This is a genomic window from Niallia yueguangensis (assembly GCF_052663115.1).
The window spans coordinates 230,686-288,356 of the sequence record NZ_JBQTCX010000003.1 but is presented as its reverse complement, the minus strand read 5'-3'; the positions used below and the strand labels follow the sequence as shown (position 1 = coordinate 288,356).

General features: G+C 35.4%; 52 protein-coding genes and 4 pseudogenes (2 of these 56 only partly in view). 30 read left to right on the top strand and 26 right to left on the bottom strand.

The genetic code is table 11. The features are described 5' to 3' along the window. From ACTYA4_RS04625 to ACTYA4_RS04615, 3 genes and pseudogenes are all read left to right on the top strand, one after another. Positions 1-1,125 carry the 3' portion of an MFS transporter gene (locus ACTYA4_RS04625; protein WP_445505559.1) on the top strand. 198 nt of this gene lie to the left of the window's left edge, so the window shows 1,125 of its 1,323 coding nt (coding positions 199-1,323); its start codon lies beyond the left edge, outside the window; the stop codon is at positions 1,123-1,125. A gap of 80 nt (positions 1,126-1,205) precedes the next feature. Beyond that, a pseudogene (locus ACTYA4_RS04620) lies at positions 1,206-2,404 on the top strand (aminotransferase-like domain-containing protein). 513 nt (positions 2,405-2,917) lie between these two features. Further along, positions 2,918-3,130, top strand: a complete 213-nt coding sequence (locus ACTYA4_RS04615) for a transposase family protein (RefSeq protein ID WP_443483673.1) — start codon at positions 2,918-2,920, stop codon at positions 3,128-3,130. 31 nt (positions 3,131-3,161) lie between these two features. On the opposite strand, the gene ACTYA4_RS04610 is transcribed toward ACTYA4_RS04615, so the two are convergent. The 4 genes from ACTYA4_RS04610 to ACTYA4_RS04595 form a co-directional block, all read right to left on the bottom strand. Continuing rightward, positions 3,162-4,202 carry a threonine aldolase family protein gene (locus ACTYA4_RS04610; RefSeq protein ID WP_445505558.1) on the bottom strand — a complete coding sequence of 347 codons (1,041 nt, stop codon included), beginning with the start codon at positions 4,200-4,202 and terminating at the stop codon, positions 3,162-3,164. Further along, positions 4,189-4,647 (bottom strand): MarR family winged helix-turn-helix transcriptional regulator, encoded by a 459-nt coding sequence (locus ACTYA4_RS04605; protein WP_443483675.1) that lies wholly within the window; start codon positions 4,645-4,647, stop codon positions 4,189-4,191. The genes ACTYA4_RS04610 and ACTYA4_RS04605 overlap by 14 nt, the downstream gene beginning before the upstream one ends. A 447-nt stretch (positions 4,648-5,094) precedes the next feature. Beyond that, complete coding sequence (locus ACTYA4_RS04600; protein WP_445505557.1) at positions 5,095-6,024, bottom strand: DMT family transporter; 930 nt, start codon at positions 6,022-6,024, stop codon at positions 5,095-5,097. Between the two features lie 111 nt (positions 6,025-6,135). Next, positions 6,136-7,164 (bottom strand): zinc-binding alcohol dehydrogenase family protein, encoded by a 1,029-nt coding sequence (locus ACTYA4_RS04595; RefSeq protein ID WP_445505556.1) that lies wholly within the window; start codon positions 7,162-7,164, stop codon positions 6,136-6,138. Positions 7,165-7,303: 139 nt separating this feature from the next. Between ACTYA4_RS04595 and ACTYA4_RS04590 the strand changes: the two genes are divergently transcribed. Continuing rightward, a complete protein-coding gene (locus ACTYA4_RS04590; RefSeq protein ID WP_445505555.1) occupies positions 7,304-8,200 on the top strand; it encodes a LysR family transcriptional regulator in 897 nt (298 codons plus the stop codon). A gap of 208 nt (positions 8,201-8,408) precedes the next feature. Here ACTYA4_RS04590 and ACTYA4_RS04585 read toward each other — a convergent pair whose 3' ends face one another. Both ACTYA4_RS04585 and ACTYA4_RS04580 read right to left on the bottom strand, forming a co-directional pair. Then, on the bottom strand, positions 8,409-8,804 hold the full coding sequence (locus ACTYA4_RS04585; protein WP_445505554.1) for a cupin domain-containing protein: 396 nt from the start codon (positions 8,802-8,804) through the stop codon (positions 8,409-8,411). 19 nt (positions 8,805-8,823) lie between these two features. After that, positions 8,824-9,144 (bottom strand): carboxymuconolactone decarboxylase family protein, encoded by a 321-nt coding sequence (locus ACTYA4_RS04580; RefSeq protein WP_445505553.1) that lies wholly within the window; start codon positions 9,142-9,144, stop codon positions 8,824-8,826. Positions 9,145-9,305: 161 nt separating this feature from the next. Between ACTYA4_RS04580 and ACTYA4_RS04575 the strand changes: the two genes are divergently transcribed. From ACTYA4_RS04575 to ACTYA4_RS04560, 4 genes are all read left to right on the top strand, one after another. Next, the gene (locus ACTYA4_RS04575; RefSeq protein ID WP_445505552.1) at positions 9,306-9,710 is read left to right on the top strand and encodes a MerR family transcriptional regulator; all 405 of its coding nucleotides are present in this window, start codon (positions 9,306-9,308) and stop codon (positions 9,708-9,710) included. Positions 9,711-9,746: 36 nt separating this feature from the next. After that, entirely contained in the window at positions 9,747-10,949 is a 1,203-nt protein-coding gene (locus ACTYA4_RS04570) for an MFS transporter (protein WP_445505551.1), read from the top strand. A gap of 96 nt (positions 10,950-11,045) precedes the next feature. After that, entirely contained in the window at positions 11,046-11,207 is a 162-nt protein-coding gene (locus ACTYA4_RS04565) for a hypothetical protein (protein WP_445505550.1), read from the top strand. A 521-nt stretch (positions 11,208-11,728) separates the two neighbouring features. Further along, entirely contained in the window at positions 11,729-13,417 is a 1,689-nt protein-coding gene (locus ACTYA4_RS04560) for a glycoside hydrolase family 13 protein (protein ID WP_443480420.1), read from the top strand. Positions 13,418-13,640: 223 nt separating this feature from the next. Here the strand turns inward: ACTYA4_RS04560 and ACTYA4_RS04555 are convergent, their stop codons facing one another. After that, on the bottom strand, positions 13,641-14,069 hold the full coding sequence (locus ACTYA4_RS04555; protein ID WP_445505549.1) for an Rrf2 family transcriptional regulator: 429 nt from the start codon (positions 14,067-14,069) through the stop codon (positions 13,641-13,643). 205 nt (positions 14,070-14,274) lie between these two features. Between ACTYA4_RS04555 and ACTYA4_RS04550 the strand changes: the two genes are divergently transcribed. Together ACTYA4_RS04550 and ACTYA4_RS04545 are read left to right on the top strand one after the other, a co-directional pair. Further along, positions 14,275-14,916 carry an NAD(P)-dependent oxidoreductase gene (locus ACTYA4_RS04550; protein WP_443480418.1) on the top strand — a complete coding sequence of 214 codons (642 nt, stop codon included), beginning with the start codon at positions 14,275-14,277 and terminating at the stop codon, positions 14,914-14,916. A 913-nt stretch (positions 14,917-15,829) separates the two neighbouring features. Then, the gene (locus tag ACTYA4_RS04545) at positions 15,830-17,101 is read left to right on the top strand and encodes a cation:dicarboxylate symporter family transporter (RefSeq protein WP_445505548.1); all 1,272 of its coding nucleotides are present in this window, start codon (positions 15,830-15,832) and stop codon (positions 17,099-17,101) included. Between the two features lie 208 nt (positions 17,102-17,309). On the opposite strand, the gene ACTYA4_RS04540 is transcribed toward ACTYA4_RS04545, so the two are convergent. Continuing rightward, on the bottom strand, positions 17,310-18,173 hold the full coding sequence (locus ACTYA4_RS04540) for a LysR family transcriptional regulator (protein WP_445505547.1): 864 nt from the start codon (positions 18,171-18,173) through the stop codon (positions 17,310-17,312). A gap of 214 nt (positions 18,174-18,387) precedes the next feature. Between ACTYA4_RS04540 and ACTYA4_RS04535 the strand changes: the two genes are divergently transcribed. From ACTYA4_RS04535 to ACTYA4_RS04525, 3 genes are all read left to right on the top strand, one after another. Next, positions 18,388-19,725 carry an MFS transporter gene (locus tag ACTYA4_RS04535; RefSeq protein WP_445505546.1) on the top strand — a complete coding sequence of 446 codons (1,338 nt, stop codon included), beginning with the start codon at positions 18,388-18,390 and terminating at the stop codon, positions 19,723-19,725. Positions 19,726-20,056: 331 nt separating this feature from the next. Beyond that, positions 20,057-21,214 carry an MFS transporter gene (locus ACTYA4_RS04530; protein ID WP_445505545.1) on the top strand — a complete coding sequence of 386 codons (1,158 nt, stop codon included), beginning with the start codon at positions 20,057-20,059 and terminating at the stop codon, positions 21,212-21,214. 221 nt (positions 21,215-21,435) lie between these two features. After that, positions 21,436-22,689 (top strand): pyridoxal phosphate-dependent aminotransferase, encoded by a 1,254-nt coding sequence (locus ACTYA4_RS04525; protein ID WP_445505544.1) that lies wholly within the window; start codon positions 21,436-21,438, stop codon positions 22,687-22,689. Positions 22,690-23,363: 674 nt separating this feature from the next. Here ACTYA4_RS04525 and ACTYA4_RS04520 read toward each other — a convergent pair. Beyond that, a complete protein-coding gene (locus ACTYA4_RS04520; RefSeq protein ID WP_445505543.1) occupies positions 23,364-23,819 on the bottom strand; it encodes a MarR family winged helix-turn-helix transcriptional regulator in 456 nt (151 codons plus the stop codon). A gap of 122 nt (positions 23,820-23,941) precedes the next feature. Here ACTYA4_RS04520 and ACTYA4_RS04515 point away from each other — a divergent pair, with 122 nt between their 5' ends. Continuing rightward, on the top strand, positions 23,942-24,814 hold the full coding sequence (locus tag ACTYA4_RS04515) for an SDR family NAD(P)-dependent oxidoreductase (RefSeq protein ID WP_445505542.1): 873 nt from the start codon (positions 23,942-23,944) through the stop codon (positions 24,812-24,814). A 129-nt stretch (positions 24,815-24,943) separates the two neighbouring features. Here ACTYA4_RS04515 and ACTYA4_RS04510 read toward each other — a convergent pair whose 3' ends face one another. The 6 genes from ACTYA4_RS04510 to ACTYA4_RS04485 form a co-directional block, all read right to left on the bottom strand. Continuing rightward, a complete protein-coding gene (locus ACTYA4_RS04510) occupies positions 24,944-26,089 on the bottom strand; it encodes a Glu/Leu/Phe/Val dehydrogenase dimerization domain-containing protein (protein WP_445505541.1) in 1,146 nt (381 codons plus the stop codon). Positions 26,090-26,295: 206 nt separating this feature from the next. Next, complete coding sequence (locus ACTYA4_RS04505; protein WP_445505540.1) at positions 26,296-27,672, bottom strand: amino acid permease; 1,377 nt, start codon at positions 27,670-27,672, stop codon at positions 26,296-26,298. Between the two features lie 451 nt (positions 27,673-28,123). After that, on the bottom strand, positions 28,124-28,738 hold the full coding sequence (locus ACTYA4_RS04500) for a YitT family protein (protein ID WP_445505539.1): 615 nt from the start codon (positions 28,736-28,738) through the stop codon (positions 28,124-28,126). Between the two features lie 15 nt (positions 28,739-28,753). Continuing rightward, entirely contained in the window at positions 28,754-28,900 is a 147-nt protein-coding gene (locus ACTYA4_RS04495; RefSeq protein ID WP_445505538.1) for a hypothetical protein, read from the bottom strand. 214 nt (positions 28,901-29,114) lie between these two features. After that, positions 29,115-29,357, bottom strand: coding sequence for a type 2 periplasmic-binding domain-containing protein (locus tag ACTYA4_RS04490; RefSeq protein ID WP_445505537.1), 243 nt, complete (start codon positions 29,355-29,357; stop codon positions 29,115-29,117). A 33-nt stretch (positions 29,358-29,390) separates the two neighbouring features. Further along, entirely contained in the window at positions 29,391-30,263 is an 873-nt protein-coding gene (locus ACTYA4_RS04485; protein WP_445505536.1) for a LysR family transcriptional regulator, read from the bottom strand. A gap of 261 nt (positions 30,264-30,524) precedes the next feature. Here ACTYA4_RS04485 and ACTYA4_RS04480 point away from each other — a divergent pair, with 261 nt between their 5' ends. Then, the gene (locus ACTYA4_RS04480; RefSeq protein WP_445505535.1) at positions 30,525-31,346 is read left to right on the top strand and encodes an alpha/beta fold hydrolase; all 822 of its coding nucleotides are present in this window, start codon (positions 30,525-30,527) and stop codon (positions 31,344-31,346) included. Between the two features lie 84 nt (positions 31,347-31,430). After that, a pseudogene (locus ACTYA4_RS04475) lies at positions 31,431-31,761 on the top strand (alanine:cation symporter family protein); the annotation flags it as partial. Positions 31,762-31,963: 202 nt separating this feature from the next. On the opposite strand, the gene ACTYA4_RS04470 reads toward ACTYA4_RS04475, so the two are convergent. Then, positions 31,964-32,548: an NAD(P)H-dependent oxidoreductase gene (locus tag ACTYA4_RS04470; RefSeq protein WP_445505534.1), complete on the bottom strand. Its 585-nt coding sequence runs from the start codon at positions 32,546-32,548 to the stop codon at positions 31,964-31,966. A 388-nt stretch (positions 32,549-32,936) separates the two neighbouring features. On the opposite strand from ACTYA4_RS04470, the pseudogene ACTYA4_RS04465 reads away from it, so the two are divergent. The 8 genes and pseudogenes from ACTYA4_RS04465 to mdh form a co-directional block, all read left to right on the top strand. Then, positions 32,937-33,302 (top strand): annotated as a pseudogene (locus ACTYA4_RS04465) (anion permease); the annotation flags it as partial. Between the two features lie 196 nt (positions 33,303-33,498). Further along, positions 33,499-35,208, top strand: coding sequence for an FAD-binding protein (locus ACTYA4_RS04460; RefSeq protein ID WP_445505533.1), 1,710 nt, complete (start codon positions 33,499-33,501; stop codon positions 35,206-35,208). Continuing rightward, positions 35,208-36,167: a succinate dehydrogenase/fumarate reductase iron-sulfur subunit gene (locus tag ACTYA4_RS04455; protein ID WP_443480399.1), complete on the top strand. Its 960-nt coding sequence runs from the start codon at positions 35,208-35,210 to the stop codon at positions 36,165-36,167. Before ACTYA4_RS04460 ends, ACTYA4_RS04455 begins: the two co-directional genes overlap by 1 nt. Continuing rightward, positions 36,164-37,042 carry a CoB--CoM heterodisulfide reductase iron-sulfur subunit B family protein gene (locus tag ACTYA4_RS04450; protein ID WP_443480398.1) on the top strand — a complete coding sequence of 293 codons (879 nt, stop codon included), beginning with the start codon at positions 36,164-36,166 and terminating at the stop codon, positions 37,040-37,042. The genes ACTYA4_RS04455 and ACTYA4_RS04450 overlap by 4 nt, the downstream gene beginning before the upstream one ends. 105 nt (positions 37,043-37,147) lie before the next feature. Next, positions 37,148-37,507 carry a hypothetical protein gene (locus ACTYA4_RS04445; protein WP_443480397.1) on the top strand — a complete coding sequence of 120 codons (360 nt, stop codon included), beginning with the start codon at positions 37,148-37,150 and terminating at the stop codon, positions 37,505-37,507. Next, the gene (locus tag ACTYA4_RS04440) at positions 37,482-38,846 is read left to right on the top strand and encodes a 4Fe-4S binding protein (protein ID WP_445505532.1); all 1,365 of its coding nucleotides are present in this window, start codon (positions 37,482-37,484) and stop codon (positions 38,844-38,846) included. Before ACTYA4_RS04445 ends, ACTYA4_RS04440 begins: the two co-directional genes overlap by 26 nt. A 17-nt stretch (positions 38,847-38,863) precedes the next feature. After that, positions 38,864-39,802, top strand: a complete 939-nt coding sequence (locus tag ACTYA4_RS04435) for a F510_1955 family glycosylhydrolase (protein WP_445505531.1) — start codon at positions 38,864-38,866, stop codon at positions 39,800-39,802. Between the two features lie 69 nt (positions 39,803-39,871). After that, positions 39,872-40,819: a malate dehydrogenase gene (mdh, locus tag ACTYA4_RS04430; RefSeq protein ID WP_443480393.1), complete on the top strand. Its 948-nt coding sequence runs from the start codon at positions 39,872-39,874 to the stop codon at positions 40,817-40,819. 271 nt (positions 40,820-41,090) lie between these two features. On the opposite strand, the gene ACTYA4_RS04425 is transcribed toward mdh, so the two are convergent. The 5 genes from ACTYA4_RS04425 to ACTYA4_RS04405 form a co-directional block, all read right to left on the bottom strand. Further along, positions 41,091-41,378, bottom strand: coding sequence for a hypothetical protein (locus ACTYA4_RS04425; protein WP_443480392.1), 288 nt, complete (start codon positions 41,376-41,378; stop codon positions 41,091-41,093). Positions 41,379-41,568: 190 nt separating this feature from the next. Beyond that, complete coding sequence (locus ACTYA4_RS04420) at positions 41,569-42,126, bottom strand: TVP38/TMEM64 family protein (RefSeq protein ID WP_443480391.1); 558 nt, start codon at positions 42,124-42,126, stop codon at positions 41,569-41,571. Next, complete coding sequence (locus ACTYA4_RS04415; RefSeq protein WP_443480390.1) at positions 42,123-42,806, bottom strand: response regulator transcription factor; 684 nt, start codon at positions 42,804-42,806, stop codon at positions 42,123-42,125. The genes ACTYA4_RS04420 and ACTYA4_RS04415 overlap by 4 nt, the downstream gene beginning before the upstream one ends. After that, a complete protein-coding gene (locus ACTYA4_RS04410) occupies positions 42,806-44,185 on the bottom strand; it encodes a HAMP domain-containing sensor histidine kinase (RefSeq protein ID WP_443480389.1) in 1,380 nt (459 codons plus the stop codon). Before ACTYA4_RS04410 ends, ACTYA4_RS04415 begins: the two co-directional genes overlap by 1 nt. 834 nt (positions 44,186-45,019) lie before the next feature. Beyond that, the gene (locus tag ACTYA4_RS04405; RefSeq protein ID WP_445505530.1) at positions 45,020-45,589 is read right to left on the bottom strand and encodes a YdhK family protein; all 570 of its coding nucleotides are present in this window, start codon (positions 45,587-45,589) and stop codon (positions 45,020-45,022) included. Between the two features lie 311 nt (positions 45,590-45,900). Here ACTYA4_RS04405 and ACTYA4_RS04400 point away from each other — a divergent pair, with 311 nt between their 5' ends. Continuing rightward, the gene (locus ACTYA4_RS04400; RefSeq protein ID WP_443480387.1) at positions 45,901-47,118 is read left to right on the top strand and encodes a murein hydrolase activator EnvC family protein; all 1,218 of its coding nucleotides are present in this window, start codon (positions 45,901-45,903) and stop codon (positions 47,116-47,118) included. 178 nt (positions 47,119-47,296) lie between these two features. On the opposite strand, the gene ACTYA4_RS04395 is transcribed toward ACTYA4_RS04400, so the two are convergent. Beyond that, positions 47,297-47,605 carry an AbrB/MazE/SpoVT family DNA-binding domain-containing protein gene (locus ACTYA4_RS04395; protein ID WP_443480386.1) on the bottom strand — a complete coding sequence of 103 codons (309 nt, stop codon included), beginning with the start codon at positions 47,603-47,605 and terminating at the stop codon, positions 47,297-47,299. A gap of 278 nt (positions 47,606-47,883) precedes the next feature. Between ACTYA4_RS04395 and ACTYA4_RS04390 the strand changes: the two genes are divergently transcribed. Further along, positions 47,884-49,308 (top strand): alanine/glycine:cation symporter family protein, encoded by a 1,425-nt coding sequence (locus ACTYA4_RS04390; RefSeq protein WP_445505529.1) that lies wholly within the window; start codon positions 47,884-47,886, stop codon positions 49,306-49,308. A gap of 189 nt (positions 49,309-49,497) precedes the next feature. Here ACTYA4_RS04390 and ACTYA4_RS04385 read toward each other — a convergent pair whose 3' ends face one another. Continuing rightward, a complete protein-coding gene (locus tag ACTYA4_RS04385; protein ID WP_443480384.1) occupies positions 49,498-50,355 on the bottom strand; it encodes a dimethylarginine dimethylaminohydrolase family protein in 858 nt (285 codons plus the stop codon). 352 nt (positions 50,356-50,707) lie between these two features. Here ACTYA4_RS04385 and ACTYA4_RS04380 point away from each other — a divergent pair. Both ACTYA4_RS04380 and ACTYA4_RS04375 read left to right on the top strand, forming a co-directional pair. Continuing rightward, positions 50,708-51,313, top strand: a pseudogene (locus ACTYA4_RS04380) (bifunctional transcriptional activator/DNA repair enzyme AdaA); the annotation flags it as partial. A gap of 21 nt (positions 51,314-51,334) precedes the next feature. Continuing rightward, a complete protein-coding gene (locus ACTYA4_RS04375; RefSeq protein WP_443480438.1) occupies positions 51,335-51,868 on the top strand; it encodes a methylated-DNA--[protein]-cysteine S-methyltransferase in 534 nt (177 codons plus the stop codon). A gap of 199 nt (positions 51,869-52,067) precedes the next feature. Here ACTYA4_RS04375 and ACTYA4_RS04370 read toward each other — a convergent pair whose 3' ends face one another. From ACTYA4_RS04370 to ACTYA4_RS04360, 3 genes are all read right to left on the bottom strand, one after another. After that, entirely contained in the window at positions 52,068-52,919 is an 852-nt protein-coding gene (locus ACTYA4_RS04370) for a dimethylarginine dimethylaminohydrolase family protein (protein ID WP_443480383.1), read from the bottom strand. Between the two features lie 70 nt (positions 52,920-52,989). Then, entirely contained in the window at positions 52,990-54,411 is a 1,422-nt protein-coding gene (locus ACTYA4_RS04365; protein WP_443480382.1) for an amino acid permease, read from the bottom strand. 192 nt (positions 54,412-54,603) lie between these two features. Then, complete coding sequence (locus ACTYA4_RS04360) at positions 54,604-55,812, bottom strand: ornithine--oxo-acid transaminase (protein ID WP_443480381.1); 1,209 nt, start codon at positions 55,810-55,812, stop codon at positions 54,604-54,606. 320 nt (positions 55,813-56,132) lie between these two features. Between ACTYA4_RS04360 and ACTYA4_RS04355 the strand changes: the two genes are divergently transcribed. Beyond that, a complete protein-coding gene (locus ACTYA4_RS04355; protein ID WP_443480380.1) occupies positions 56,133-56,873 on the top strand; it encodes an IclR family transcriptional regulator in 741 nt (246 codons plus the stop codon). Positions 56,874-57,582: 709 nt separating this feature from the next. Next, a protein-coding gene (locus ACTYA4_RS04350) for an MGDG synthase family glycosyltransferase (protein ID WP_445505528.1) crosses the window boundary here: on the top strand, positions 57,583-57,671 show its start. Its footprint extends 1,069 nt past the window's final position; 89 of the gene's 1,158 nt are visible here — the first part of the coding sequence; it begins with the start codon at positions 57,583-57,585; its stop codon lies off the right edge, out of view.

The following is a 57,671-nucleotide window of genomic DNA, read 5'->3' as shown; positions in this document are numbered from 1 at the left end:
GATAGTGTGACAGGAATTCCGACGGCGTTATTTACTTTAGGGTCAGCAGGGGCTGCGCTATTTGTTGGACGACTTTCTCAGCGATTTGGGCGTCGTCCTGGACTTGTGGCAGGATTTTTTGCTGGAGGTATCGGTGCCATTGGAGTAGTGATTTCAGCATTAACACATAGCATTCTACTTTTATTTGCTTCACTGCTCCTCTACGGGGCTGGAACGGCTACAAACTTACAAGCACGCTACGCAGGAACTGATTTGGCAAACTCAACACAAAGGGCAAAGGCTATTAGTATGGCCATGTTTTCCACCACATTTGGTGCTGTTGCAGGCCCAAACCTGGTGGATATAATGGGTGAGTTTGCTATATCCATAGGAATTCCTGCTTTAGCTGGTCCATTTATATTAGCTGCTGCAGCGTATATACTTGCTGGTTTAGTTCTATTCATTTTACTTCGTCCTGATCCCTTTATTGTTGCAAAAGCAATATCAGATGCTCAAAGAACAACCAATAATTTACTTTCAGATAAAAATTCTAATTTGTTGTCGATAAACAAGCGAGGCATTTTTGCAGGGGCTGCAGTAATGGTTCTAACTCAGTTAATTATGATTGCAATCATGACGATGACACCAATACATATGGGGCACCATGGACATGATCTGAAAGAAGTAGGGCTTGTAATTGGATTACACGTAGGTGCTATGTTTTTACCTTCTTTAGTAACTGGTTTTCTTGTTGATAAAATCGGTCGTGCTACTATGGCCATTGCCTCTGCTATTACACTGCTAGCTTCTGGCAGTCTAGCTGCTATGGGACCTGCTGATTCGATGGTAGTACTCATTACAGCACTTGTTTTACTTGGACTTGGCTGGAATTTTGGTTTAATTAGTGGCACAGCAATCATTGTAGATGCAACTCCACCATCCACTCGGGCCAAGACACAGGGTTCTGTAGATGTTTTGATTGCTTTGTCAGGAGCATTAGGAGGAGGATTATCTGGAATAGTTGTAGCACATTCTAGTTATGCAGCTCTTTCTATTGCTGGTGCTGTCCTTTCATTACTGCTTATTCCAGTTATTGTTTGGGCTGGTAGTAGTAAGAGTAAAGTAAAATATAAGGAAAATGACTGAAAACTCAAGATATTATTAATTTAAAAGTAGCAATTAATTTTTAAAATAATGGCTAAATCGTAATCAATTACACAAAAAGGATGTTTATAAATGGAAAAAAATTTGCTGAGAGAACTGGTTTAGTAAAATCTTCTGAGATACGTGAAATATTAAAAGTAACAGAAAGACCAGAGATCATCTCTTTTGCAGGAGGACTGCCAGCTCCAGAGTTGTTTCCTGTAGAAGCTATTAAGAATGCATGCAATATTGTATTGAATGAAGAAGGTATGGCTTCTCTTCAATATAGTACGACTGAAGGATATATTCCTTTAAGAGAAGCTATTTGTAAAAGGATGGAATATATCGGAATCAACTCTACTATTGAAAATATTCTTATTACATCAGGGTCCCAGCAAGCAATTGACCTTACTGGAAGATTATTTATCAATGAGGGAGATACCATTATTTGTGAAAGTCCAACCTATCTTGCGGCAATTAACGCATTCAAGTCATACAATCTAAATTTGTAGAAGTAGCTATGGATAATGATGGAATGATTATAGAAGAGCTAGAGAAAACGCTGCAAGAGCATCCTAACACAAAATTTATCTATACGATTCCAGATTTCCAAAATCCTACAGGCCGTACATTAAAGCTCGAAAGACGAAAAAAAATGATTGAGCTTGCCACTCAATATGATGTACTGATTGTAGAGGATAATCCCTATGGAGCTGTGAGATTTGCTGGAGAGGCACTCCCGCCTGTGAAACATTTTGACATAGAGGGTAGAGTAATTTATATTAGTACTTTCTCTAAGATTTATACTCCTGGTCTTCGACTTGGATGGATTTGTGCAGACAAGTCTTTCATTGATAAGTATGTTGCTTTTAAGCAATCAGCTGATTTACATACTGACAGCTTTGCCCAAAGAATTACATCTAAGTATATGGAACTCTACGATCTCGAAGAGCACATTAATAAAATTAAAGCTGTATATAAAGAAAGATGTACAGCTATGTTATCTTGTATCGAAGAATTTTTCCCGAAAAACTTATCTTATAGTATGCCAGAAGGTGGATTATTTATTTGGATTGAACTTCCTGAGTCCATTGATTCGAGGAAAATATTCGCAGAATGCTTGGAAAATAATGTTGCTTTTGTTCCTGGTGCTCCATTCTTTCCAAATGGGACAAAAAATAATGCTTTACGTTTAAATTACTCGAATATGCCTAAAGACAAAATTATTGAAGGCATGAAGCGTATCGGAGAAGTATTACATCGGGAGTTAGAAAAAATGTAAACTTTTTTATTAGAAGAATTTTAACTGAGTTTTTGTTGTATTATTTAACAAATGCAAACTGCGTTTATTGTTCAATATCTCATTTGTTGAACGAACGGATAGGATATTTACATCGGGTGTCCATTGTTCTTATAATTTAAACATCAATAAACAGGTTTAATTCCTTTTATTATTGAGGTATTTAACAAAGAAGATTATTATCATCAATGTGGTCTAAAGAAGTGCTATTATTTTAAATATAACAAGAACATGATTTGATATAGTTTTTATCAGATCATGTTCTTTTTTTATGCTTATTTTTATGGTTCTATAATAAATATGTTGGGGTTCAAACACAATTCTAAGAAATAAAATATGCACGATATCACCCATTCTTATATACTTGAGTTGACTAGAAACTAGTATAGAGTGGGGATACGTGCATCATGAATTTTACATAGTTTTACTAGGATTAGAAGAAGTGCTGATTAAAAAAGTGGAAACAGTGGAGGTTAACTTTGTTTCCATGTAGAAATGCCAGTAAAGCAACATACTTGTCCAATTTGTAGCCTGAGAACAAAAAAAGTTCATGATTGTAGGATACAAAAAATAAAACACTTGAAAGTATTTGAACGCTATAGCGTGATATTTTATAGAGAACTCCGATATGCGTGTAGTTGCGGAAAGAAACTATTCTCTGCATATCACTTCTTCGTTAACATTTTTGCATCTTCTTTTAACCGATAAACTAATTGATTCAAGTCACACCATTCACACGTCACGACTCTAATTTCTTAATATCTTCTATCAGTATTTCAACATTTTCCTTTTTTGTAGCCCAACTGGTACAAAATCTAACAACACTGTGAGTTTCGTCGACTTTTTCCCAAATGGCAAAGGAATACTTTTTGCTCAATTTCGTTATCACATCTTTATGTAAAATAGGAAACTGTTGATTTGTTTTGGAATCGTACCTTAATGAAAAGCCTTTTTCAACAAATGCCTCTCGAATCATCATCGCCATTTCCACAGCATGGTTGGAAATTTCATAGTATAAGCCATCTTCAAACAAGGTTTCAAACTGGATCCCCAATAATCTTCCTTTAGCCAATAATCCTCCTTTTTGCTTGATCATATACCGAAAATCTTTTTTAAAATTATCATTTATGATGACTACTGCTTCACCAAACAATGCTCCTATTTTCGTTCCCCCAATATAGAAAACATCACAAAGTGATGCAATATTAGCTAAGGATAAATCGCTGTCTTTTGAAACCAGACCATATCCTAATCTAGCCCCATCCATAACCAATGGCAAACCACATTCCCGGCAAGCTTTGCTTAATCCTTCCAATTCGGATTTACTGTAAGTTGTTCCATTCTCTGTGGGATTAGAAATGTATACTAAGCCCGGCTGTACCATATGCTCATGAGTCGCATCATTCCAATGAGCAGCATATAATTCTTTTACCTGTTCTGCTCGAATTTTCCCATCATCACTCGGCAAAGTAAGCACTTTATGACCAGTAGCTTCAATTGCTCCGGTTTCATGTACTGCAATATGACCGGTAATTGCAGAAATTACCCCTTGATGGGGGCGTAATATGGAGGAAATAATTGTTGTATTCGTTTGTGTTCCTCCAACTAAAAAATGTATATCTGCATTCTTTGCATAACATGCTTCTCTAATATAAACTCTCGCTTTTTTACAATGTTCATCCATACCATATCCGGGTGTCTGCTCTTCATTGGTTTCAATTAATCGTTTCATAATTCGCTTATGAGCACCTTCGGCATAATCATTTTCAAATCGTATCATGCATATCCTCCTCAGACCTATTTAATTTCTTATGAATCAACAACATAGAAGCATGTATTTCTTTTATTTCTTTTTGTGACAAACCTTGTAGTAATTTCACTATTTGTTCATCAGATTTTTCATTTAAATGATTAAAAAAAGCAGTCCCTTTTGGTGTCAATCGAATTAGACTCGTTCTGTTATCCAATGTCGAACTTTCCTTAATTAGTAGACCATCTTTAATAAGCTTAGCAATGATTCTACTCATATAGCTGCGATCAATATCGAGTTTTTCGACTAAATCGTTTGCTATACACTGTCCCATGAAACCAATCTCTAAAATTACCCGTGATTCTGTAAAAGAATACTCAGCTTTAAATACATGCTTATCTAACAAACCAAGTATATTCGTATAAAACCGATTAAATCGCCTTATATCAGCAACAATATTATCGTTAAGGTTCATAGTATCCCTCTCTTTTTTTGTGGACTATGTCAACAAATGATAAATTGTTTAGTGGACTATGTCAACTTTTTTATTTTTAAATCATTATGAATAAGATAAGCTAAACAAATCACATTTGACACGAGTAGTAAGGTAGACTTTAAAAAATAGTCTTATTGAAATGAATTGTTTTTCAGTGATAGTATAGAAAGATGTTCCTTTTATGTGACTTTATTTTTTTACTTATCATTTAAAATAATATTATCTTATCGAACATTAAGTATCATCTGAATAGTAAATCGGCTTTACTAGTAGCTTATTTAATTTCGTTAGTATCAGTATAACTATAAATGTTTCCAAAAAGCCTCAACCAGTGCACCAAAATAAAATACTAGGTTGCACTGGTTGAGGCTTTTAATCTGTCTACTTGATAAGGGGAAAAGCAAAATAAATGAGGCTTTTTGCTTATTAACAATTAATTTCTTTTACTTCTGTCTTTTTAGCTGACAAGATAAAAATTGTACTTATAATACATAATGCTCCTATCCATTCTGCAAAATCAAAAGTTACATGTAGCCAAATAACTGATAAAAAGGCTGCGGATAAAGGCTCTACGGAAGACAAAATACTAGTTTCAGAAGCACTAAGATATTTTAAGCTTTCTAAATAGCAGTAGAAAGCTACCAGTGTTCCAAATATTATAATAAATATAACTCCGGCGTAAGTAGGGAAAGACCATTGCCCTTCAATTTTCCAAGGAGGATGAATAAAGCTAAGTACTATGCCTCCCACTAACATTCCCCAACCTACTACAATAGTAGATCCCCACTTTAGCAGTAATCTATAAGGGTACAAGGTATAGAAAACGAGTGTAAGCGCTGAACTCAATCCCCAAAATAGTGCCCATCCAGAAATTGATAGACTATGAATATTTCCATGTGTAACAAGAAAAAAAGTTCCTAAAATAGCTAACGATACACCACTGGCTTCTTTTAAAGTAGGGAGTCGCTTAGAACGAATGGCTAAATAACAAGTAATAAGTGCAGGACCTAAAAACTGAAGCACTGTAGCTGTGGCTGCATTTCCATGTTGAATAGCTGCTAAAAAAGTATATTGAAGTGATAGCATACCTATGATACTAAATAGTGTAAGGCTTAATGCATCTCTTCTGTTTTTCCAAATTTTCCATATGTTTTTTTCTTTTCTATAAGAAAATGCTAACAATAAAATACCTGATAATAATAAACGCACGACAGTTAACCATTCTACGTTCAAGTTTTTTTCTTGAAACACATACTGTGCAACAGTACCTGATACCCCCCATAATATTGCGCAAGTTAGTATTAACGTAATGCCTTTTGTTCGCGAGTAAGATTTCGTTGTGTTTTTTTCTCTCATAATTTTTTCTCCAAAACCTTTATATTAGATGTATAGATGCTTGTCTAATTGAATAAGGAAATCTTCTATTAGTTGAATTACAAGATTTAAATCGTTATTTTTTACTAGGTCTTAAAATTTTTGAAGAACGATTTTTCCAATCGTCTTCCTTGATTCAATCATTTTATGAGCAAGTCTGAGATTTTCAGCATTAATTGGCTCATAACAATAAGTCATGGTCGTTTTAAGTTTCTTAGCATCTATCCATTCGGATACTTGATTCAACAAGTGATGCTGTTGAATCATATCAGATGTTTGGTACATAGACTTTGTAAACATACTGTGTAAAAATAGCGTCACGCTCTTTTTGCGGAGCATGGTCGCATCGAATGGTTGGTTGGCGTCAGCAATCCAAGCCATTTTGCCTTGAGGCATGATGATTTCCTCCATCTCTTTCAAATACGGATCTGGCGCACTCAGGCAAAAGATATAATCAACAGAGTCAAATCCCAACTCATTTAATTGAGGGGTTAAAGGTTCATTATGGTTGATTGTAGCAACTGCTCCTTGTTCTTTTACCCATTTTGATGTCTCTTCTCTCGAAGCAGTACCGATAACGGTCAACCCGACCAACCGAGCTAATTGGACAGCAATTGATCCAACACCACCTGCAGCTCCAATAATCAAAATTGACTTGTTTTTATTCAATTTATTGTCCTCAGGAATCGACAAACGCTCAAATAATATTTCCCATGCCGTGATGCTTGTCAAAGGAAGTGATGCAGCCTCGGCAAAAGTCACCGTTTTTGGTTTTATTCCGACTATTCTTTCATCAACTAGATGATATTCGCTGTATCCGCCTGGTCTAACCATGCTGCCTGAATAGTAAACTTCGTCACCAGGTTTATACAGTGTGCAATCCGTTCCAATTTCTTGTACGATACCTGCCACATCCCAGCCCAGGATACGTGGATCTGTTTCAGCTATATCTTTAGGAGAGCGAACTTTAGTGTCCACTGGATTGACCGAGATTGCCATTACTTTCACCAGTAAATCGCGTCCGGTTGGTTCAGGCTTGGGTATGTTCACATCTAGTAAGCTTTCCGGATTGTCGACAGGGAGATAGCGATAAAGTCCAACAGCTTTCATTGTATTGGTCATTGAAATCATTCCTTTCCTGAGTTGCAAATGTTGTATTACAAAAAAATGATAACAGTTGACTTATTCATACGTCCAATTTATTATAATTATCAAAATCATTCATTACAGTAATGGATTGTAAAAGAGAGGAGTTCTTTAAATGGAGTGGAATCAACTCGAATATTTTCAAACGCTAGCGCGGATACAACATTTTACTCAGGCTGCAAAAATACTTCATATTACCCAACCTGCTCTTAGCCGTTCCATTGCAAAGCTTGAAGAAGAGTTGGGAGTTCCACTTTTCGAACGCCAAGGTCGAAAGGTTTGTCTTAATCGGTATGGGAAGATGTTTCTGAAACGAATAGAGGTGGCAATTACAGAGGTTGAAAAAGGAAAGCAGGAATTGTTAGAAGAACTAAATCCAAATTCCGGCACCGTTTCGTTAGCTTTTTTGCATATTACTGGAACTCAATTGGTACCTACAATACTAAGAGAGTTTGGCAAGAAATACCCTAACATCCAATTTGAACTTTCTCAATTTTCAAACGATGTAGCGATGCAAAAACTAGAGCAAGGAAAGTGTGACTTTTTCATAACCTCTTCTGTCGTTTTAAAGGAAGGGATACGGAAACTAGATTTACTGACGGAAGAATTATTTGTTGCCGTTCCAACCGGACATCATTTATCGCAAAATAAGGAAATCGAACTTTATCAAATTATGGATGAACCCTTTATAGGTATTAAACCCAATTGTGGTTTGCGAGATACTTTGGACCTTTTTTTTCAAAAAATGGGGTTTACTCCAAAAATTAAGTTCGAAGGTGAGGAGGTCATTACTGTTGCCGGACTCGTATCGGCAGGACTTGGTGTCTCGATACTTCCAGCTACTCCTGCACTACAAATGGACGGCATTTCGTGGCTGAAGCTTAAGGAGCCGAGGTGTTCCAGAAACATCGGCATTGCTTGGAGTGAAAATCACTATATGCCACCGTCCGCACAGCTTTTCAGGAAATTTATTATCGAACAGTACGCAGATAAAACTGTTAAGATGTCGTAAATTAGGAAATGAATAAAAAATGAAAAGAAATCCATCTTTTTAATAATCATTGAAAAGGATGGATTTCTTTTTACATAATCTTCTTCTCAAGATCTTATTTTTATAGAAAAGAAACTCCACGTTGATTTTTTCTTGTACTACATAAATTGGCTCTCTAAACCTCGGGGTGATTCCACGGCAACGAAAATGCCGAGCGAATGAGTTGCTTTTATAATTTATTAAACCATTCATCATCAACAGGTTCTAACCAATTCGTTTCTCCTGGCGTAATTGCTAAATGCACAAACCAACTGTCTTTTGTCGCACCATGCCAATGTTTTACATGCGGAGGAATATTCACTACATCTCCAGTTTTGAGCAATTGTGCTGGTTTTCCTTCTTCTTGATACCAACCCTCACCACCTGTAACTAACAAAACTTGCCCAATTTTATGAGAGTGCCAGTTATTGCGAGCTCCAGGAGCAAAGGTTACATTCCCGATAGGTGCATTGAGTGGTGTCGCATCAGTAAACACCATTTGTAAGTAGGCGTCCCCGATAAAGTTTGCTTCCACTTTTTCTCCTAGTGGAAAGATGGTGCTATTGCTTAATTCTTCATTTGTCATATTTAATCCCTACTTTCTTTTAATCTTTATAGATTTCTTTTGCGATATTAAAGGCTGACCAAGCTTTTGGCCATCCTGCATAAAACGAAAGATGCGTAATGATTTCCGCAATTTCCTCTTTCGTTATCCCATTCGCCGTCGCTTTTTTTAGATGTGGAGTCAATTGTTCAAAGTTTCCGCCAGCGATTAACGCAGAAACTGTAATCATGCTGCGATCACGTGGAGATAGTTCTTTCTCTCTTGCCCATACTTCACCAAATAAGACATCATCGTTAAGTTCAGCAAATTTTGGCGCGAACTCTCCTAAAATATCTCGTCCCGCTGTTTGTTTTTCCGCCATTCTTCAGTCACTCCCTCATCTAATTTTTTATTCGCTACATGATGAAGTATAGACCTTAAAGTGTACTTTAAAGCAAGCGATAACATGTTGAAAAAGTTCCTTGACTTAAAGCTAACTTTAAATGGTAGATTCAAAGTATAAAAGTTAGCGAGGTGAAGAAAATGAATATTGCACAAGTGGCAAGACAGTTTAACCTAACGTCAGCAACGCTCAGATATTACGAACGCGTTGGTCTGATTCCACCGGTAAACCGAAAAGAAAGTGGCATTCGTGATTACGATGAAGATGATATGAAATGGATAGAGTTTGTAAAATGTATGCGTAATGCTGGATTAACGATTGAAGCGTTAATTGAGTATACGACTTTATTTATAGGGGGAGACAGTACCTTAGAGGCTCGCAAAAATATCCTCGTTGACGAAAGAGAGCGGCTGGTAGAGAAAAGGAAAGAAATCGACGAAACAATAAAAAAATTAGATGGAAAAATTGAGGACTATGCTGGCAAATTGTTTGCAAAAGAGACAGAACTCAAAAGAATGAATAAAACGGAAAATATTCATGAATAAGCATTAATCACTAAATAAAGGAGTAGGATATTTTTCATGCGTATTGAGAATGTAAAATTATATTCTTTGTTGTCAGCTGCGTTGTTAATCTCATCAGGTCCAGCTATTGCCGCAAACATTCCAGCAATCACGAAGGAATTTTCAACTATAGATCCAACACATGTAGGACTGCTAACAACCATTCCTTCCCTATTTGTTGTTCTTGGTATTTTAATTGGGAATCGGTTAGAACTATGGATTGGAAAGAAAAAAACAATATTGATTGGGTTAGGACTTGTCTTCTTTTCAGGGATATTTCCTGCACTGAAGCATGATATCTTCTCGTTATTGTTTCTTTCACGTTGTATATTTGGTTTAGGTATCGGTTTTTTTAATCGCTTAATTATTCAAATGATCAGTGATTTGTTCAAAAACGATCTAGGTAAACGAGCAAAAGCAATTGGAATGGAAAGTTCCTTTGAAGGATTAGGCGGCATTTGTCTTACGCTTTTGGTGGGTCAGTTGTTGAAAATCAGCTGGCATACTTCGTTTTTCGTTTATGCTCTAGCACTCCCCATTTTTTTAGCCTTCTTTTTCTTTGTTCCGGACGACAAGAAGCAAATAGGAAAGAGAAAAGTAGAACAAAAAATAGCGATATTAGATAGTTCAAACGATAGAAGCGTCTATGGCTTGATAATTAGTTATGGAACTTTGTTATTTGTAATTGTAACGATTTTTATTAATTATAATATCCAAATTACCCCTCTGATTCTTGAAAAAAATATTGGCACTGCAACAAATGGCAGCAATATGATTGCTTTTATTGGATTAGGAGCATTTATTGCTGGTTTTGCATTTGGAAAAGTTTTTCAATTATTAAAGGATTATATAATGCCTGTATCCATTCTATTGCTTGGAATTTTTATGTATGTAACTACTATTTCAGAAAGGATCTTACTAACAACATTTTCTTCAATGGTCATTGGCTTTTCTTTTCGGTGTATCATGCCGTATCTACTTCATACATTTACGCAGCAAATTGCCAAAATGGCGACACTTGGAACCACAGTGGTGCTGGTTTCTTATAACATAGGAGCCACACTTTCCCCTTATGAGGGTGCTTTGTTTTCGCAATTATTGGATGTCCATGCTGTTCAGTCATTGATTTTTGCAAATTCTATCTTCCTTTTATTGATTTCTATCATTAGTTTGGGCGTTGTTTTTATAAAGAGGAAAATGAACAAAGCTCAAAGTGTTTAGATAGAAGAAATAAAAAATTATGCTCCTATCGTTTGACTTGAAGTTAACTTTTAGTTGTAAAGTGGATTTGTAACAGGAATAAAAGAGAAATTAATCATGTCAAATATTGAAGGGAAAGTTGTCATTATTATGGGGGCATCAAGTGAGATTGCGCAAAACATGGATATTTTAAATCGTAAAATTGAATTCCATGGAGATCAGTTAAAAGGAAATACATACAAATTCGTTCTTTATCCAAATGAAGAAGAGAATTCATAATACAAGCGTTTGAGGTGAGAGAGACTTTTCTATAAATTCTCCTCACCTTTTTGTTTGACTTAAAGCCAACTTTAAGTTGTAAGCATGATTCTAGAGACTATAAAAAAATACTGGAGCTAGTGAGAGTGATAAATTAAATAGCAAAATTGTCTATGTTTTTAATCATATCATTTATGTTCAATTTAAGGGTAATATTATAAGATGTAATCAGATAAGTAATATGTTGTTTGTAGAGGATTGGAATATTTTTTCAATGGGAATTGATTTATTTCTCAGGAACAATACATCATTTATTTTTATTATTTTTATAGATATGGAATCGTACTAAATAGATATCGATAATTAGAGTTTGTCCAAAAGGATGACCCGAGAAACTAATATTATCCCCTTATAGTAGATAGGGAATTGAATGAAGATAGTGGATATAAAGGTTTAATAGACCTTTAAATATTAAAACGCGCAAACGATTGCGGTTGTGATGGTTTAGGTTAGTTTAATAATAGAGACTGAGGAGATTTTTTATGAAAAAGATATGGTGGAAAGAAGCAGTAGCATATCAAATTTATCCACGAAGTTTTATGGATTCGAATGGTGACGGTATTGGAGATATACAAGGGATTATATCCAAGCTGGACTATATAAAGGAGCTTGGTATAGATGTAATCTGGATTTGTCCGATATTCTCTTCACCTAATGATGATAACGGTTATGACATTAGTGATTATCAGGGGATTATGAGTGATTTTGGAACGATGAGTGATTTTGATGAACTTCTTGAAGAAGTTCATCGCCGAGGAATGAAGCTCATACTTGATCTTGTTATTAATCATACTTCTGATGAGCATCCTTGGTTTATTGAATCACGTTCTTCAAAGGATAGTCCATATAGAGACTATTATATTTGGAAAAACGGAAGAAAAGGAAGGAAAGCCAAGAAGAAAAAAGGGAAAGAGCCAAATAACTGGGAATCTATTTTTAGCGGTTCAGCTTGGGAATATGACCCAGATACAAAGGAATATTTTATGCATATATTCTCGCGCAAGCAGCCGGATTTAAACTGGGAAAACCCTAAGGTTCGCAGCGATTTATATGGGATGGTTAATTGGTGGTTAGATAAAGGAATCGACGGTTTCCGTGTTGATGCCATTTCTCATATTAAAAAGGTTCCAGGGTTCCCAGATTTACCAAACCCTAAAAAATTAAAGTATGTACCATCATTTAAGGGCCATATGAATCGTGAAGGTATTCATGCATTTCTTGATGAGCTTAAGCGTGAAACCTTTGATAAATATGACATTATGACGGTTGGCGAAGCAAATGGAGTAAGTGCTGATGGAGCAGAAACTTGGGTTGGAGAAGAAAAAGGCGCCTTTAATATGATTTTCCAATTTGAGCATCTTTCTCTTTGGGGAAGAAGCGTAGATGGTGGAATTGATATTCATGCTTTGAAAAAAACACTGACAAAATGGCAAAAAGCATTGGATGGTATGGGCTGGAATGCATTATTTTTAGAAAATCATGATCAGCCGCGTTCGGTTTCTACTTGGGGGAATGAAGACTACCGAAATGAGTCAGCAAAAGCTCTTGCAACAATGTATTTTCTCATGCAAGGAACGCCATTTATTTATCAAGGTCAGGAAATAGGAATGACAAATGTCCAGTTCCCGTCCATTGATGATTATAATGATGTGGCGATTAAAAACATGTATAAGTTTGAAAGAGAAAATGGGAAATCTCATTTAGAAATTATGGAGATTATTTGGAAGAATGGAAGGGATAATTCTAGAACACCGATGCAGTGGTCATCTGAAGCAAATGGGGGCTTTACAACAGGCACGCCATGGTTAAAGATGAATCCTAATTATCAAGAAATCAATGTGCAGGAATCAAAGGAAAATTCCGATTCCATCTACCATTATTATAGAAAACTCATTCAATTAAGAAAGGATCATGATGTTCTCATTTACGGCAGCTACGATCTTATTTTAGAAGAGCATGATCATATTTATGCATATACAAGAACGTTAAATGGAGAAAAAGTGGTTGTGTTCGTTAACCTATTCCAAACGACGACTAGCTTCCGTTTGCCAGATGATTTAAAGGGTAAAACGAAGGAATTACTTTTAAGTAACTACCGAGACGATCTTGAGGAAAACGGAGATACGATTACATTTAAACCGTTTGAAGCAAGGGTATATCAATTAATTTAATACAAGCTAAAAAAGGCTTCTATGTTGCTTCCATAGAAGCCTTTCAGATTGTAGAGAAAGTAATATTTTCTCTACATTTTTTTGTTTTTAGGATTTTTCCAATTATCTTATTAGATTAAAAAATATTAGCATTTTTTTTACGGAGTGTTCCCTTAATGAACTGACGCTGCAGGTTAGTTTTACAACAATAAAAGACATTATCAAGCATGTCTTTTATAGCATACTATATATTTTTATTCGTAATATCCTTCACCACATCCTCTAGGGTTACATTCCCTAACACCTTCTCCATAGCCGATTGAGCAGCTATAAATAATGGTTCTATTGTTTGCTGGATACTCTTGCCTACGGGACATTCTGGATTTGGATTCTGATGTACGCTAAATAACTCTTTATCCTGGACAACATTTACTGCTTTATAAACGTCAAGCAATGTAATATCAGATAGTTCTCTTGCTGCAATAGCTCCTGCAATACCTGGATGTACCTCAATTAAACCTGCTTTTTTAAGCATTCCCATAATCTTTCTTATCAAGGCTGGATTCGTGTTTACGCTTGAAGCTAAAAATTCTGAAGAGTTTGTTCCCTTTTTATTTATTTCAATTAGAGCTAATATGTGAATTCCTACCGCAAATCGGCTGCTGATGGACACCTTAAATCACCTTTCTTATTTATTCTAAACTGAGTAATTCAATATTTATATCATGTAATTATATTGGTTACAAGTTTATTATACCTTAAAAGATAAACATAATAAAAAAATTTTATTTGTTGACTGGAATAAAACCTGTAACTATAATAATTACATGTAACCTGTTTGGTTACATATAAATTGGTTAATATAGGAGGATTATAAGATGAAAATTGGAATTATTGGTGCAAGTGGTAAGGCAGGAAGCCTTATTCTAAAAGAAGCTGTGGAAAGAGAACACGAAGTTACTGCTATTGTTAGAGATGCAACTAAAGTACAAAACAAACAGGTTGCAGTAGTAGAAAAAAATATTTTTAATTTAAAATCACAAGATGTTGAACAGTTTGATGTAGTAGTAAATGCATTCAGTGCTGCTTCAGGACAAGAACATCAGCATGTTGAAGCAGGTAAAGTATTAATCGAAGCATTAAAAGGTACTCTAAATACAAGATTGATCGTCGTTGGGGGAGCAGGAAGTCTTTTTGTAGATGAGGCAAAAACAGTTCGAGTAATGGAAACCCCTGATTTCCCTAAAGCTTACCTTCCAACAGCTACTAACATGAGTAAAAATTTAGAAGAACTGCAAACTATAAGCGGGATCCAATGGACTTATATTAGTCCAGCAGGATTTTTTGATTCTGAAGGTAAACGTACTGGTTCTTACCAAAAAGGCGGAGATCAATTAATCTTGAATTCAAAAGGTGAAAGCTATATTAGCTATGCGGATTACGCAATTGCGGTTTTAGATGAAATTGAAAATATACAACACAAAAACAAACGTTTTTCAGTCGTTGGAGAAGTAGAGTAAGGATGTTAGAACGATTAAAAATACAAAATACCATTAGTTTTTACGCTAATGGTATTTTATAACAATGATTGCTGGGTGGTATCTGTCATTCATTTTATTCTATTTTTAAATAATTGAAGTATTATGCTCCAGTAATGAAATTAGTAAACACAACATATTACTTAACTGTTACCATAAATCTTGAAGTGAGGTGTTTTATGTATACATACCTGATTGCATTAGTCCTCATTACTCTTTTAATACTTCTTATCCCTTTTATTGCCTTCCATAAAATAAGCAATAGGAAAAGTAGAAAGCAGTTTGCAATATTCTTCTTTTGCTACTTGATTTGCGCTGCCCCTATGTTATATGTCGTCATTGACGATACAATTAAGCAATACGAAGATGCCAATATTGGCTTGGGTATTGGATTCTTTCTAACCTGGTTTCTGACTGCATGTGTGTATTTAGTTTTATTCCTATTTTTAATCATTAAATTTAAGAATAGAGTTAAATGATACACATTATGCCTCACATCCAGTTGCCGGGTAGTTAGTTGCAAAGAGTGATCGAACGTGCAAAATAAAACCAAAGGAGATTATCCAATAGCCTAAATTGCTGGATAGATGCAAGAGAACGAAAAAATCCATTTACTATTCATCGCTTATATCCAGATTTACTGTTTACTCAACTACGTCGATTATAAGTATTGAAGACTCCGTTTTTAGTTTTTTGTATATAGTTGTAGTTTTTTCTTGCTTTTTGATAAGTTTTATGATAATTATGTGAATTGCATTTACCAAGTTTTGAAATTAGTGTATCCTTTGTCCATGGACTTGTCGATTGAGCTTGAACATCGCGAGTAGTTAGAATAGTCAAACATATTAATGCGATGAGAGTTTGTAAAATTGCAAATGGTAAGGGGTTTTCATTAATGAAAAAGTTTGGATTGGCTACACAAATATTTATCGGGCTCTTACTAGGAATTACGGTAGGTGCATTATTTTATGGAAATGACACCGCTATGGCTGTTCTACAACCAATTGGTGATATTTTTATTCATTTAGTGAAGATGGTGGTTATTCCTATTGTTGTGTCAGCACTTATTGTATCAATAGCAGGTGTAGGGGATATCAAAACATTAGGAAAATTAGGCGGTCGGACCATTTTATATTTTGAAATTGTCACGACTATTGCTTTGGTTATTGGTCTGCTGGCTGCAAATATATTTCATCCAGGTACTGGTATTGATAAAAGCAACTTGGAAAAAAGCAATATTTCTACATATGAAGCAACAGCGAAAACAGCAGAAAGCGGCAATATTGCAGATAAATTTGTTCATATCGTGCCATCAAATGTTTTTCAATCGTTAGCGGAAGGAGATATACTGGCAGTTGTCTTTTTTTCTGTTTTATTTGGTGTAGGTGTTGCTGTAATTGGCGAAAAAGGCAAGCCGGTTTTACAATTCTTTGACGGTGTTTTAGACGCTATGTTTTGGGTGACAAATTTAGTGATGAAATTTAGTCCATTTGGCGTATTTGCGTTAATTGGTGTGAATGTTGCCAAGTTTGGTATTGCTTCATTAATTCCACTTGTGAAGCTAGTGGCGGTGATTTATGGAACGCTCCTATTCTTTGTATTTGTTGTATTAGGAATTATTGCGAAAATGTCGGGTACAAGTATTTTTGTACTGATAAAAGTTTTAAAAGACGAAGTCATTTTAGCCTTTACAACAGCAAGTTCTGAAGCGGTTTTACCAAAAATTATGGATAAAATGGAGAAGTTTGGCTGTCCAAAAGCAATTACTTCTTTTGTTATTCCGACAGGTTATACGTTTAACCTAGATGGGTCTGCCATTTATCAGGCGATTGCCGCGCTTTTTATTGCGCAAATGTATGGAGTTCATTTGTCCATTCCAGAGCAAATTACGCTTTTACTTGTGTTAATGTTAACCTCTAAAGGAATGGCTGGAGTTGCAGGTGCCTCTTTTGTTGTGGTATTAACAACACTCGGCTCCATGGGCCTCCCGATAGAAGGAATGGCATTTATTGCAGGAATTGACCGAATTTTAGATATGCTTCGTACATCTGTGAATGTACTGGGGAACGCATTGGCTGCCATCGTTATGTCCAAATGGGAAGGTGTGTTTGATAAAGAAAAAGCAAAGAGGTACATTGATTTTATCAAACGATCTAAAGCAGCGTGAATTTTTTTCAATATGATATCGATTATACAATGGGGCTGTCCAATAAGTCGATTTCGGCTATTGGATACCCCTTTTTATATTCAAGAATGCTGATATATCAACATTCTTTGTTTCTTGGTTTTCTAATAGGATTTTCCCCTTTTGGGACAGCCCCACCAGACTTTTAGAACGATAATTCTAAGCAAAAATAGTAAGAACACAATATTATCTATATTTCTAAATTATCTAAAAAGTGTTTCGTTACAGAGGAAAGGTATTGATTTTTCTTCCAAATGATTGCTGTTCCTGTAATTAACGCTGGCTCATTAATTTCTATATATTTTAAATTGGTACTTGAGATCAGCCCGATCCAGTCTTTTGGTACAATTGCTACACCCATTCCTTTATCTGCCCATAATAAAATTGTTTTTGTATCATCAATTGTACCGAGTATAGTAGGTTCAAATCCAGACTGCCTGCATGCCTCCACTATCATTTTTTCGTACCTTCGGTGTATTAATAAGGGCTTATCAATGAGTGATTTTAAGCTTATATGTTGTTGTTCCTCCTCAAAAAAGTTTTTCCTAGTTGCTGCTATCATTGGCTCAGAGGGCAACAGTATAGACTCATAATGATCCGCATTGAAAGGTGTTCGAATAATGCCAATTTCGATAATCCCCTTATTTAATAATTCTAATATTTCAATTGTATGACATTCTCTTAAATGGAATTTAACTCCAGGATATTTTTGGTGGTATTTATATACCTGCTCAGGCAAAAGGGAACCTGCTGCAGAAGCGATGGTGCCAATTGATAATGTTCCTTGAAGCCCTTCATTAAAATCCTTTAATTCTTTCATTGTTATGTCCATTAGTTCTAATATTTGCCTTGCTCGATGCTGCAGCATTTTACCAGCATCTGTTGTTTGGATTTTTCGAGTACTGCGTTCCACCAATTTAACTCCAACCTCATCTTCAAGAAGCTTTAGCTGCTTGCTAAGATGGGGTTGAGCAATGTGCAATTTTTGTGCTGCCTTCGTTATATTTCCCTCTTCTACAATCCCCAGAAAATAGGTGAGCTGCTTAATGTCCATTCGAATTTTCACCTCTTTATTTATACATAAATAGATATAAATACAATAGCTTTTAGATATTTTAAATATGTAATTATTTTTGTTACGATGATAATGGAAATTGGAAAGATAGTCAATGCTGGGTCAGAAATTATATATAGAGGAGAGTATATATATAGCTTTGAAAAACACAGACATGATACAAAAATAAATAGAACAAGAAGAAGGTGAAACAATGGCTCAAACGATTGAAAGTAAAAAGACCAATCGCATTGCAGGAAATATTTTTAAAGGATCGATTGGAAATTTAATTGAATGGTATGACTGGTATGTTTACTCTGCTTTTGCCGTGTATTTTTCAACAGAGTTTTTTCCAAAAGGGGACCAAACAAGTCAACTGCTTAATACGGCAGCAATTTTCGCAATAGGCTTTTTAATGCGGCCCATAGGAAGCCTTTTGATGGGGCGTTTCGCTGATCGTCATGGACGCCGTGCAGCGTTGACACTATCTATCACTGTTATGGCTGGAGGGTCTCTTATTATTGCCATTACCCCGAGTTATAACAGTATTGGTATAATGGCTCCTATTATTCTTGTCCTTGCTCGTTTGCTACAAGGGTTGTCATTAGGAGGGGAGTATGGGACTTCGGCAACTTACTTGTCCGAGATGGCAAACAAAGGTCGCCGTGGCTTCTATTCGAGCTTCCAGTACGTCACACTTGTTGGTGGACAGATGGTTGCATTAGGTGTACAAATCATCCTTCAGCAGCTGCTGAGTGAGGAAGATATGATATCTTGGGGCTGGCGTATTCCTTTTGTCATCGGAGCATTAGGGGCGTTGGCTGTGTTGTGGCTGCGCCGAACGATGGACGAATCGGAGCAGTTCTCCAAAATGAATGCGGAAAGCAAGAAGAACGCTGGAACCATTCGAGCACTGATGAAACACCCAAAAGCAGTGTTTACAGTTGTCGGACTAACGCTGGGAGGTACTGTAGCTTTTTATATCTTCACAACGTATTTACAAAAGTTCATGATAAATACGGTTGGTCTTCCAAAAGAGGTTGTTACTTGGATTAATTTTATTGCCTTATTTATATTTGTCATTCTTCAACCTTTGGCTGGTATATTGTCTGACCGAATTGGACGCCGTCCGCTATTAATGTATTTCGGAATTTTTGGAACATTGCTGACAGTGCCAATCTTCTTGATCATGACGCAAGTTAAGAGTCCAATCGCTGCGTTTTTACTCATGATGGCAGGTCTGATCATCGTTACTGGCTACACTTCTATTAACGCGATTGTAAAAGCTGAGCTTTTTCCAACGGAGATTCGCGCACTTGGTGTGGGGTTCCCTTATGGACTTACTGTTGCGGTGTTTGGAGGGACAGCAGAGTTAATTGCGTTATGGTTTAAGAGTATGAATGTTGAGTATTTTTTCTTTTTCTACGTAGCTGCCTGCGTTGCAATAAGTTTTATTACTTACTGGCGGATGGGTGAGACTTCAAAGAAATCTCACATAGACGCTGAAGAAAATAAGTTAGCTAGCAGCGAATCCATTTCAAGGCACTCCTAAATATAGTGAGTACTTAGAAAAACAAAACGCTGAACTTGCCCATTGTGAGATTTGAAAATTATATTTAAGAATAAGATAGTTGATTCATTTAGGCTGTTTTCTCAAAGTTTGTTGTTTTTTCATAAAAAAACATTTGAAAAAGTGTTTCTTAGCAGCCTGCATACACGTAGACTCCTGTGGGAATGCGAGAAAGACGAGACTTAAGCAGAGCGTATGCGACGAGAAGGCTCGACGCTCGCTAAACGGACGAAGTGTATTCAGGCTGCGAGTTTAAAATCAACAATCTATACTAAAACAGCCTTAATTTAAAATTAAGAAGGGGTCCTTTTTCATGAGGCTGTTCATTATTTTTCTTTCTGTTACAAATGCTTTTATTATTATCTACGGTCCACAGCCAATTCTTCCATTATTTATGAAGGAATTTGGTGTATCGATGTCAACAGCTAGTTTATCTATTTCGTTAACCATCATTGGTATTGTATTTTCATCCTTATTTTTAGCCGCATTTTCAGATAAATGGGATCGAAAAAAAGTGGTATTAATCTCAAATATTCTTCTTATCATTCCGAATGCCGCCTTAATCTTTACCCATTCGTTTTTTTGGCTCTTAGTGTTTAGATTTTTTCAAGGAACCTTAATTACTGGTGTTACAACGATTTTAATGACATATGCTTCTGAAGAATTTCCGAAGAAAAATAAAGGGATGGTACTGGCTACATATGTTAGTGCAACATTACTAGGCGGACTTCTTGGAAGAGTATTATGTGGATTTATGACGGAACACTTTAATTGGGAATCGTTCTTTTTCATTACAACAATCATGACGACTTTAATCAGTCTATTAATCTATTTTTGTTTATCAGATTCTACAAACCAAGTAAAAACGGGCAAGCAGAATTTTATGGATCATTTTAAAAATCTTCCCTTGCTTTCGACTTTTTTTATTGGTTTTTCTCATTTTTTCTCTTTTGTAGGATTATTTAACTATTTGCCTTTTTATGCTAGTCAAGATCCGTTTAACTATTCTGTCACACAAACATCGCTTCTATATCTTACGTATATCTGGGGAATTGCATCTTCTCTTATCACAGGAATGGTGTCCAATCGATTTGGCAGAAGAGGAACAATCGCATTTGGGCATCTTGTTGGAGCATCGGGAATTTTGATCACCTTAATCCCATCTCCTTATACGCTTATTATTGGTGCCTCTATATTAGTTTTAGGCCAGTTTTGTTCTCAATCATCTGTTACAGCTTATATAACGGATGTTGTAAGTCATTCAAAAGGAGCTGCCACTTCTTTATACCAATGTTTCTTCTACTTGGGAGGAAGCTTAGGAGCATGGCTTCCTGGTATTTTATGGAGGCATTTTGATTGGTCTGGAGTCGTTTTTTCTAGCGTCAGTTTTATTTTATTGGCGTTATGCAGCAATTATTTTCTTGGTGGAAAAAGGAGTTCTGCTCCCTTACAACATAAGGTGCATATTTAAATTTTATTCATCAAGAAGAGTTTTGTAGTTTGTTTTTTATCCTTATGAAGGTTGGAGCAGCTTCGATAGCGCCGCCTTTATTAGATTAGAATCTGCCTTTTTTCATGCTAGATGGTGAAGACAAGGGACAAAGCATCATGTGAGTTTAGTATGTTCATAATGAAAGTTTAAAAAAGGAAAATACTATTTTGCCATAAAAACAAAGGGAGGCTGTTAAATCAATGGAAACGAGAGTTGCAACACATGCCAAAGGAAAAGTTTATGTAGATAAGCTTTTTGGTACAGGAATGGCTGCTAAGAAAGCAACCGCTCAGTATGGAAGAGAAAATGTAATTGATGCTTCAATGGGAGCTATTACAGATGATCAAGGAACTTTAATTTGTCTGCCCACAGTGGAAGAACAATTTCGGATCATGCCGGTGCAGGAGATGATCAGCTATAGCCCAGTAGGAGGGTTGCCTGACTTTTTGGAGGCTGCCGTTAAACATACTTTCGGTGAATCGAGACCGGATGCTTATGTACGTGCAGTTGCCAGCGCAGGTGGAGCTGGTGCTATTTCAAATGTTATTTGGAACTACTCAAATGTTGGGGATACCATAATAACACATGATTGGTACTGGACCCCATATAGTACGATATGTAAAGAGACTGGACGATATTTGGAGACTTTCTCTTTATTAGACGAGGAAATGAAGTTTAATCTACATTCGTTTTCAAGCAAGGTCAAGAATCTTTTAGCGAAACAGGATTATTTAGTGATTATATTAAATTCACCAAATCATAATCCAACAGGATATAGTATTTCCGATAGTGAATGGGATGAAATAAAAGATCTGTTATTGGAAGAAGCAAAAGACTCAACAAAAACGATTACTTTGCTAATCGATATTGCATATATTGATTTTACTAAAGACCCGGTCAGTGCCCGCTCATTTATGCAAAAATTTGGAGGACTTCCTTCTAATATAGTTGTAACATTTGCCTTTAGCATGTCCAAAGGGTTTACTGTATACGGACAGCGGACGGGCGCGTTGATTGGGGTATCATCGGATAAGGATGTAATTGAAGAGTTTGAAAATGCTATTCTCGTAACCAGCCGTGCAAGGTGGTCAAATGTAAATCGAGGGTGTATGAAGATACTTGCTAATATTTATAGCGATCAAGCTTTGTTGAAAAAAGTAAATGCTGAGCGCCAAGAATACAATGCTTTAATTGCTAAGCGGGCTGATGTCTTTATTAAAGAGGCGAACCAGGTTGGATTAAAAATATTACCATATCATGCCGGTTTCTTTATTACCATTCCATGCGAAAAACCGGAGGCTGTGAGCGACTTATTAATTGCTGAAAAGATATATGTTGCATCTCTTTCGAAAGGGATTCGTGTAGCAGCTTGCTCTGTATCAGCTGCACAGATGGAGGGACTTGCAGCTAAAATTCAACATGCAATAGTACGTGCAAATACTGTGAAATGCTAGAGTTAACATAAAATACGGGAAACGGAACATATTGGAAACGTTGGTTGCGTGGATAGATAATAGAGTCGTTTATATATTTGACTGTACTATGATTATTAGAGGATATTTAGTTCAATATAAGAGCTATTATCCTCTTTTTTAATAAATATTAGAATTATAATTTAGTACCATCCGAGGATAGTTCATAATTTCTTAATTTTTCTTCTATCAGGGATAGAACGACTTTTTAAGTTTGTGGATTCGCAATTAATTTTAATTCTTTTTAAATTCATTTGAATAAAAGCTATTTCTGTTAATTCCTTAACAGACTCTAGCATATACCTTTACAGCTATATTTTGTATGTATCCAATACCCGATTTTGCTTTTTGATACGTTCCAATTTATGTCTTCAAAATTTGCCATTCTAATAAAATCTTTGTTTCTTTTGTGAAATATAAGAAAATAAAAACGCTCCCTCTTATAAAATTTAGCATGGGCTTCTCTAAGAGCTAATTCAGTTTCTTCAACGGTTGGAATAGTTCGAAAGCAAGAAAAACAGGGCCTTAACTCTTTATATGACTCATTGATTGCTTCATGTACAACCTTATTCCTCTCCTGATAATTTTGGTGCTCGAGTATAAGTCTCTCTATTTCTAATCGAACTAGTAGACCTATTAAATTAGGATTTATCAAATCAATCCTTGTTTTTCTGAATAGAAAGATTTTTAAGCATCTCAATATAGTTTTTCAATTCAGTATTAGTTAAACCTGAAATAGTTTCATAAAAGATAGACTCTTTTTCTTTTAGTGCTTTTATAGTTTTTTCACGACCAATTGTGGTCAATGACAACAGTACACCACGACGATCTGTTGGGTGACGTTCACTCTTAACATAACCTCGATTTTTCAGTTGACCAATAAGTCTACTTACAGAGCTGCGATCCATGGCGGTTGATTCAGCTAAAGTGCTTGCATTAGCAGGACCATGTGAGTATAACCAACGAACAATCAAAAAAGCTGCAGGCTGTAATGTTTCGTCAAATATAGATGCAGTTCTAACATTAAGTGCATGCGCTTCGCTAATCAACGCATTGAGTTGTTGACCTAAATTTAGTTCAAGTTCTTCTCTAAGATCAGAATGATTACTCATAGTTCTCTCCTTCTCCATAAAAAAATATAATTGACATATATCAATCAATCGAATATGGTTGATATATATCAACCATATTTCATTTAGTTAATATATGTCAAGTTTATTGGAGGGTTTTAATAATGTCTAAATATCCTATTGTTGTAATTACCGGAGCTACCAGTGGTATAGGTCAGATTGCAGCGGTTGAAATTGCAAAACGAGGTGCGAAACTAGTGATGACTGCTCGTAATGAAGAGCGAGCAAAGACAACTGAAAAATTGATTAAAGAAGCTTCGCCAGATACTGAGGTTGATTTCTATTATGGTGATCTGTCCTTAATGAAAGATACGCGTCGGATTGGTCTCGAGATAAAAGAAAACTATTCAAAGGTTGATGTACTTATAAATAATGCAGGGCTTCACGGTTTTGAACAACGAATTACATCTGAAGGTTTCGCTGAGATGATAGCAGTAAACTACCTAACGCCCTGGCTGCTTACAGATTTATTAAAGGAATCTTTAGTGAACGCAGAAAATGGAAAAATTATTAATGTTGCTTCAGAATCATCTCGTAATCATGGAAAACTTAGATTGCCAGATAATTTAACTAACACATCTCCTTTTACTATAAAAGGCTCATCTGAAATTTATGGTAAAACAAAACTCTTAAATATTATGTTTACTTATGAGCTTTCACGTCAGTTTTCTAATACCAAAGTCACTGCCAACGCTCTGAATCCTGGTTTCAATAATACTGGTTTAGGAAGAGATCTTCGTATTTCTACAGTTTTAGGGAAAATATTGAAACTTTTTAACATCGGTAATCCCAAAAGGGGCGCTGACCTCATCGTTCGTTTAGCAACTGATCCCAAATTTGAAAATATTACAGGTAGATATTATACTGTCGGAACAGATGCTGAAATTGATCCAGTATATCCTGGAAATGATATGTTTATGCAGCAAAGTTTGTGGAAAGTTACAGAAGAATTACTATTAGAGTACACAAAAAAATGATGTTATTATCAAGAAAGAATTTTTAGAGGAACGAATCAAATCTCCCCTTGCTGAACAAGGGGAGATTTGATTCGTTTTTATTTTCTTAAATCCTTTGATATATGGATTAAAATTTATATTTAAATGTGATTAATGGCGTATCTGCCACTTCTGACGTTTATTCGGGGAGAAGAAGCTATCTCTTTTCATTCTTACATTCAATCTTTTTTCACACATAAGGTTTGCTGCTTCTAAACTTGTAATATTTTCGTCTTTTGATTGTTTTAGAATTTCAAGAATAGAACTATAAATAGTTTTCGTTTTACTTAATACTCGACTTTTATTAGGTCCATATAATTCATCTGCTACTTGAATAGCGCCACCACTATTTACAATATAATCAGGTGCGTATAGGATTCCTTTGTCTTTTAACACTTTAGCATGATTTTCATGAAGAAGCTGGTTATTTGCTGCACCCACGATTCCTTTTACTTTTAGTTGATCAATGGTTTGATCATTAATAATGCCTCCAACAGCACAAGGAACAAACATATCCGCATCCGTTCCATATATATCAGTATCCTTTACAGCGATTGCTTTTCCACCCATTTGTTTTGCTTTTTCTACTAATGTTTGTGCGACTTCTTCAGAAACATCTGTAACATATAAATCAGCACCATGCTTTAGCAAATGTTCCGCTACTTTAAAACCAACTTTACCTAATCCCTGAATAGCAAATCTTTTTCCCGTTAAATTTTCATGTCCCCATAATGAATGGGCAACTGCCTGAATACTATATAAAACACCAAGAGCAGTAGGTATTGATGTTTCACCGCCGCCCCCATATTCCTCTGGTAAACCAGCAATACATTTTGTTTCCTTATATGCATGAACAAAATCGTCTAAGAAGGTCCCCATGTCTGTTCCTGTATAGAATCGGCCATTTAGAGAATCAATAAATTGTCCATAAGCTCGGAATAATTCTGGAGTTTTATCCTTAGTTGGATCTCCGATAATTACACCTTTACCACCGCCAAAATCATTATCAGCTGCAGCATTTTTGTATGTCATCCCTTTTGATAATCGTAAAGCATCTTCTAAAGCTTCCTCAAATGTGAGATAAGGTTTCATTCTCGTACCACCTAATGCTGGACCTAGGGTAGTATCATGAATTGCAATGATAGCTTTCAATCCTGTAGTAGGATCATTGCAGAATAATACTTGTTCATGCTCTTGAATTTTTGTAAAGATGTCGAATGAACTTGTTGTTTGTATATTTGTTGTTTTTAAACTCATTTTATATTCCTCCAAAGAATTTATTGGCTTACCTGTAACAAACCCAAAAATATTTTAAATATTATTTCAACCTTGAATTTTTTTAATATTCAAGGTATATAAAATTAGATTAAAAGGTCTCAACTGATCAGCTATATACATATGTCACCATCCATTGATGTATCATTTATAGCTTCTTTAATAGATTTTACTAGCGTTAAAGAAGTCTATAAGACCTTCTTTTTTTCTACACTAACATTTGGTTCTTCCATCTTTTTAAATTTAAAGATGGAAATCACGACTAATACAGCTAAAACAGCGAGACTAGCAATAATACTTACTCTGTTCTGTTCATTTACCACAAATATGACAGAAATAATGCATAACGCTACTACTGTAAATGATGTAATATACGGAAAGCCCCACAATTTAAAGCTTGGATCTTTAGGATAGGATTTGCGAAGTTTTATCTGCGCTAAACAAACACTGATCCATACCAATGAAACGACAAAACCAGGAACCGCCATTAATAAGGTAAATACCTTATCCTGTGCAACAAAGGCAATTATAGATCCTCCGATTAATACAATGGCACTTAACATTAAACTGTACAATGGAACACCATTTTTTGATATATAAGAGAATGCTTTTGGAGCCTCCCCTCCTACTGCTAAAGAATGAAGCATCCGAGTACAACCGTATATACCAGAGTTAGCTGCCGATAAAACAGCTGTAACTAATATTAGGTTCATAATGTGAGCTGAGCCCTGAAGGCCGGCCATTGATAATACCTGAACAAACGGACTTGTCTGGTCGTTAAGTTCGTTCCAAGGAATCAAACCGCAGATCACAAGAATTGGCAACGTGTAAAATAAAACAATTCTCCAAATAAAACTTTTAATAACTTTAGGTAAAATACGTTCTGCATCTTTTACTTCTGTTACTGTTACTCCTATTAGTTCAGAGCCTCCATACGAAAACATTACTATTAATAGCGCTGAAAATATAGATATCCAGCCATTCGGGAAAAACCCTCCATGATCTGTAAAGTTTTGCAAATAGTGAGCCTCACCACTGGGGATAATTCCAAATAATATACTTGCTCCTAAGACAACAAATACTAAAATCATTGCGATTTTAAGACCAGCAAACCAAAATTCAAACTCTCCATAATTTTTAACATTCATCATGTTAATTCCAATGACTAAAGCTGCACAACATAAACTTAATATCCAGAGTGGAATAGATGGAATCCAATATTGCAAGAAACTTCCTGCTACGACTACCTCAATGACACATACGGCCAGCCACATAAAACAATACATCCAGCCTACAACGAAGGACACACGCTTACCGAATGCTTTCTGAACAAAACCTTTCATATTACTGTTTGGATAGACGATTGCCATTTCTGCTATAGCTCCCATGACAACAAGAAGTAATAATCCTGCGAATATATAAGTGAATATAACTCCTGGTCCTGCTAAAGATACAGTTTCAGCACTTCCCTTAAAAATACCGGTTCCAATTGCACCTCCCATAGCCATCAAGCTTATATGTCGCGGCAACAATTTCTTTTGCAATGAAGTATTATTTGGTCCCATAATTTTCCTCCTTGAATTCTATGAATATATATAACTAATTAGTGTCTCTAAAATATTTAAATATAGATTCTTTATATCTAGATAACTATTTGTAAGATCATCTTAAAAAATAGAGAAGAGTAAAGTTATTAAGTGAAACTTCATTCAGAACCCTATTGATGAAAAGTCGTTTGAAGGACTTTATGTAGTAGACTACAAATTTATTTGCGAACTCTTCAAATCGATGGGATTTGGTGGAATCAACTAGATATGTTCTTGAAGCAAAACTTACTTTATAATATCTGGTGGTTTGAAGAACGAGATTCCATGTTAATAAGGGGATCCCTTTAAAATTTCTGAAAAAAAATGTAAATTGTAGAATAATTAAATAAATATGCTTCTTGATTTGCCACTCCTTATAATTAAATTTGTCTAACTAACAAGGACTTCATTGCATTCGAACATAACTTAGCTAATTTGTTACATTTTTGTATTTTATTAAATTTACTTTTTCAGAACGATTAGTTGCAGCAATTCTAGTTTTATTATAGCTGATAATACTAGATGTAATCGCAATGGATAGAATGGAACAAAGGCCTTTTAGAAATCCAAAAAAATAAATTCCGGAAATGACAACAATAAAATCAAATAGAAAATTTATTTTGCCAGGATTCCAATTTAGCTTTTTTTGTAAAAATAAGGATAAAATATTAAATCCGCCAAGGGAAGAACCATTCAAAAATAGAATAGATAAACCAAATCCAATGATGACTCCTCCAATAATGGCTCCTGTTAAAGGAAAAATTGAAAAAGAAGGAATCCATTGATCAATACCAGTTATTAGAGAGAGAATGGTGACAGCTGAAATAGTAGATATCGTAAATTTCCAACCCATTCGTATAAAAGAAAAGATATAAAATGGGATATTAACGATAAAAAATAAAAAGGAAAAAGGCAAATGTATGAGATAGGACAGACTTAATGAAAGTCCAGCAGTTCCGCCCGTTACAAGATGGGAATGTCTTAAAATAAGGACCCCTACACTCACAACCAAGCAGCCTATCAATATATTTAATGTTTTCTTCATTTTTATGCTCCTTACTTATGAGTTGATCCAATAAAATTTTGCATTGGATGCTAATTTAATGATGCTTTCAAGTTCTAATTCTCGCTGAACTTCTTCAATAGGCTTTCCAGCAACATTTCTATGAATATTCTCAAGATTTTTCCTAGCTGTTATAGTTGTCATCTTTACAATTCCTCCGTTTAGTGAATTTAATTAATTATTTGTTCAATAATCTCACTATAAATAATAGAATACAAATGACTATTTTTATATAAAAAATAGAAGGATATATCCAATGTTTATTATCATATAGAATCGTTTTTTATCTTTTTTTATTCATTTTGAAATATATAATTCTACGAAAAAAAGCAGCACTCTATTAAAAGAGTACTGCCAGCTATATAAAGAAAACTTCATATAAAAATAGTAAACTAATCCATCCATTTTTCTCTAAGTCATTAAATGTACCTTGCAGCTTATGTTCTTCTACCCAAAGGTTTCCCCAATTTTTAAAAGCTAAGTCATCTCGATGCATTAAGTGACCTAAATCAAAAATACTGAATGGCTTATCTCTTAAAGCAGGATATAAACACTCGTCGCTTTTTTCATAATTTCTTGCTTCTACACTATCTGTAATCATGATGAATGAATACTTGATTCCATAAGTGGATGGCTATATAGATTCTAATGTTAACTCAATAAATTTTACAACCGCAGGGGATTGCCATTTTTTTGACTTGACGAGTAGATGTGAATAGATGGGCTCAAAGCTTTCATTGTGTTCAAGAATATTTAATACCCCTTTTTCAATCTCATTTTTTACCGTGATATAGGGCAATGCAGAAAATCCTAAACCACTCATTACAGCTTGTTTGATTGCTTCTAAACTCCAGAGTTCCATTGTTTGAAATTTAGGTAGTTTATTATTAGCTAGGTATCTCTCAAACATGGAACGATAACTGCATCCCTCTTCATTCGTAATAAAGTAGTCAGTAGTCCCTTTGTTTTTATAATCATCAAAGTGTTGATTTTTATTTGGACTAGTAATTAAAACAATCTCTTCTTTGTGCAATTGATAATGAATACAATTATCTACTTCTAATTTTGGCCAAACCATAAAAGCAATATCTACATGTCCACTCACAAGGTCTTTTTGGTTCTGCCCACAAGTTCCGTTGCTTAATATGATCTTAACGTCTGGATATTTAGCTGTAAATTCTCTCAGTATTGGTCCTAATCTAGAAATAGTTAATGATTCAGGTGCAGCAATTTTTAACTCTCCACTTACTTTGTTATCACTTTTCATCTGGGATATACGATTATACGTGTATAACAATTCATCAGCCAAAGGAATTAATTCTTTTCCTAAGGAGGTCAAATTTAACTCTCGCTTGATGTAAGTGAATAATTCTCCGCCAATCTCCCTTTCCAATGCTTTAATATGAGAAGTAATAGTTGATTGAGTATAGCCCAATTTAATAGCAGCATTTGTGTAGCTTCCAACATCGACAATTGTTCGAAAAGTAATAAGTTGTCGTATTTCCATTAGTAATAAACTCCTCTTATATATTCAAAAAAATGATAATGATTATTTATAATTTCAATTTTACCGATAGATAGACCTATATTACAATTAATCACAGAACTTATTCAACTATTTTTTATTAAGAGGAGAGACTAACTAGGACTAACTTTACACTCTAGAAATATTTCAGTACATGAAAGAGATTTAACTATAAATTTAAAAAAGTAAGAAATACTAGGCTCGAATTTAAAAGTCTAAATAAACTATACGAGGAGTGTCTTTATGAAAAAAGAATTTGTCAGATCCCGATTTTCGTTAAATGTGGAAAGCGTTGATTTAGGTGTTGCAGCCATACATCGTGGCGGAGAACTTAGCCCTATAGTATTCCTTCATGGTTTCGGCTCAACCAAAGAAGATTACGCCGACATCGTTCGAAACACAGCTTTGGACGGTCATCCCTTTCTTGCATACGATGCACCGGGTTGTGGGGAAACTTACTGTTCGGACTTGTCGCAGATATCTATTCCCTTTTTGGTCGAAACAGCATTAGCCGTGCTTGAATGTGTCGAGTTTGAGCGTTTCCACCTTGTTGGTCATTCCATGGGCGGGCTAACGGCATTGATGCTGGCGCATAAGTACCCAAACAGAGTGCTCAGTTTTGTCGACATTGAAGGAAATATCGCGCCGGAGGATTGCTTTCTCAGTAGACAAATCATCGAGTATCCGCAGGATGATGCCGAGCAGTTCTTTGACGACTTCATCGAGCGAACCCGTCATGCTTCAGCTTATTCCAGCGCCCTATATGCAGCCAGCCTACGCCACAAAGTTCGGGCTGGAGCGGTAAAAGGGATTTTTCAATCCATGGTCGACTTATCAGATAATGGCAACCTGATGAAGAAGTTCCTAAACCTTCCTTGCCCTAAAATGTTCATGTATGGCGAACAGAACGATTCACTTTCTTATCTGAGCAATATTGAGGTTCAGGGAGTGCGCCTAGCAGAGATCCCCAACTGCGGTCATTTTCCTATGTATTCCAATCCTCCGTTGATGTGGAAGGAAATTGCCGATTTCCAAGCATCCGCAGAAGTCGAGGCAACTGAATAAGGTATGCGCTTTGATGATAAACTGAACCATTTGTAAAGGACAATTTATAAATAGCCTACGCTTTTCGTATAAGGAGGAAAATAATTGGAACAAGATTTAATAAATGTCATTGGGGAATTGAACGATTTTTTTATGGTCTAAGTTTTTAATTATTATGTTGATTGGAACCAGTCTATACTTAACGGTTAAATCACGGTTTTTACAAATCCGTATGCTGAAAGAAATGTTCCTTGTATTAAAAGAAAGGAAATCAGATTCTAAGTCTGGACTCTCTCCGTTTCAGGCATTTTGTATTTGTATGGCGGCTCGTGTAGGAACAGGGAATATAACAGGGATTGCCATTGCTATTGCGCTTGGAGGTTCTGGAGCGATTTTTTGGATGTGGGTTATTGCGCTAATTGGTGCTCCTTCTACTCGATAGTTTTAGTTACAACAAAGAAGCCCTTGGGAAAACAATTTCAAGAGCTTCTATCAAATTATCAATTTTTTGGATTACCTTATATAAGGTGATAAGAAACAGTGGAATATACATATTGTATATGAAACTTGTACCTTGCTCAAAATACAGGGGAAGGTACGGGTTTCGAGTAGTAAAATTTTATTTCAAATTATTTTATTTAAAGGGTTACGTCTTTATCAGCCATTTCACTTAATATTCGTTTAAGTCCTACAGCAGGATTTAACTCAGGGTTTAGGATATGTTTCACTAAATCCTCAGCACTTTTTTCTAATTCCTGTTCAGAAACAACAACAGCTTTGTATAAGATAAAAGCTGAAAGGAACTCCATCCCAATTAAGTTCGCTGTTTGTTGAAGTGGACGTGTTAATTCGCTAATTGTATAGTTATTATAACCACCAGCTTGATATGATTTTTGTGCTCCTCCAGCTGAAATTGCTAGAACAAATTCTTTTCCTTTCAACTTATCTCCACCAGTACCATAAGCCCATCCAAAAGTTAAAATATCATCTAGCCATTTTTTTAAGAGTGGCGGAGTACTGTACCAATAAAACGGGAATTGAAATACGATTCTGTCATGTTCCAATAATAATTTTTGTTCACGGTCAAGATCAAATTTCCAATTAGGGTATTTTTCATAAAGATTATTGATTGTAACATTTTCACTTTGAAGTCGTTCTACCCATTTTTTGTTAACTTTTGACTCATTTAAGTTTGGATGAAAAACATTAACTAGTACCTTCATAAATATCCTCCTTTGGAAAAGATGAACTAATTATAACCTTTATTTTGTAATTATGTATAATGTTTTGTGTTAATATGATTTCCGTTCTAACAAAAACGTAGGAAGCCAATCTTTCAAGAAGGTAAAAAAGTAGCATTCTTGAAAGATTGGCTTTTTCTTGTCGATTATACGCACGGGTTACTTATGCTTCTTCCTATACAAAGTTTAAAACACTTTGTAGTGCGGTTGATAAATTTATCACACATTATATAACTCTGTACAAATTATTTACTAAAAAAATTCAAAATAACTGCACAATTATAATCTATATATAAGTAATGAAAGTTCACTTTATTTTTTCTTGGGATATATCTGATTTAAATTTGTTGAAAAATTTGAAAAAAAACATTCTGAAATAGCTGAACAGAAATTAAAAGATATGGGACCATTGAAAAAAAATGAAATTTTTATGATTGGCGTATTTCTTCTGATTTTGGTTCTATGGATTTTCGGATCAAATATAAATATAAACGCAACTACAACTGCTTTTATTGGTCTTGGTTCTTTGCTTGTAACACAGGTATTGACTTGGTCAGATATTAAAAAAGAAGAAGGTGCCTGGGATACATTGATCTGGTTTGCTGTCTTGGTCATGATGGCTAACTTTCTGAATGAACTAGGTAGGATTCCATGGTTTAGCGAAACGATGCAAGGTGCAGTAAGTAGCATGTCTGGGATTTGGACATTAGCTATCTTATCCGTAGTTTATTTCTACTTTGGAGGGGCATGGTGGAAACTATTAGGGCTTTGGTGATCCTAATTTAAGAATAAAGATCCATTTTAAAAGTTTGGATACTCGATATTTATTTGAACTTTGATACAAATTAATGATCCTCTTATTGGTAGTGAAGGAAACGATTTGTACGAGAGAATCCAGGGTAGAATCTTAATCACTATACTGAGGTGAAAAAATGCTTAGTTATGATGTTGTAGTTGTAGGAGCTGGAGGGGCTGGAATGATGGCGTCCCTTTCAGCCAGTGAAGACAAAAGCTTGCGTGTCGCCTGTATTTCAAAGATCTTTCCGACACGTTCACATACTGGAGCAGCACAGGGCGGTATCAATGCGGCAATGGGCTACAGAGATGCAAATGATTCACCTAAGAGTCATTTCATGGATACGGTGAAAGGAAGTGATTTCTTAGCTGATCAGGATGCAGTTGAATTTTTCACAATGAATATGCCAAAGGTGATTTCCGAATTAGATTATTACGGGGTTCCGTTTTCAAGGGATGAGAATGGACGTATAGCACAGCGTCCATTTGGGGGTGCATCAAGTCCAAGAACTTGCTATTCTGCTGATAAGACTGGACATGTCATTCTACATGCTCTTTATGAACAGTGTCTAAAAAATGGAGTAAAATTCCATGCTGATTGGCATCTTCTGTCGCTTGCAGTGGATAATGGCAATTTTGAAGGAATTGTCGCTATGGATATACGAAGCGGCGAAATACATGCTATCCAGGCAAAATCTGTTGTCATAGCAACAGGAGGATTTGGGAGGGTTTATTGGAGTAGAACTACTAATGCAATCAATATGACAGGGGATGGTACGGCTGCTTGCTTTAATGTCGGCATCCCTTTAAAAGACCCGGAGTTTATTCAATTCCATCCGACAGGTCTTGCATCTACCGGTATTCTTCTTTCAGAAGCATGTCGTGGGGAAGGAGGATATTTAATGAATAAAAACGGTGAACGTTTTATGGCCAGGTATGCTCCAGATAAAATGGAGCTTGGTCCCCGCGACCTCGTTTCAAGGGCAATCGAGATAGAAATTAAGGAAGGCCGTGGTTTTGGGGAAGCAATGGATTCCTATGTATTGATGGATCTTCGCCATTTAGGGGAACAGAAAATAATGGAGCGACTGCCGCAAGTAAGGGAACTGGCCATGGATTTTGAAGGTGTGGACCTCATAAAAGAACCTGTTCCGATTCGTCCGAGCTGTCATTATACAATGGGAGGAATTCATGTAAGTGATTACCGGACTTGCAGTACACCAATTAAAGGAATCCATGCCGCAGGTGAGTGCTGCAGTGTTTCCATTCATGGAGCAAATCGTCTTGGCGGCAATTCAGTGGCTGACGTAGTACTTTTTGGAAAGTATGCAGGACTAGGAGCGAAGGAAAGTGCAAAAAAACGTTCCTTCACGACGACGAGAAAATTGATGGATGAAACAGAAAAATGGAAAGAGAAGTTCCGTTCAATCCGTTTGAAAAAGACTGGAATAAATATGTTTAAAATCCGAGCTGAACTTGCTGAAACAATGTGGAATAATGTAGGCATTTTCCGCAAGGAGAATGAAATGAAGCTTGCCTATAAAAAAGTGTCTCAATTATTGGTAGATTATAAGGATGCAATGATTGGGGATTCCTCCATAAAATATAATTTGGCATTTATTAACTATATTGAAATCGGAAATATTTTAAAGTTGGCAAAGGCGATTACATTGGGTGCATTAAATAGGAAAGAAAGCAGGGGATCCCATGCAAGGGCTGATTACCCAAATCGTGACGATGTCAAATTTCTTAAACATACATTGATATATCAAGAAGGAGATCAATACCGTTTGGAATATAGCCCGGTAAAGATTACAAAATATCAACCGGAGGAGAGAAAATATTAATGTATACAACACTGAATTTTAAAGTGAAGAGATTTGATGGGGTAAATAAATGGTATCAGGATTACCAGATTCCATATGAAAAGGGAAAAACGATTCTTTGGGCTTTAACGTCTATTCGGGAACAGCTTGACCCTACCCTTGTATTCACTTCAGCGTGCCGCCATGCCATTTGCGGCAGCTGTTCAATTAGTGTCAATAATCATTCCTTTCTTGCTTGTAAAACTTCACTGGATGAATTGCTTGAGACGTTTCAAACAAACTATTTAACAGTTGAACCTTTAAATAATTTCGAAGTGATAAAAGACTTGGCTATTGATTGGGAGCCGAAGATGGAAAAAATGGAACAAGTGAAGCCGTGGCTGCTTCCTTCTGAGGATGGAAGCAAAGAAACCGGATTTATTCAGAGTGAAGATGATTATCACAAAATAGCAGCTCCTACCGATTGCATCTTGTGCGGCGTTTGTGCTTCTGAATGCAAACAACTTGACGTAAATGATGGTACATATTTAGATCCATTCATTTTAAACAGAGCATACCGGTTTGCCGTTGACTCAAGAGATAAGTGCTCTGAAGAACATATTCAGCCAGTCTATCAAAATGAGTTATGGAAATGTCTGCATTGTATGCAGTGTGTAACAAAATGTCCGAAAGGAATTCCGTTGACTGGTCAAATCGCCTACCTGAGACAAGAGTCAATTAAGATGGGAGAAGTAAAAAATCAAGGTGCAAAGCATGCATTTGCCTTTTATAATGATGTGAAAAATAAAGGACGTTTAAATGAAGTGATGCTGCCTATCAAAACAGACGGTCTTATCAATACCGCAATGAAAAAGATTCCATTTGCTTTAAGAATGATAAAAAAAGGGAAGATAAATCCGTTTCATATACCGAAAGCAGTGGAAGGTATCAAGGGAGTAAGGGAAATCTACCATTTTGCAAAGGTGGCTGATAAAAAATGAGATACGCATTCTTTCCAGGCTGTACACTTGAGTCAGCTGCTAAGGAGCTAATGATTTCTACAAAAAAAGTAGCAGCTGCTCTAGGAATGGAGTTAATTGAACTAGATGGCTGGACCTGCTGCGGGGCAAGCCATATCCAGGACGTGGATGATTTTTTAGCAACCTGCATTAATGCTAGGAATATGTCACTTGCTGAGGATTTGAAAGTAGATAAATTATTGACTGTATGTAATACGTGTACATTAATGCTTCGTACAGCGAAGCTTAAAATGGATAAGAACGAAAAGTTGCGTACGAGAGTTAATGAAGGGCTTGGGAAGGCTGGTATGCAATATAAAGGAACGGTTGAAGTCACTCATCTATTATGGGCTTTGATTCAAGATTATGGGTTAGAAAACTTGAAGAAAAAAGTGAAACGCCCACTTACAAACCTTAAAGTTGCTAATTTTTATGGTTGTCATATTTTGATGCCGCCAAATGTAATGGGATTTGAAAATCATATGAATCCACAATCAATGGAAATGGTGGCAGATGCTTTGGGAGCGGAGAGTGTTCATTTTGGTCAAAGGCTGGCGTGCTGCGGTTTCCATGCCGTATTTCCAGCAGAGAAAGAAGTAATGAACCTGACTGGGAAGAATTGCTTATCATCTAAACATGCTGGGGCAGATTGTATGGTTACCCCTTGCCCTTTATGCCAAATGCAGCTGGATGCATATCAGCCAGATGCACAAAAAGGATTTAATGAAGATATTACAATGCCAATTCTTCACTTGCCACAGCTAATTGGTCTTGCTTTAGGATTCTCTCCAAAAGAACTGGCAATTCAAAGGCATGTAGTAGATGCGATGCCAGCTTTGAAGAAAACTTTGCTATGAAAATAATAGTATGCTTCATAGGTCTAATAAGGAGGAAGATATTATTCGAATTGCATGATTCGAATTTTCTAAAGAATAAATATTACATTGTAGGTGGTGAATAAATTGAAATTTAAATTGATTTTAATCATGTTTTTATTACTACTTCCAGGCTCCATTGTTTTGGCTGATGAAGGGACCGTAGACAAAACTGATTCTTCAAAAGATATGGAAATGTTTATGAATGGTTCCCATGAAGGTCATATGATGAATAATAAAACAGGGAATTCTGCACACAATGAATCTAGTACTGATGAAGAGGGAGGGCATAACCACTCAGAACAGAACCTCAAAGAAACGCCCCCTAATTACAACGTGTTAAGCGTATTTGGCGCCATTAACCTAGTATTCTTAGTTATAGGCTTTTGGAATAAGAGAATAAGAAAGAGGGGAAAGATAGATGTCAATACTGGACAAAAAGCATAACCAAACTAATCAGCAGATTAATTTATTGAATATTCCGATAGTCGATACGTTTATTAAGAGTAGATGGTATCCTGGTATTTTTCAATGGGCAGCTTTTGTTATTTTTTCCATCATCGTATTTCAATTAGTAGTAGGTACAGTCAGTCCACAAACTAATTTTGGCACATCGATGACATGGGTGTTGTGGTGGCCGATAATTCCCGTTCTGTTTATTGTGGCAGGGAGATTTTGGTGTGCCGTTTGTCCGTTTGGAAAACTAAGTGACCTTGTTCGAAAATTTTCTGGAAGTGAAAAGCGAATGCCAAAGTTTTTAAAGAAATACGGCATTTGGTTCATTGATGTGTTCTTTATCATGATTACATGGAGCGACCATGTGTGGGGAATTGTGGAATCACCAAGAGGTTCAGGTTATTTGCTGCTTGTACTTGTGACAATGGTTGTCGCCACATCTGTTTTATATGAACGGCGTACATTTTGCAAAACGCTTTGCTTTCTAGGAGGATTGGCGGGAAACTACTCACGCTCGGGAATGTTGGAGTTAAGAGGGACACCAGAAATATGCCGTACATGTAAATCACAATCATGTTTTAAAGGAAACGAAAAAGTAGAAGGATGTCCAATGTTTCAATATGTCAGAACGATGGATTCAAGTGCTGAATGTAATTTATGTGGAAATTGTGTGAAAGCTTGTCCTAATAACTCGATTAGAATTTCTCCTCGTGTACCGACTAAGGAAATATGGAGCATTAAAAAACCAAAAATAGAACACGCCTCACTTGCGGCTGTCATTATGGGAATAGTATTTGTACAAAATATTACGATGTTAAAGATTTGGGAAGACATTCTTAGAATGATTGCTTCATTGACAGGGACAACAAATTATACTGTAAACTTCACTGTTGCTTTTGTTATTTCTATGATACTTCCTATTCTCTTATTATTAGGAACTGCAAAACTTGCTAGTATGTTAAAAGGAGATAAAGAAAAGATAAAAGAAAACTTCGTGCGGTTTGGCTATGCGATTATTCCTTTGGATTTAGCTGGACATTTAGCTCATAATCTATTTCATATTTTAACTGAGGGGAAAGCAATTTGGTTTAACTCAGCAGCGTTATTTGGAACCAGTTTGAGTGGTGATTTGAGCTTGGCATCTGTCTCATCTGTTCAGTGGATTCAATATGCTATTATCATATTTGGGCTTGTTGGTTCCATTTATACAGTCTTTCGTATTGGCAAGAAGGGTTCCTTTAAACAATTAGCTCCATACTATGCTTTGATGCTTTTCTTAACTGTTGCAAATCTCTATTTATTTTCATTGCCAATGGTCCATCGAGTGTAAAAAAGAAAGGAGAAAAAATGAAATTAAAGCTTTTAGCAGGATTAACAGCTGTAGGATTGCTCCTTTCCGGATGCAGTTCCGATGGTGAAAAAGAGTATTCAAAAAAACTTGATAAAGGATTTAACGTAGAACATGTTCATGGTGTGGCTTATTCAAAAGACGATTTCATCTATATGGCTACCCACAAAGGAATGATTGTGACAAAGGATCGTGAAAAAAAGTGGTCATTTGTTGGAAAAGATGATTTTGATTTGATGGGATTTCATATGCAATCGGATGGAACAATGCTGACGAGCGGACATCCAGGACCAACTTCTGATTTGCCTAATCCACTCGGAGTGCTGGAAAGTAAAGATGATGGAGGGAATTGGAAAATGAAAGCGTTAGAAGGAAAAGTTGATTTTCACATTCTAACCTCAAATATAAAGAACCCAAATATCGTGTATGGTGTAATTCAAATGGGCAAAGGAGATTATAAAGCGGGAATTTATAAGAGTAAGGATAAAGGAAAAAGTTGGGAGAGGGTAAAAGGAACTGGTTTCGTGAACGATTTTCATGGTGTTTATTCACTGCTTTCCTTTCCAAACAATGAAAACGGATTGCTTGCAGGGACAAATACAGGGGTTTATCGGTCAGAGGATGGTGGAGCAACATGGAAAATCGTAGATGAAAAACGGTTAATTACTGCATTAAGTGTAATTCCAGGTTCAAATGATCTGATCAGCTACTCTATAACAGAGAGGGAGGCTGGAATGATGATCAGTAAAAATAATGGTGCAGTGTGGGAAAAAATCGGACTTGACCTTAACAAGGATGCCGTTGCCTATTTTGCTATTCAGCCAAAGAAAACAGAAAAGATAGTCGCAGTAACATTTGAAAATAATCTCCTTTTAAGTGTTGATGGCGGACGAAACTGGGAAACATTAATGGAAAAAGGAAAATTGAAAACGGAGTAAAGAGTAAGTATAGAGCATTGGAAAATTTTCTTTCAATGCTCTTTATATTAAAAAAGGGGAAATAAGATTGTGACAATTAAACGAAAAAAAATATCGGTTATCGGTAGTGGATATACTGGAGCAACATCCTCTTTTTTATTGGCGCAAAAGGAATTAGGGGATGTTGTATTAGTAGATATTCCGCAAATGGAAAATCAAACAAAGGGGAAAGCACTGGATATGCTTGAGGCAAGTCCAATTCTAGGATTTGATGCTAGAATTACAGGAACCTCTAATTATGAAGATACAAAGGACTCAGATATTGTAGTGATTACTGCAGGAATTGCCCGCAAGCCTGGAATGAATAGAGATGATTTAGTTCAAATTAATCAAAGCATTATGATAATTGTTGCTAGGGAAATTGTAAAATATTCACCAAATTGCTTTATTATTGTTTTAACAAATCCTGTTGATGCTATGGCTTATACAGTATTCAAGGAATCAGGTTTTCCTAAAAATAGAGTGATAGGTCAATCAGGAATTCTTGACACCGCTCGCTTTCGAACTTTTGTTGCACAAGAGTTGAATCTTTCTGTGAAAGATATAACAGGTTTTGTACTAGGTGGACACGGCGATGATATGGTACCGTTGCTTCGATATTCTTATGCAGGAGGAATACCTCTTCAACATCTTATTCCGAAAGAAAGGCTTGAAGCAATCGTTGAACGAACTCGTAAAGGGGGAGGGGAGATTGTAAACTTAATGGGGAATGGAAGTGCTTATTACGCACCAGCTGCATCATTGGTCGACATTTGCGAATCTATATTAAAGGATCAGAGACGTATTCTTCCTACTATTGCTTATTTAGAGGGGGAGTATGGTTATAATGGCATTTATTTAGGCGTCCCAACGATTATTGGCGGCAACGGGATGGAGAAAGTAATTGAATTAGATTTAAGTATAGAAGAAAAAACAGCTTTAGATAAGTCAGCAACTTCTGTAAAACAAGTCATTGATGCTCTAGTAGATTTTGAATAGTTGAAGACTAATAAAGAGGGGAAGTATTGAAATGAAAAAAGGGGGAAAAGGTCTCCCGATGCATTTGGGCGATGTTTAATAGGAAAATAATTGTCCAGTCAGACCTTTTACGTCAATTCCTTTGTAACTCCTGGTTGTTGTGACTTTTGTACCCATCTTCACCATAAAGATTTGATTTTGATAAAGTCGACTGCTTAGCTAATTGATTGCCAAAAAACAAGTAAGCTGCGAGAAAGAAAAAGTATAGAGAGGTTTAAGAAGCCATTTCTTATCATAATATCCTTCTTTTTTCATATGGATTTGGTGAAATTTGAAACAATAGCAATGAACTGACAGAAAGGGTAAGAAAAATATTTATCATGATGACAGATTGATTTTGAGCAATCATTTCCCAAAGCATAGCACCCATCATTCCACTCATCATCCCTGACATAGTTCCTTCAAGTGCAGGGAGTATCCCAAGAGCTAAACCGTAAGCTGTTCCTGCAAGAACAATATCAATTGCTATAGATTTATATGTCCGAGCGATTTTTTTGTATTTTAGATTTAAAAATAACACAAAATCTAAAGAAAAATTTGTTAGTGAAACGAGTATAGAGAAAAGATTATCAATTTATTTTTTCTTTTAAAGGAAGTTTTAAAAAGAAAAATGGTTGTTCTACTTCAATAGAGAAATCTAAAGAAAAATATAAGTAACTGCCTATTACTATTTTGGGAGTTACTTATATTTTGGGACATGGTTGTATTAATTATTTCTTTTTCCTAATTTTTATAAAAATATATAATAGTAAAAGAATAATAGTAATATAAATAATATTCTCCTCCAAGAAAGCTGATTTTATATTGAATATTTTATTAATAGAGTAAGCCTCTATTAATAAGGAAGGAATCTTGCCTATTGTACTTGCAATAGTAAAGGCGCCAACCTTAATTTTGCTAAATGCTGCTGTTAGTGTAACTACTCCTGATGGAATAAAAGGGAGGATTCTTAAGATAATAATAAGAATGATAGCTTCAGATGTAGAAGCGTTTTCCAATCTTTTTAATAAATTGTTCTTGTTTTTACTATAGGACCTTATTTTGTATATGCCTTTTCGATAGATAATAAAACTAACTAAAGCTCCTAAGGATTCTCCGATTATGGATATAATCACCCCTTTTTCAAAAGAAAAAAAGTGTATATTTGCACCGGTAAGAAAAGCACTAGGCAGGAATCCGAAAATGGCGATTAATATATTCAAAGTAATACTAATAATAGCTGACAATATAGGATTTGAAGGCAAATAATTAAGCAGATAATCTGTCAATTATTATCCTTTCCGGCCCATTTGTACCCAACTCCCCAAACAGTCAACAAGTATTCTTCAGCAGGGAATCCAGCTTTTCGGAGTTTGTCCCGCAAATTTCTGATATGGGAATCTATCGTTCGATCTTCTGTTGTTACACTATGTCCCCAAATAGAATGTATTAAGTGATCTCTTGTGAAAACTTTATGATGATTTTGTAGAAAAAGGTTCATCAAAGCAAATTCTTTTGGAGTCAGTGTAATGTCTTTTCCCTGATATTGTAATTCGAAAGATTCCTGATTTAATGTAAGTCCTTCAAAAAATAATTTATGCGTGCTTTTCTTATTTCTTCTTAGCATCGCTTCTATTCTTGCTGCAAGCTCTTCGCCATCAAATGGCTTTGAAATATAATCATCTGCGCCGAGTCTTAAGCCTTTTACAATATCTCGTTTTTCTGTTCTTGCTGTAAGCATAATAATCGGCGTGTCCCAATATTTTTTTATTTCTTTGCATGTATCCCATCCATCCATTTCTGGCATCATTACATCTAGTAAAATAAGATCGACTGGATTTGATTCTAAATAGATAATGGCATCCATTGCAGAACTTATCTTGATGCAATGATATTCTAAAGGGGATAAGTAAAGGGCAATCAAGTCTAGCATTTGTGGTTCATCATCTACTATTAGGATGTTTTTCATTATTTATCAGCTCCTTTATTATCAAAAGTTAAGATTAAAGTTGTGCCGCTATTTAGTTTGCTGTGGACATTTATTGATCCACCTTGAGCGTGAACTAGTTCTTGCACAATGGCTAATCCAAGTCCCGTTCCGCCTAATGACCTTTTCCGAGACTTTTCCACTCGATAAAATCGGTTGAAAATGTAAGGAAGATCTTTATCAGGTATGCCTTTCCCATTATCTTTAATGATGATTTCAGTTGTCTTCTTTTTTGGGATAACTGTTATCATCGTTTTACTGTCGTCGGATGAATATTTGATAGAGTTATCCAATAAATTGATTATAATTTGTTCGAGTCTTGATGGATCAGCATATAAATAAGTCATTTCAGGGCAGCAGATGATAAGGCTCATATTTTTCTCCTTAAATGCAGGGGATAGCTTAAGATCCATTTTTTTCAGCAAATCATTCAGTAAAATCTTTTGTTTTTGAATAACGAATGAATTTTTATCAATTTTTGCTAATGCAAATAAATCTTCAATTAAGGAAGAAAGACGATTTGCTTCATCAACGATAATCTTCAAATATTTCTCTTGGTCTTCGCGGTTAAGATCTCTTGTCATGACAATATCTGAATACCCTTTTATATAAGTCAAAGGCGTTCTAAGCTCATGGGATATACTGGCTAAAAAGTCATTCCGTTCTTTTTTTAAATAATTTAAGTCCTGCGCAAGCAATTTTATCGATTCAGCCAACTCTCCTAATTCGTCGTTTCCTGTTTTAGGAAGGGTAACGGAAAAATTGCCTTTACTGATTTGATAGGTAGCTTCTTTCATTTTCATGAGTGGCTTTGTAAGGGCTTTTGTTAAAATAATGATGACGATAAATGTAAGAGACAGCACAATAAAACCAGTTAGTAAAAAATGTTGATTTAATCTTTCTATTAATGATTGGATAGATGTAGTCTCTTGAAACATATAAACAAACCCTATTGTTTTTTTGTCCATTGCAATAGGACTTATCGTGATAATATAAGGTTTATTTTCCCAGTCAGCTTCGACTATTTGACCTTTTGCAGCAATCTTTGATTGCGGCTTTTTTAAATATTGTTCTATTTGATTGTTTTTAAAAGAGGAGCCTAATATATGACCAGAAAAATCAGTTATAACTACATCGGTAATAGCTTCAGATTCCATTAATGCAACATGGCTAATGGTATCTTTATCAAAATGATCTTCAAGAATATCACGGTGAGCATTCCCTCTTGCCTGTAAGGAAGATAATTCTTCCTCTACACGAGAGTTGACTAGAGCGTTATGTAGAAAGAAGAACATAAACGTTTCCAGTCCGAAAATAATGAAAAAGAATACGATACCTAATTTTATAGAGAGTTTGTTCAATCTTTATCACCTTCATTCGAATTAAATGAATATAAGTTATCACTCAAACTTCGCACCTTCAAATTTGTTTGCAAATCTTGATAGGACTTGGTTTAGAACAATAAAAAGGAAGGCTTGTTTTTTTATTGTTGAGGTTGCTTTCCACTACGGGTTGCTTCGCTTTCCGCGGGGGGGGGGGAGCTGAGCCTCCTCGGCGTTGCCTTGCGGGGTCTCAGCCTTCCCACATTTCCCGCAGGAGTCTTCGCACCCTCCGTTACAAGCAACTTGTTTTAAAATAAGTTCTTGTTTTCGAATTTCATTACAAGGTATTATTGCTAAACAATAGTAGCGTTGATTTTTTTCATGTTTTTATTCAACGTTGTTCTACCAAAATGTGCCGCTTGAGTCTATTTCTATAAGGTGGGTGTTTTTTACCAGTTCAGCGACAGCAACTAATTGATAAAACGGCTTGATTGAAGTAGAAGGTGCGAGACTCCTGTGGGATTAGCGGGTTAGATGAGACCCCGCAGGCGCAAGCGCCGAGGAGGCTCATCGCACGCCCCACGTATCCTGAAACGGAAAGCAAGCCCCTATTTGTAAGGAATAATGTTTGCAAAAAAAACACTCAAAAAGACTATTCAATCACCCTTATCTAAATGCTCTAAACTAAGTTATGGAAATACATGAAGAGGAATTAATAACTGCGAAGTTTGAGTTATCATACTTCAATTGTTTAAAGAATTTATGCAGAAAAAAAACTTATAGCTATTTAGTATGTTACACCAAGTAAAAAAGCTTATCCACTCAAGGAATAAGCTTTTAGATAAGTTAACATACATTCATTTTGTATACACATTATTTAATTGGAGATAATTCACTTTCTGTTACCCATTGATGGTTTTTCACGGTTTCGCCGCCGGTTGTTGGTTTGTAATCCACCATGTAAATCGTGCTTTTTTCGGCTGAATCAATTGTAGCTGTTGCTCCCTTCATGCCTTCCGTATGATCTACATCTAAAACAACTTCCGCTCCAGGTTCGAAAGATTTATCACCTGCATCTTTAAGATCTTCTTGAATGACCCATTTATGATTTTCAACTTTTTCTCCACCAGTTGTTGGAGTATAAGATACAGCATAAATAGTCGTGTCATAGGCACCAACAATCGTTGCTTCAGCACCCTTCATGCCTTTCAAGTGGTCAGCATTAATAATCGCTTTACTTCCAACTTTATAGGTTGGATTTTCTGCAGGTTTCATCCCTTCTGGAACTTCACCTGAGTCAGAATGGTTCATATTACTATGATCCATGCTTTCCTTACTCTCTTTATTTTCTGAGCTTTCCTTATTTTTATCATTAGAGTTGGAGCAGGCTCCTAATACTAAGAAAAGGGCTGCAATTAATAATAATACTGATTTTTTCAACATGTAAATAACTCCTCCTTTGATGTTTAACAATATACCAAGAAAATGTGCAGAAAATATGGAGTGACTCCATTAAAGAAAAAAGTACTCTAGTCTGTTTCTACCCGTATTTTGAGATTTCTAAAACATTTTAAAAATATTACAACGAAACATAACTGTAAAATTTTTTAACTGCTATTTCGACAAAAAGTGATGTTATAATTTTGCTTATTGAAATAGATATTAGTGTTTAAGTTTACCTAGGGGATAAATCAATATTTTAAAAATGTTATAGAAGTAAAAGCATAAACGCCAGTCAGGAGAAAAAATCAGAAATGAAAAAACTAACACTTAAGACCTCAGCTATAAAAATTGGAATTGCAGCTTCTTTTACTTTATTTTTTATTGATTCTAGTGCATTTGCATCTTCGGTTCAAGACTTACATAGTAAAAAAGATGTTCAAGAAAATCGTTCTGAAGTAGAGTCTGGGATAAATAAAGTGAACCAAGAGTTAAATCAATTACACAATGAACAAGATAAAATTAATTCAGAAATACAACGCCTTGATATGTTAATTAGTGATATAAATCAAAAAATACGGGATAAGAATGAGGAAATTACGAATACAAAAATAAAAATAGAGGAATTAAAAAAAGAGATTTCTGAATTGCAAGACCGGATTAAAAAGCGGGAAGAGTTGTTAAAAGAACGTGTTCGGTTATACCAACAAACTGGGAGTATCAGTTATTTAGATGTAATTATGGGATCTCAAAGTTTTAGTGATTTTATCGATAGAGTAGGTGCTGTTGCAACTATAGTTAATGCAGATGGAGACTTGATTCGTCAGCATCTTGATGATAAGGAACTTTTAGAAAAAAAACAAATAGAAATAAATGAAAAGTTGGAAAGCTTGCAACAATATGTAAATGATATGGAAATAATGAAGAAAAACTTAGATGTTCAAAAAAAGGAAAAAGATGATATCATGGCTTCATTGAAAACTAAAGAAGAATCTTTAGAGAACGAGAAATTAAATTTAGAAGAGGAACAATCGTTGCTTACAGCACAAAATGAAGCAATCGGAAAAGCAATTGATTTAGAAAACACACGAAAAAAAGACACGGCAGGACAAGCTTCTACTGAAAATAATAGTTTTGGAGTATGGATTAAACCAGCTGAAGGTCGATTAACATCAACTCTAGGAGAGAGATGGAATAAATTTCATGCTGGAATAGACATTGCAAATAGTGCTGATGTTCCTATAGTTGCTGCTTCCGACGGCGTTGTTAGTAGATCTTATTATTCCTCTAGTTATGGGAATGTTGTCTTTATTTCTCATTCAATCGATGGACAAATCTATACTACTGTCTATGCACATATGGATAATAGAAGTGTTCAAGCAGGAGAAACTGTTTCTAAAGGACAGCAAATTGGCATTATGGGAAATACTGGTCATTCATTTGGACAGCACTTGCATTTTGAAATGCATAAGGGTGAATGGAACCAAGCAAAATCAAATGCTATTAATCCATTAGATTATATGTCTATATAATATCAGGCTATTTAGAAGAGGAAAATAAAACATTTTGTAAAAAATGTAAATCGTTTTAGGTATTGTAAAAAAAGAATCTTAATTTAAAAAGCCATTGCTTTGTATGCAATGGCTTATTTTAATCTTTCTAAAAAATGCATAATTGAAAGATTCAAAGCGTTTATTTGCATAGTCCATATTAATTTTGTACTTCATTAATTTTTACATAAATTTTTTGTTTATCCTCAGAAATTCCCATTATCAGAGTTGTTCTATTTGTAATAGTTAATATACGTCGAATTTCTGTTGGAATAGAGATGCGTCCATCCCTAATATAACATTGATTTAAGGTTTCATTATCATGTGCAGCTTCTATAAAAATCGTTTTATTTACAATATATACAAAGAGAAGATCCCCATCGGTTATTTTTAGCTCTTCCTGTAGATGTTTAGGGATAGAAATTTGCCCGTTTTTATATATTTTCCTTTTGATCAGAATTACCAACACCTTCTACAATCTTTCTAAAAGAATAGATTAAATTCAATAAATTTTGACGTAGTTTTTTTATTATATTAAGTATTTGTGAAGAAATTATGCAGATTTCTTATTCATATTCTTAGTAATAAAAGTTAACAAGATGTATAAAAAGTATTTTGCTAAAATTTTACTTATACTTAAAGTTTAGTAAATTTTTATCGGATTTTGTCTCTTTTTATATGATGTAAAGTATGATATCGAAGGGTGTTAGATAAAAGGATCTCAGCTTTTTATGAGGAGGAAAATAATTGGAACAAGCTTTAATAAATGTCATTGGGGAATTGAACGATTTTTTATGGTCTAAGTTGTTAATAATTATGTTGATTGGAACCGGTCTATACTTCACGGTTAAATCACGATTCTTGCAAGTTCGTATGTTGAAAGAAATGTTCTTTGTATTAAAAGAAGGGAAAACAGGTTCTAAGTCTGGACTCTCTCCGTTTCAGGCATTTTGCATCAGCATGGCGGCTCGTGTAGGTACTGGAAATATAACTGGTATTGCCATTGCTATTGCACTTGGCGGTCCTGGCGCCATTTTTTGGATGTGGGTTATTGCGCTAATTGGTGCTACTTCTAGTTTCGTTGAAAGTACACTTGCACAAATTTATAAAGTGAAAGACAAAGAAGGTTTCCGCGGCGGTCCTGCTTATTATATGGAAAAAGGGTTAAAAAAACGATGGATGGGTGCTGTATTCGCTGTCTTAATTACTCTTTCTTTCGGCTTCGTTTTTAATGCGGTACAGTCGAATACTATTACAGTAGCATTTGAAAACTCTTTCGGAACAGACCGCCTTACACTTGGCATTATTATGACCGTTGTTTTTGCTGCTATTATTTTTGGCGGTATTAAACGCATTGCGAAAGCATCTGAATACATTGTCATTGTATTAGCGGTTCTTTATATCGGCATTGCTTTATTTATTACCGTCATGAATATTACAGAAGTGCCTGGCGTTCTCATGCTGATTTTTAAAAGTGCATTTGGCTTGGAGCAAGCGCTTGGCGGATCATTTGCTGCCATCATCATGAATGGGATTAAAAGGGGACTATTCTCCAATGAAGCAGGTATGGGAAGTGCACCAAACGCAGCAGCAGCTGCTGTCACAAGCCATCCTGTTAAACAAGGATTAATTCAAGCTTTGGGCGTGCTTATTGATACGGGAATTATTTGTACTAGTTCTGCGTTTATTGTCCTGCTTTCACCGGTTTATAAACAAACAGAATTAAGCGGGATTGAGTTAACGCAAGCTTCACTAGCTACCCATATTGGTTCATGGGCTCCAGGTTTCCTTGCCCTTATGGTATTGCTGTTTGCATTCAGTACATTAATCGGAAACTATTATTATGGCGAAACAAATATTGAGTTTTTAAATACGAATAAGACAGCGCTTATGGTATACCGTATAGGTGTACTTGTTATGGTTCTCTTTGGATCTGTAGCAAAAGTGCAGCTAGTGTGGGATTTAGCAGATTTATTTATGGGCTTAATGGTAATTGTCAACTTAATTGCGATTTTGTTTTTATCTAAAATTGCCTTTGCGGCAATGAATGATTACATTAAACAGAAAAAAGCTGGGAAGGACCCTCAGTTTTATAAAGACAGCATCGAGAATCTAGAGGGCATTGAGGGTTGGCCATCTTCTTCTAAAAATAAAAAAAGCAATGTGATTTAATTTTAAAGTGTAAAAAACAGCCACAATTTTTTCAAGCAGATGAATTGTGGCTGTTTGTTGTTTACACTCTTTTCGTATAGTTTGTTGTTATTTACCCCGCAGCCTAAAATACACTTCGCTTTCCGTGGACGAGTGCCAAGCCTTCTCGTCGCTATACTCCTGTGGGAAAAAGGAGTACCACTCACGTATTTATTCCCGAAAGATAGGCAAAGAGCAGCAGCGAAAGGAACCACCTGATTTAATAATTTCGGAAAAATCAACTTCAATAACATGAAATCCTGCATTCCGTAGTTGCTCATTTATTCGTACATTTTGAGGAAGGCTTAGCATTTTCCCTGGTTCCAGTGACAGTACATTTGGCCCCATTGAAAATTGTTCCGCTTCGTCAACTTCAATTAACTTATAATGCTTTCTTATTAACGTGAGTGCATCTTCGGAGAAAGCATTTGAATAAATAATTGCTGTATTAGATGAAACAACATTAAATACACAATCTAGGTGCAGTATCTCTTTTTTTAATAGCAGAGGGATTACTTCATGAGTAGTAAGTTTAGTTTTTAATTCATTAACTGCTTCTTGAGAGGTCCTGCCACTTAGGCCAACCCATACTTTATTTTCGGTGATAATAACATCCCCACCTTCAATAGGACCTGATGTAATTTCAACATATGTAAAATGATGATAATCCAGCCAGTTTTTAAGTGCCGCTTCTTCTCCTTTACGTATATCGCTTTTCATATTTCCAATATATAAGGTATTCCCCAAACAAAAGCCAATATCTCTAGTGAAAACCTGTTCGTTATAACGTTCGTCGGGGGGAAGCATATGAACTTCTACCCCATTTTCCTGTAATACTGTAACAAATTCCTCATGTTGTTTCATAGCTTTCGCTTGATCAATATTATCCAAAAGATAGAGTTTCTGAGTCTCATTTATTGCTTGTTTGATACTCATATATTTCGGAGAACACACGACTACATGCTTCAGATGGTTATATTCCGTCCTGCAGTTTACATTACAGAGGCTTCCACTTTCTATCATTGTCATTTGCTCCCCTCAATAAATTTGAATATTAAAAATACTGAAGTTAATAGCTTACTAAAGTGATGCTTAAATAGGATATTTTCAAGCACTCAGAACAAAATTTCGACTCATGTTCAAATCTATTTATGTCATTTTAACAGATATGTTATGGTTTAATCCATCAAAAGCATAAAGGAAAATATAATATGTATTCCAGCATAAACTATTTTTTTATATAATATGCAGAAGTTAGTAAAAGGTTAATAACCTAGTCTCATTTTGTTATCTTGCTATTTCATTTTTAAAGCCTTATTTTTTCAAATTTAAAAGGTTATAGTGTTAGGTATGAAGCAAGTTAAAGAAGAGGTGAGGTATAATGAAGGACAGCGCCAATAATGGATTTCAAATGAGTCATGATCATGAACATTTGAAAGGCCTCGAAATGATGACAAATGAAATGTGGCAAGCAATTATAGATAATGATGCTTCGTACAATAAACAATTTTGCTATGCTGTAAAGACCACGGGGATTTTCTGTAAACCGTCATGCAAATCCCGCCTTCCGAAAAAAGAAAACGTGCTTATTTTTCAAAACGCAGAACAAGCACTTCATGCAAATTTTCGCCCTTGTAAACGCTGCAAGCCAACTAATGAGAAGTTGCCTGATAGTGAATGGGTTGCTTTTATCACTGAATACATTGATAAAAATTTTATCAAAAAATTAACGTTAGAAACGTTGGCGAATATTGCTCATGGGAGTCCTTATCATTTACATCGAACGTTTAAAAAGATGAAAGGAATTACACCAGTTGAGTATATACAACAGGTTAGATTAAATGCGGCTAAAGAGTATTTAATGCAAACGAATAAAGCTATTGCGGATATTGCTAGTTGTGTAGGTATATCCAATACTTCCTATTTTACAACTTTGTTTAAAAAGAAAATCGGCTATACGCCAGAACAATATCGTCAGCTGCGTCGTAAAAAAGGGAGGGGATCTAAAATGAATTCAAAAGAAACACCAATTATTTATTGGTCTTTGTTGAAGTATAAGGATTGGAACTTTTATATTGCTTCCACATCTAAGGGGCTATGCTATGTTGGTTCACAGAACAAACCGTACGAGGAATTGGCTGCATGGGCTATAAAAAGCTTTCCAGGGAGTCCTCTTGCTGAGGAAAGAGAAAAACTTGAACCCTATACGGTTGAAATCATTGAGTATCTAGAAGGAAATCGGAAAACTTTTACTGTACCATTTGATTATAATGGAACAGCATTCCAGCTTACAGTCTGGAACGCGCTTTGTGAGATTCCGTACGGACAGACGAAGTCATATTCCGACATTGCAAACGATATAAATAAACCATCTGCTGTTCGTGCCGTAGGGGCGGCCATTGGAGCTAATCCAGTTTTAATCACTGTGCCATGTCATCGTGTAGTAGGGAAGAATGGGGCGTTAACCGGTTATCGTGGTGGTTTAGAAATGAAGACACAGCTTTTAAATCTGGAAAGACAAGGTTTACCCAGCAATGATTAATAATTAGCGCAAGGAATAGAAGAGAATGACATTCTTAAATTGCAGACAACTAGACATATCATGAAAGCACCTACAGAAAGAAAACGTTTCATTCTGTAAGTGCTCACTGTACATAAAAGCTCTCACAAAAAAGAGTATGCAATGCGATTATTGTGTACAGATTTTGTTTAAGTTACTTTTTCTTGATGGCAAATACTTATTACATCCGCAAGATAGGCAAAGAACAGCAGCGAAAAGAACCACCAGATTTAATAATTTCGGAAAAATCAACTTCAATCACATGAAATCCAGCTTTGCGTAATTGTTCATTCATTCGTACATTTTGAGGAAGACTGAGCATTTTCCCTGGTTCAAGTGACAGTATATTTGGTCCCATTGAAAATTGCTCCGCTTCGTCAACCTCAATTAAGTTATAGTGCTTTCTTATTAACGTAAGTGCATCTTCGGAGAAAGCATTCGGATAAATAATCGCCGTATTTGGTGAAATCACATTAAATACACAATCTAGGTGCAATATTTCTTTTTTTAATGGGAGAGGTATTACTTCATAAGATGGCAACAATATGTTTAATTCATCTATTGCTTCTTGAGATGTCCTTTCACTCAAACCAACCCATACTTTATTTTCAGAGATAATAACATCTCCGCCTTCAATTGAACCTGATGTAATTTCGCTATATGTAAATCCATGATGATCCAACCAGTTTTTGAGAACTGATTCTTCTCCTTTACGAATATCACTTTCCATACTTCCGATAAATAAAGTATTACCTAAACAAAAGCCAATATCCCGAGTAAAAACCTGCTCATTATAACGAGCATCAGGTGGAAGCATATGAACTACTGCTCCATTTTCCTGAAGAACCTTTACAAATTGTTCATGCTGTTTCATAGCAATCTCTTGATTGATATTCTCTAAAAGATATTGCTTTTGCGTCTCATTAATAGCTTCTTTGATCTCCATATATTTTGGTGGACACACAACTACATGCTTTAGTTGATTGTATTCGTTATGGCATTTTATCTTAAATAGATTTTCGCTTTTTATCATTGTTGTTTGTTCCTCTCTAATACTTTGAATTAGTTATTTCAATACGAAAAGATTAGTGATCATTTAATCCTTAACGGACATTAGTTTTTCTGATAGTGCTCTTATTTTCTTGGATTTTCCTTTTTTTCTTGATGTTAAAATGATAATACAAATAGCAGAGTGCAATAAAAATTCCGCCCCCATATAAACCCGCCTTTTGATCTGGAATAAAGAACAGACTAATTAAGACTAGCCCATTCAATACAAATCCGAGGATTGGAACAATAGGGAACAAAGGTGCTTTAAATTTTAAATCTTTAATATCGCCGCCTTCATTAATAAAACGTCTGCGAAAGAAGAAATGAGAAGCACAAATGCACATCCAGGACACAATTGTGCCGACTCCGGCGATGGAGATTAACCACAAGTATACTGTGTCAGTTGAAAAGAAACTTGTTATTAAAGAAAATGAAGCAACTGCAAAGGTAATAAGCAAAGCATTTATAGGTACACCTTTTTTTGATAATTTTGATAAACGAGAGGGTCCCATTTCACTTCTTGAAAGTGACCATAACATTCTAGCGCCTGCATACAACCCAGAATTTGCAACCGATAATACTGCTGTTAAAATAACAAAGTTCATTATATCTGCAGCATAAGGAATCCCGATTTTATCAAGTACAGCCACAAAAGGACTTTCAGTAACGCCTGCTGTCTTATAAGGAATAATAGCTGCTAGTACAAACATTGCTAACACAAAGAAAAACAATGTTCTCCAAACAATATTACGTATCGAATTAGGAATTGTTTTTTCTGGATTTTCACTTTCTCCTGCTGCAATTCCAACAAGCTCTGTACCCTGGAATGAAAAACTGACCATCACTAATGTGAGAAGGACAGCTGTCATGCCATTAGGAAATAAGCCATGATCAGTTGTAAAATTTGATAAAAAAGGAGCTGCTTCATTTCCTTGAAAATGAATAAATCCAAACGTGGCAGCAAGACCGATAATGATAAATAAGACGACTGCTGCTATTTTAATACTTGAAAACCAAAACTCTGTTTCAGCAAAGCTTCGTGCAGATATTACATTGACTAATAAGGTGATACTGCCAAAAATTAAACACCAAACCCAAATGGGGATATCAGGAAACCATCTTTGCATTAATATACCGGCGGAAGTAAATTCTAGTCCCACCGTATTTGCCCAACCAAACCAATATAGCCAGCCAATCATAAATCCTGTAGAAGGACCTAAATATTTAGTGGTATAAGATTGAAATGATCCAGGTTCTGGCATAATAACTGCCAATTCTCCAAGGCATAACATGACTAAATACATTAAAAATCCACCAAGTATATACGCAAGCATAGAACCAAGAGGTCCAGCTTGACTAATCGTAAAACCTGATCCTAAAAATAATCCGGTCCCAATGACTCCGCCTAATGCAATCATAAAAAGATGCCTGCTTTTCATTGTCCGTTGTAATTCATATTGCTTAAAGCTGCTCATTATTTTCCTCCATACGTATTTTAAAGATACTTTTTGTTAAAATGCATGAATGCATATTTATAAACTTTAACGTATTTTTATTCTCTGAATTTTCAGAATTTAAAAGTTATAAATATGCACCTACAGATAGTAGTTGTTGTTTCTGTAGGCGTTTCTTTTAAAAACAACTTATAAGAAAAGTTAATTTTTTACTTATTTCTCTTCAAAGACTTTATAAATTCTTTCAATGGCCCAGTCTAATTCTTTCTTAGATATAGTAAGTGGTGGAGCAAAACGAATAACAGTATGATGAGTTTCTTTACATAGCAAACCTTCTGCTTTTAACTTTTCACAATAAGATCTTGCTTCTTCATGTAATTCTACTCCAATAAATAAACCTCGGCCTCTTACTTCTTTAATAACGGGGGTATTGATTGCTTGTAACTTTTCTTTAAAATAATTTCCTAATTCTAATGAACGCTCTGCTAATTTTTCTTCTTCAATAACTTCTAAAGAAGCTAAAGATACCGCACATGCGAGCGGATTTCCACCAAAAGTAGACCCGTGAGAACCAGGATTAAACACTCCTAGTATATCTTCATTCGCAACGACGCATGAAATAGGGAATACACCACCGCCAAGTGCTTTGCCTAGAATTAATACATCAGGCTCAATAGCTTCCCACTCGTAAGCAAACATTTTTCCTGTCCTTGCCAACCCAACTTGGATTTCATCTGCAATGAATAGGACGTTATGTTTTTTACAAAGTTCGAATGCTGCTTTTATGAACCCTTCTGGTGGCAGTATAATGCCTGCTTCTCCTTGAATTGGCTCGATTAGAAAAGCGGCTGTGTTAGGTGTGATTGCTGCTTTTAAGCTTTCCAAATCTCCGTAAGGAACTAGTTTTATTCCAGGCAGCATAGGACCGAATCCGCGTTGATATTCAGCCTCTGATGATAAAGAAACAGCTGTCATCGTTCGACCATGAAAGTTCCCTGTACAAGCGATGATCTCTGCTTGATTTTCGGCAATTCCTTTTACATCATAAGCCCAGCGGCGTGCTGCTTTAAAGGCTGTTTCTACCGCTTCAGCTCCCGTATTCATAGGTAGTGCCATTGTTTTATTTGTTAAGGAACAAATTTTCTCATACCATGGACCAAGCTGATCATTATGGAAAGCTCGAGACGTTAATGTTACTTTATCCGCTTGACGTTTCAAAGCTGCAATAATTTTAGGGTGGCGATGACCTTGATTTACTGCTGAATATGCACTTAGCATATCCATATATTTATTATTCTCCGGATCTTCTACCCATACACCTTGCGCTTTTTCAATGACAATTGGAAGAGGATGATAGTTATTGGCGCCAAATTTCTCCGTTTGTTTCATAATTTTTTCCGTTTTTTTGACTTCAGTTGTCATTGTGATTCCTCCTTAAAATGTTTTAAAAATGGTTTTCGCTTGCATAGAAAGGATTAACCTAAATATAAGTAATACTCGTATGTAAAAATTAGAACATTATTTTGTGCGTTTCCGTAATGCGGAAAACTAATCTATAATATGGAATCACAAGTCTTATTTTTAAATAATTATCAATATATGTCAATAGTTTTTGTTATTTTTTCTCACATGAAATTTAAATGTATTGCACTTTTTTAATTTCATGTTGCTTTATATTACATGTTCTGCTAAATTTGTTGTGTACAAAATATTCTAAATAATAAGATGAGTTGAAGATAATTATGGTACAATCGATTGATCGAGCAGTAAGTATTATTGAACTATTAGCTTCTAAGAATGATAGAGAATGGTGGTCTATTTCAGAAATATCAGAAAGATTACATCTTCCTGCAAGTACAGCACATAGACTACTAAATTCTCTTATTCGCCATGGTCTTATCTTTCAAAATCCTGAAACAAAACTATATAAACTAGGATATTTGTGGATCGAGATTGGGTTGCGTCAACTTGAAAAGTTAGATTTTAGGTCTGTAGCTCGGGAAGTGATGAAACGTTTATCACTTCAAGTAGAGGAGAGTATTTATTTAAATATTCCAGATGGAACAGATGCTATTATTATCGAAAGAGTGGACAGTCCACTCAATGTACGTATTATTGATAAATTAGGTTTACGAATTCCACTTCATATTGGTGCAGCTAACAAAACGATATTAGCTAATATGAATTCGGAAGAGATGGGATTTATTGCAAAAAAACTTATTCCAACCTCGGAGAATTATAACATCTTATTAGAGCAATTATCCCAAATAAAAAGACAAGGGTATGCTGTAAGCTATAGTGAGAGAACAGAGGGAACCTTATCTGTTGCCGCACCAATCTTGGACTTTAATCATAAAGTTGTAGGAGCACTAAGTATAGGTGTTCTAAATTACCGTGTAAAAGAAGAACGATTATCCTTTCTAATAGATCGTGTTAAAGAAGCAGCTAATGAAATCTCTATTGCTATTGGCAGAACATCCTGAAAAGCGGTATTCTGCTATTTTTTTGTTAGGCTATGTTAAAGCTCATTGTTGATTTTGGCACTATGTTGATTGGAGTGGAAGGTGTGAGACTCCTGCGGGAAAAGCGAGTCAGAGGGAGACCCCACAGGCGCACAGCGCCGAGGAGGCTCCCGGACCGCCCGCGGAAAGCGAACGCCTGAAACGGAAATCAACAGGCAAGTTTAACAGAGCCTTTTGTTAAAAATAGAAAATGTTTTATCATACAGAAAAAAGAGATCGCAATATGGTGTAGTAGAAAACGAAAGAACAATGAACAAAACCCTCGTTTAAATTCCTAGAAATATAGGGTTAGAAGTAGGTAACTGTACCTGAATAAAGAAATTCTTCACATCCTTCTCAAAAAAAGAAGGGTGTTTTTTATTTTGTAAATGGAATGCTGATTAATAGAAGATAATCTTAATTTTTTTTTAACGAAATATTAAGATGAGATTCAACTTGTGTGTTTATAATTCAAGATGAAAATAATAGTATGTTCATCAAAATCCTCAAAAATGAAGTAATATAAAAAAATTTGTTTCATAAATATGTTTTAAATTTATATCTTCTTTTTTTTGAAAAGTTATCGATATTAATTAGGTTTTTTGTGGTCCTGTAATCAGTACGTGATTCCTCTACATTACTTAAAAATTAATTGTAAAGATTAAATTCACATATGAGGAGCCAATAAAGTATGTATGATAAAAGCAAGGATAAAATTCTTATACTATCAGCAACTTTTGGAGATGGGCATAAACAAGTGGCGAGGGCGATAAGTGAGGC

Bases quoted from the DNA above. Each gene is read 5' to 3' on its own strand.
- ACTYA4_RS04510 (WP_445505541.1), bottom strand. From the start codon at position 26,089: ATGAGTTTAAAAACAACAAATATACAAACAACAAGTTCATTCGACATC.
- ACTYA4_RS04540 (WP_445505547.1), bottom strand. From the start codon at position 18,173: ATGGACATTAAGCAGCTCACCTATTTTCTGGGGATTGTAGAAGAGGGA.
- ACTYA4_RS04365 (WP_443480382.1), bottom strand. From the start codon at position 54,411: ATGAGCAGCTTTAAGCAATATGAATTACAACGGACAATGAAAAGCAGG.
- ACTYA4_RS04615 (WP_443483673.1), top strand. From the start codon at position 2,918: ATGCCAGTAAAGCAACATACTTGTCCAATTTGTAGCCTGAGAACAAAA.
- ACTYA4_RS04610 (WP_445505558.1), bottom strand. From the start codon at position 4,202: ATGATACGATTTGAAAATGATTATGCCGAAGGTGCTCATAAGCGAATT.
- ACTYA4_RS04530 (WP_445505545.1), top strand. From the start codon at position 20,057: ATGAGGCTGTTCATTATTTTTCTTTCTGTTACAAATGCTTTTATTATT.
- ACTYA4_RS04375 (WP_443480438.1), top strand. From the start codon at position 51,335: ATGAATTCAAAAGAAACACCAATTATTTATTGGTCTTTGTTGAAGTAT.
- ACTYA4_RS04470 (WP_445505534.1), bottom strand. From the start codon at position 32,548: ATGAAGGTACTAGTTAATGTTTTTCATCCAAACTTAAATGAGTCAAAA.
- ACTYA4_RS04600 (WP_445505557.1), bottom strand. From the start codon at position 6,024: ATGAGAGAAAAAAACACAACGAAATCTTACTCGCGAACAAAAGGCATT.
- ACTYA4_RS04590 (WP_445505555.1), top strand. From the start codon at position 7,304: ATGGAGTGGAATCAACTCGAATATTTTCAAACGCTAGCGCGGATACAA.
- ACTYA4_RS04580 (WP_445505553.1), bottom strand. From the start codon at position 9,144: ATGGCGGAAAAACAAACAGCGGGACGAGATATTTTAGGAGAGTTCGCG.
- ACTYA4_RS04560 (WP_443480420.1), top strand. From the start codon at position 11,729: ATGAAAAAGATATGGTGGAAAGAAGCAGTAGCATATCAAATTTATCCA.
- ACTYA4_RS04385 (WP_443480384.1), bottom strand. From the start codon at position 50,355: ATGACAATGATAGAAAGTGGAAGCCTCTGTAATGTAAACTGCAGGACG.
- ACTYA4_RS04415 (WP_443480390.1), bottom strand. From the start codon at position 42,806: ATGAAAAACATCCTAATAGTAGATGATGAACCACAAATGCTAGACTTG.
- ACTYA4_RS04575 (WP_445505552.1), top strand. From the start codon at position 9,306: ATGAATATTGCACAAGTGGCAAGACAGTTTAACCTAACGTCAGCAACG.
- ACTYA4_RS04565 (WP_445505550.1), top strand. From the start codon at position 11,046: ATGTCAAATATTGAAGGGAAAGTTGTCATTATTATGGGGGCATCAAGT.
- ACTYA4_RS04490 (WP_445505537.1), bottom strand. From the start codon at position 29,357: ATGATTACAGATAGTGTAGAAGCAAGAAATTATGAAAAAAGCGACGAG.
- ACTYA4_RS04500 (WP_445505539.1), bottom strand. From the start codon at position 28,738: ATGAAGAAAACATTAAATATATTGATAGGCTGCTTGGTTGTGAGTGTA.
- ACTYA4_RS04585 (WP_445505554.1), bottom strand. From the start codon at position 8,804: ATGACAAATGAAGAATTAAGCAATAGCACCATCTTTCCACTAGGAGAA.
- ACTYA4_RS04460 (WP_445505533.1), top strand. From the start codon at position 33,499: ATGCTTAGTTATGATGTTGTAGTTGTAGGAGCTGGAGGGGCTGGAATG.
- ACTYA4_RS04545 (WP_445505548.1), top strand. From the start codon at position 15,830: ATGAAAAAGTTTGGATTGGCTACACAAATATTTATCGGGCTCTTACTA.
- ACTYA4_RS04480 (WP_445505535.1), top strand. From the start codon at position 30,525: ATGAAAAAAGAATTTGTCAGATCCCGATTTTCGTTAAATGTGGAAAGC.
- ACTYA4_RS04495 (WP_445505538.1), bottom strand. From the start codon at position 28,900: ATGACAACTATAACAGCTAGGAAAAATCTTGAGAATATTCATAGAAAT.
- ACTYA4_RS04605 (WP_443483675.1), bottom strand. From the start codon at position 4,647: ATGAACCTTAACGATAATATTGTTGCTGATATAAGGCGATTTAATCGG.
- ACTYA4_RS04360 (WP_443480381.1), bottom strand. From the start codon at position 55,812: ATGACAACTGAAGTCAAAAAAACGGAAAAAATTATGAAACAAACGGAG.
- ACTYA4_RS04400 (WP_443480387.1), top strand. From the start codon at position 45,901: ATGAAAAAACTAACACTTAAGACCTCAGCTATAAAAATTGGAATTGCA.
- ACTYA4_RS04355 (WP_443480380.1), top strand. From the start codon at position 56,133: ATGGTACAATCGATTGATCGAGCAGTAAGTATTATTGAACTATTAGCT.
- ACTYA4_RS04405 (WP_445505530.1), bottom strand. From the start codon at position 45,589: ATGTTGAAAAAATCAGTATTATTATTAATTGCAGCCCTTTTCTTAGTA.
- ACTYA4_RS04435 (WP_445505531.1), top strand. From the start codon at position 38,864: ATGAAATTAAAGCTTTTAGCAGGATTAACAGCTGTAGGATTGCTCCTT.
- ACTYA4_RS04370 (WP_443480383.1), bottom strand. From the start codon at position 52,919: ATGATAAAAAGCGAAAATCTATTTAAGATAAAATGCCATAACGAATAC.
- ACTYA4_RS04515 (WP_445505542.1), top strand. From the start codon at position 23,942: ATGTCTAAATATCCTATTGTTGTAATTACCGGAGCTACCAGTGGTATA.
- ACTYA4_RS04450 (WP_443480398.1), top strand. From the start codon at position 36,164: ATGAGATACGCATTCTTTCCAGGCTGTACACTTGAGTCAGCTGCTAAG.
- ACTYA4_RS04535 (WP_445505546.1), top strand. From the start codon at position 18,388: ATGGCTCAAACGATTGAAAGTAAAAAGACCAATCGCATTGCAGGAAAT.
- ACTYA4_RS04525 (WP_445505544.1), top strand. From the start codon at position 21,436: ATGGAAACGAGAGTTGCAACACATGCCAAAGGAAAAGTTTATGTAGAT.
- ACTYA4_RS04570 (WP_445505551.1), top strand. From the start codon at position 9,747: ATGCGTATTGAGAATGTAAAATTATATTCTTTGTTGTCAGCTGCGTTG.
- ACTYA4_RS04455 (WP_443480399.1), top strand. From the start codon at position 35,208: ATGTATACAACACTGAATTTTAAAGTGAAGAGATTTGATGGGGTAAAT.
- ACTYA4_RS04485 (WP_445505536.1), bottom strand. From the start codon at position 30,263: ATGGAAATACGACAACTTATTACTTTTCGAACAATTGTCGATGTTGGA.
- ACTYA4_RS04550 (WP_443480418.1), top strand. From the start codon at position 14,275: ATGAAAATTGGAATTATTGGTGCAAGTGGTAAGGCAGGAAGCCTTATT.
- ACTYA4_RS04595 (WP_445505556.1), bottom strand. From the start codon at position 7,164: ATGACCAATACAATGAAAGCTGTTGGACTTTATCGCTATCTCCCTGTC.
- ACTYA4_RS04440 (WP_445505532.1), top strand. From the start codon at position 37,482: ATGTCAATACTGGACAAAAAGCATAACCAAACTAATCAGCAGATTAAT.
- ACTYA4_RS04505 (WP_445505540.1), bottom strand. From the start codon at position 27,672: ATGGGACCAAATAATACTTCATTGCAAAAGAAATTGTTGCCGCGACAT.
- ACTYA4_RS04520 (WP_445505543.1), bottom strand. From the start codon at position 23,819: ATGAGTAATCATTCTGATCTTAGAGAAGAACTTGAACTAAATTTAGGT.